Raw genomic sequence first — 56,796 nt, 5'->3', positions numbered from 1 at the left:
TCATTAGCACGGCGGCCATTCTGAATGGACTCCGCGTGGTCGAGAAAAATCTCTCTGATGTGCGCATGGTCGTTTCCGGCGCGGGTGCGGCAGCGATTGCCTGTATGAACCTGCTGGTGGCGCTGGGCATGCAGAAACACAACATCGTGGTCTGCGATTCGAAAGGCGTAATCTATAAAGATCGCGAGCCGAACATGGCTGAAACCAAAGCCGCCTACGCGGTGGTGGATGACGGCAAACGCACGCTGGACGATGTGATTGAAGGAGCGGATATCTTCCTCGGCTGCTCTGGCCCGAAAGTGCTGACCCCGGAAATGGTCACGAAAATGGCGCGTGCACCTATGATCCTGGCGCTGGCGAACCCGGAGCCGGAAATCCTGCCGCCGCTGGCGAAATCCGTGCGTGAAGACGCCATTATTTGTACTGGCCGTTCCGACTATCCAAACCAGGTCAACAACGTGCTGTGCTTCCCGTTCATCTTCCGCGGTGCGCTGGACGTGGGTGCCACGGCGATTAACGAAGAGATGAAGCTCGCGGCTGTCCATGCGATTGCGGAGCTGGCCCATGCGGAGCAGAGCGAAGTGGTGGCCTCGGCGTATGGCGATCAGGATCTGAGCTTCGGGCCGGACTACATCATTCCGAAACCGTTCGACCCGCGTTTAATCGTCAAAATCGCACCGGCCGTTGCCAAAGCGGCGATGGATTCCGGCGTGGCGACGCGCCCGATTGAGGACTTCGACGCTTATATCGATAAGCTGACCGAGTTTGTCTACAAAACGAACCTGTTCATGAAGCCAATCTTCTCTCAGGCGCGCGCCGACGCTAAACGCGTGGTGCTGGCCGAAGGCGAAGAGGCGCGGGTGCTGCATGCGACGCAGGAGCTGATCACCTTGGGGCTGGCGAAACCGATCCTGATTGGTCGTCCGAGCGTGATCGAAATGCGCATCCAGAAACTTGGTCTGCAGATCAAACCGGGTGTCGATTTTGAGATCGTGAACAACGAATCGGATCCGCGCTTCAAAGAGTACTGGAGCGAGTACTACAGCATTATGAAACGCCGGGGGATCACCCAGGAGCAGGCGCAGCGCGCGGTCATCAGCAACACCACGGTGATCGGGGCAATCATGGTTCATCGTGGCGAAGCTGACGCCCTGATCTGCGGGACGATTGGCGATTATCACGAGCACTTCAGCGTGGTGCAGGAGATCTTCGGCTATCGCGATGGCGTGCATACGGCGGGGGCGATGAATGCGCTGCTGCTGCCAAGCGGCAACACCTTTATTGCCGATACCTACGTCAACGACGATCCGACGCCGGAAGAGCTGGCGGAAATCACCGTAATGGCGGCGGAGACCGTTCGTCGTTTTGGTATCGAACCGAAAGTGGCGCTGCTGTCGCACTCTAACTTTGGCTCATCCAAATCCGCGGCGGCCTGCAAAATGCGCCAGACGCTGGAGCTGGTGCGTGAACGCGCGCCGGAGCTGATGATTGATGGGGAGATGCACGGCGATGCCGCGCTGGTTGAGAGTATCCGTAACGAGCGGATGCCTGACAGCCCACTGAAAGGCTCGGCGAACGTGCTGATTATGCCGAACGTGGAAGCGGCGCGTATCAGCTATAACCTGCTGCGTGTTTCCAGTTCGGAAGGGGTGACCGTGGGGCCGGTACTGATGGGCGTCGCAAAACCGGTACATGTGTTGACGCAGATTGCGTCCGTGCGTCGTATCGTCAACATGGTTGCGCTGGCGGTGGTCGAAGCACAGACGCAGCCGCTGTAAGCGCGGCGTCGTCTGTGCTGTCGGGTATTAAACCCACTCGCGGACTTTCAGAAACTCACTCAAGGCAGCCTCCGGGCTGCCTTCTTTTGGCTCGAAATTATACTCCCAGCGCACCAGCGGCGGCATCGACATCAGAATCGACTCCGTGCGCCCGCCGGTTTGTAGTCCGAACAGCGTGCCGCGATCCCACACCAGGTTGAATTCCACGTAACGCCCGCGACGATAAAGCTGGAACTCACGCTCGCGCACGCCGTAATCCGTCCCTTTGCGCCGCTCGACAATCGGCAGGTACGCATCCGTATAGCCTTCGCCAACCGCCTGCATAAAGCTGAACGCTGTATCAAAATCGGGCGCATTCAAATCGTCGAAGAACAAGCCGCCAATCCCGCGCTGTTCGTTCCGGTGCTTGAGATAAAAATAGTCGTCGCACCACTTCTTGTACTTCGGATAAACCTCTTCGCCAAAGGGCTGACAAATATCACGCGCGGTGCGGTGCCAGTGAACGGCGTCCTCTTCAAAGCCGTAGTAGGGCGTTAAATCGAAGCCGCCGCCAAACCACCACACCGGATCGGCACCCGGTTTCTCGGCGATGAAAAAGCGCACGTTGGCGTGGCTGGTGGGCACAAACGGGCTGTGCGGATGAACGACCAATGAGACGCCCATGGCTTCAAAACTGCGTCCGGCCAGCTCCGGGCGATGCGCGGTGGCTGAGGCCGGCATGGCGTCACCGTGAACGTGAGAGAAGTTAACGCCTGCCTGCTCAAACACGCCGCCGTTACGCAGCACGCGGCTGCGCCCGCCGCCCCCGGCCTCGCGTTGCCAGTTGTCTTCCTGAAATTCGCCCCCGTCGACGGCGGCCAGTTTCTGGCAAATCTGATCCTGCAGTTGCAGCAGAAACGCTTTGACCTGCTGAGAGTTCGGTTTCATTTACGTCTCGTCGAATGCGCTTTTTGGTTATCAAACCAGTTGAAGTAACTGATCACTCCGGAGGCAATGGCATTGGCGATCTTCTGGCGAAACGCAGTGGTGCCGAGCAGACGCTCTTCTTCCGGGTTCGTGATGAACGATGTCTCGACCAGCACGGACGGAATTGACGGGGATTTCAGTACCACAAACGCCGCCTGTTCCGTGCCTTTACTGTGCAGGCGATGCACCGGTTTGATCTTCTTTAGAATATGCGACCCGAGCGTCAGGCTGTTTTTGATGGTGTCGGTCTGAACCAGATCGAACAATACCTGCTGCAGAAGATGGTCTTTATCGGTGGTTTTTTTACCCGCCACTTCATCCGCGCGGTTCTCACGATCGGATAAGTATTTCGCCATGGCGCTACTCGCACCGCGGTTGGAGAGGGCAAACACCGACGCACCCGCGGCGCTCGGGTTGGTAAATCCATCGGCGTGAATCGACATAAACAGATCCGCGCCGTGCTGGTGGGCGATCTCTACGCGGTCATACAGCGGGATAAAGGTATCGCCGCTGCGCGTCAGACGCGCGTCAATGCCGTTACTGCGCAGAATCGAGCGCACGTTTTTGGCGATCGCCAGCACCACATGTTTCTCTTTCGAGCCGTTGCGACCAATTGCGCCGGTGTCGATTCCGCCGTGTCCCGGATCGAGCATCACCACCCGTTTTGCCCCGGCTTTTTTTACCTTGGGTTTGCTGTGCCCATTGCTGGTTTTCAGGGGGCTATCGTCTTTAGCCTGTGCCTGTGCGATGCCTGTTAACGTCAAGGCCGCCAGCCCCGCTTTGAGAACCTGACGACGCGATGTGAGTGTTTTTAAAGGTTTGAATGTGCTCATGCGGCCTGAATTGTAAAAAATTGGGGGTCCTGGTGTTATATCGTATCGCGTTTAGCGTGACGACAGTCCTTGTTGAGAATTGTTTTACTTTTCATTTCAATACGTGACAGAGTGACATTATGCCAAATTTTCGCACATTTTTCGCCGCTTATTGGCTATTGGCGGCGTTCGCGCCATAATCACTGTTTTTAAACCCAAAAAGGCGGTTAATACCATGGAGATACGCGTTTTTCGCCAGGAAGATTTCGAAGAGGTGATTACCCTTTGGGAACGCTGCGATCTGTTGCGTCCGTGGAACGATCCGGAAATGGATATCGAGCGTAAGGTCAATCACGACGTCAGCCTGTTCCTGGTCGCTGAAGTGAACGGTGAAGTGGTGGGAACGGTGATGGGCGGCTACGACGGCCACCGCGGCTCGGCCTATTACCTCGGCGTCCACCCGGAATACCGGGGTCGCGGCATCGCCAACGCGCTGCTCAACCGCCTGGAAAAGAAACTTATTGCCCGCGGCTGCCCTAAGATTCAGATCATGGTGCGCGAAGATAATGATGTGGTGTTGGGGATGTACGAGCGTCTTGGATATGAGCACGCCGATGTCCTGAATTTAGGGAAGCGCCTGATCGAAGATGAAGAATACTGAGTTTCACCCGGCCCACTATGACAGTCAGGGCCGCGTCAAATTGCCCTTTCTATTCTGGTGTGTGCTGCTGCTTCAGGCGCGAACCTGGGTTTTGTTCGTGGTGGCGGGGGCGTCCCGCGATCAGGGAAGTACGCTGCTGAATCTGTTTTATCCCGATCGCGATAACTTCTGGCTCGGGCTGTTGCCCGGCGTCCCGGCGGTGCTGGCCTTTTTACTCAGCGGACGGCGACAGCTTTTTCCGCGCATCTGGTACAGCTTGCGCTGGCTGTTGATTCTCGCCCAGGTGGTGCTGCTGTGCTGGCAGCCATTGCTGTGGTTTTACGGCGAGCCTCTCGGCGGAATCGGTATTGCGCTGGTCGTGGCGGATATTGTCGCGCTGCTGTGGCTGCTGACGCACCCGCGTCTGCGCGCCAGTTTCACGATAGAAAAAGATTAAAGGCACTTTTTATCGATGCTGGACTCCAACAAGCGTTGAATTAACAAGAAAGGACGTTTCAATGAAATCGCTGCGTTTAGTTTTATGCGCTTTGCCGCTGGTGTTAACCGGATGTTCAACGCTCTCGTCAATCTCCTCCATTAACTGGTCGGCGGCCTATCCGTGGAACTGGTTCGGCTCCTCATTCGAGGTGACTGAGAAGGGCGTCGGAAATATTAACGCGACAACGCCGCTGAATCAGGAAGCGATTGAATCTGCCTTAAGCAGTGATTACCGCCTGCGTAGCGGCATGAAAACGGAGAATGGTGCCATTGTGCACTACTTCGAAGCGCTGAAAGACGACAAGCTGGCGCTGATTATCAATGGCGATAAAGGCACCGTGAATCGCGTTGAAGTGCTGGACCGCGATGTGGAGACTGACAGCGGCGTGAAAGTCGGTACGCCATTTAGCGAGCTGTATCAAAAAGCATTCGGCAACTGTGAAAGCGCGGTTGCGGATGAGAAAGTCGCGGTGGAGTGTAAAGCCAAAGACAGCCAGCATATTCGCTATCTCTTCACCGGCGAGTGGAGCGGCCCGGAAGGGTTGATGCCTGCGGATGACACTCTCAAAAACTGGACCGTGAGCAAAATTATCTGGCAGCAGTAATTTGCGCCTGAACAAACCGCCTCGCTGAAATCCAGGTATAATAGCCGCCATCAATGCCACGAACGCGTGGCATCTTTTTTTTCAGGAGGAGCGATGTCTCAGGTTCAGAGTGGCATTTTGCCAGAACATTGCCGCGCGGCGATTTGGATTGAAGCCAATGTTAACGGGGATGTGGATGCCCTGCGTGCGGCCAGCAAAGTGTTTGTCGATAAACTGGCCACCTTCCAGGCCAAATTCCCGGATGCGCACCTCGGCGCGGTGGTTGCCTTTGGTAATAACGTCTGGCGTCAGCTGAGCGGCGGCGAAGGCGCTGAAGAGCTGAAAGACTTTATCCCTTACGGGAAAGGTCTGGCGCCTGCCACCCAGTACGACGTGCTAATCCATATTTTGTCTCTGCGTCATGACGTCAATTTCTCCGTGGCGCAGGCGGCGGTGGAAGCCTTTGGCGACAGCATCAAGGTGCAGGAAGAGATTCATGGTTTCCGCTGGGTAGAAGAGCGCGATTTGAGCGGTTTCGTTGATGGTACCGAAAACCCGGCGGGCGAAGAGACACGTCGCGATGTGGCGGTAATCAAAGACGGCGTGGACGCAGGCGGCAGCTACGTGTTTGTGCAGCGCTGGGAGCATAACCTCAAGCAGCTTAACCGCATGAGTGTTCACGACCAGGAGATGATGATTGGCCGTACCAAAGAGGCCAACGACGAGATCGACGGCGATGCCCGTCCGGTGACGTCTCACCTGACCCGTGTCGATCTGAAAGAAGACGGTAAAGGGCTGAAGATTGTGCGCCAGAGCCTGCCGTACGGAACGGCGAGCGGCACTCACGGTTTGTACTTCTGCGCCTACTGCGCGCGTCTGTACAACATCGAGCAGCAGCTTCTGAGCATGTTTGGTGACACCGATGGCAAGCGCGACGCGATGCTGCGCTTCACCAAACCGGTGACCGGCGGCTACTACTTCGCGCCATCCGTTGAGCGTCTGCTGGCTCTGTAATGCTGTAGGCCGGGTAAGCGCATGCGCCACCCGGCACTCACCCCCGCCCCTTATTCCCTTTTCTGCTGGTAAATCACCAAACGGTATATAAAACCGTTACTCCTTTCGTACTCGTTATAAATATTATGGCTATAAGAAAGAGCCATCCCATCAGGCTATTTTAGTTGTCAGTTTGGGCCTGGGCAGCGCTCAGAATCCTCACGCACACCGTGTATGCTCCGGTTCTTCCGCGCTGTCCATGCCCAACTGACTGCAACAATCACGCCTGATGGGATCGCTCTACGTCATCACATTTAGAAGGGTGCGCAATGGCCGTTACTGTACTGAAAAAAGGATATCTGGCGCTGGCAGCTTCGCTGTTGCTGGTCGCGCAGGCGCAGGCGACTGAGCTGCTTAACAGTTCCTATGATGTCTCCCGCGAACTGTTTGCCGCCCTGAACCCGCCGTTTGAACAACAGTGGGCGAAAGAAAACAACGGCGACAAGCTGACCATCAAGCAATCTCACGCTGGCTCTTCCAAGCAAGCGCTGGCGATTTTGCAGGGCCTGAAAGCCGATGTGGTGACTTACAACCAGATTACTGATGTGCAGATCCTGCATGACAAAGGCAACCTGATCCCGGCCGACTGGCAGAGCCGTCTGCCAAATAACAGCTCGCCGTTCTACTCGACCATGGCGTTCCTGGTGCGTAAGGGCAACCCGAAAAACATCCATGACTGGAACGATCTGGTGCGTTCAGACGTGAAGCTGATCTTCCCGAATCCAAAAACCTCCGGTAACGCGCGCTATACCTATCTGGCGGCCTGGGGTGCAGCCGACAAAGCGGACGGCGGCGATAAAGCCAAAACCGAGCAGTTTATGACTCAGTTCCTGAGAAACGTGGAAGTGTTCGATACTGGCGGTCGCGGTGCGACCACCACCTTCGTGGAACGCGGGCTGGGCGATGTGTTGATAAGCTTCGAATCGGAAGTGAATAACATCCGTAAACAGTACGAAGCGCAGGGCTTTGAAGTGGTAGTGCCGAAGGTCAATATCTTTGCTGAATTCCCGGTCGCGTGGGTGGATAAGAACGTCAAAGCCAACGGTACGGAGAAAGCGGCGAAGGCGTACCTGAACTATCTCTATAGCCCGCAGGCGCAAACCATCATCACCGACTATTACTATCGCGTGGCGAACCCGGATGTGATGAACAAGCTGAAAGACAAATTCCCGCAGACCGATCTGTTCCGCGTGGAAGACCAGTTTGGCTCCTGGCCTGAGGTGATGAAAACCCACTTCACCACCGGTGGTGAGCTGGACAAACTGTTGGCGGCGGGGCGTAAGTGATGTTTGCAGTCTCCTCCAGACGTGTGCTGCCCGGCTTTACCTTAAGCCTCGGGACCAGCCTGCTGTTCGTCTGTCTGATTTTGTTGTTGCCGTTAAGTGCGCTGGTGATGCAGCTCTCTGAGATGAGCTGGGCCCAGTACTGGGAAGTGATCACTAACCCGCAGGTTGTGGTGGCGTATAAGGTCACGCTGCTGTCGGCGTTTGTGGCATCGATTTTCAACGGCGTATTCGGCCTGCTGATGGCGTGGATCTTAACCCGCTATCGTTTCCCCGGCCGCACGCTGCTGGACGCGCTGATGGATTTACCCTTCGCGCTGCCGACGGCGGTGGCGGGTTTGACCCTCGCGTCGCTGTTTTCGGTGAACGGTTTTTACGGCCAGTGGCTGGCGCAGTTTGACATCAAAGTGACCTATACCTGGCTTGGGATCGCGGTGGCGATGGCCTTTACCAGTATTCCCTTCGTGGTGCGTACCGTGCAGCCGGTTCTGGAAGAGCTTGGCCCGGAATATGAAGAGGCCGCGGAAACCCTCGGTGCGACGCGTATTCAGAGCTTCTGCAAAGTGGTGTTACCGGAGCTTTCTCCGGCGCTGCTGGCAGGCGTGGCGCTTTCATTCACCCGCAGTCTCGGCGAATTTGGCGCAGTGATTTTCATCGCGGGCAACATCGCGTGGAAAACCGAAGTGACCTCGCTGATGATTTTTGTTCGTTTGCAGGAGTTTGACTATCCGGCGGCGAGCGCGATTGCCTCGGTGATCCTGGCCGCGTCGCTGCTGCTGCTGTTCTCGATTAACACTCTGCAAAGTCGCTTTGGTCGGCGTGTGGTAGGTCACTGATGGCGGAAGTTACTCAATTGAAGCGCTACGACGCTCCCCGCATTAACTGGGGAAAATGGTTCCTGATTGGCACCGGCGTGCTGGTGTCGGCTTTTATTCTCGTTGTGCCGATGGTTTACATCTTCGTGCAGGCGTTCAGCAAAGGGATTATGCCCGCACTGCAGAATCTGGCTGACCCGGACATGCTGCACGCGATCTGGCTGACGGTGATGATCGCCCTGATTACCGTGCCGGTAAATCTGGTGTTCGGGATTTTGCTGGCGTGGCTGGTGACGCGGTTTAACTTCCCTGGCCGCCAGCTCCTGCTGACGCTGCTGGATATTCCCTTTGCCGTATCGCCGGTGGTTGCTGGTCTTATCTATCTCCTGTTCTACGGTTCTAACGGTCCGCTGGGCGGCTGGCTGGACGAGCACAACCTGCAAATCATGTTCGCCTGGCCGGGCATGGTGCTGGTGACGATTTTTGTAACCTGTCCGTTTGTGGTGCGTGAGCTGGTGCCGGTGATGTTGAGCCAGGGCAGCCACGAAGATGAAGCGGCGATCCTGCTGGGCGCGTCCGGCTGGCAGATGTTCAAGCGCGTGACGCTGCCGAACATCCGCTGGGCGTTGCTGTACGGCGTGGTGCTGACCAACGCGCGTGCGATTGGTGAGTTTGGCGCGGTGTCGGTGGTTTCCGGCTCGATTCGCGGTGAAACCCTGTCGCTGCCGCTACAGATTGAATTGCTGGAGCAGGACTATAACACCGTCGGTTCCTTTACCGCCGCAGCCCTGCTGACGCTGATGGCTATTTTGACCTTGTTTTTAAAGAGTGTGGTGCAGTGGCGTTTAGAGAATCAAGAGAAACGCCTGCAGCAGGAGGGAAATCATGAGCATTGAGATTGCCAATATTAAGAAGTCATTCGGCCGCACCCAGGTGCTGAACGATATCTCGCTGGATATCCCTTCCGGACAGATGGTGGCGCTGCTTGGGCCGTCCGGCTCCGGTAAAACCACGCTGCTGCGTATTATTGCCGGTCTTGAGCATCAGACCAGTGGCCATATTCGCTTCCACGGAACCGATGTCAGCCGTCTGCATGCTCGCGATCGTAAAGTCGGTTTTGTGTTCCAGCATTACGCCCTGTTCCGCCATATGACGGTGTTCGATAACATCGCCTTTGGCCTGACCGTGCTGCCGCGTCGCGAGCGTCCGAATGCCGCGACGATCAAAGCGAAAGTGACCAAACTGCTGGAGATGGTGCAGCTGGCCCATCTCGCCGACCGTTATCCGGCACAGCTTTCCGGTGGGCAGAAACAGCGCGTGGCGCTGGCTCGTGCTCTGGCAGTTGAGCCGCAAATCCTGCTGCTCGACGAACCTTTTGGCGCGCTGGACGCGCAGGTGCGTAAAGAGCTGCGTCGCTGGCTGCGTCAGCTTCACGAGGAGCTGAAATTTACCAGCGTCTTTGTGACGCACGACCAGGAAGAGGCGATGGAAGTGGCCGATCGCGTGGTGGTGATGAGCCAGGGGAATATCGAACAAGTTGATGAGCCGGAACAGCTGTGGCGTGAGCCTGCGACCCGTTTCGTTCTGGAGTTTATGGGCGAAGTGAACCGCATGCAGGGCACCATTCGCGGTGGGCAGTTCCACGTCGGCGCACACCGCTGGCCGCTGGGTTACACGCCTGCCCATCAGGGACCGGTCGATCTGTTCTTGCGCCCGTGGGAAGTGGACGTCAGTCGCCGCACCAGCCTCGATTCTCCATTGCCGGTGCAGGTGCTTGAGGCTAGCCCTAAAGGGCATTACACCCAATTAGTGGTACAACCCCTGGGCTGGTATACCGAGCCGTTGACGGTGGTGATGCGTGATGAAGAGGCGCCATCGCGTGGCGATCGCCTGTTTGTCGGCCTGCAGCATGCGCGTATCTATCACGGCAACGAGCGGATCGAGTCGCGCGAGGATCTTGCTCTGGCGGAGTCAGCCTGATAGGTTAAAGTGACGTGGTATTTGCCGGGTGGCGCTGCGCTTACCCGGCCTACAAAACGATCCCTGTAGGCCCGGTAAGCGAAAGCGCCACCGGGCTTTTTATTGGACAGAATTCGTGAACACATTAGAACAAACCATCGGCAACACCCCTCTGGTCAAGCTGCAACGCATGAATCCCGATAATGGCAGCGAAATCTGGGTCAAACTGGAGGGAAATAATCCTGCCGGTTCCGTTAAAGATCGCGCGGCATTGTCGATGATTGTTGAGGCGGAAAAGCGCGGGGAGATTACGCCCGGCGACGTGCTGATTGAAGCGACCAGCGGTAACACCGGCATTGCGCTGGCGATGATTGCGGCGCTGAAAGGCTATCACATGAAATTGCTGATGCCGGACAACATGAGCCAGGAGCGGCGTGCCGCAATGCGCGCGTATGGCGCTGAGCTGATCCTCGTCACCAAAGAGCAGGGGATGGAAGGGGCGCGCGATCTGGCTCTCGACATGGCCCAGCGCGGCGAAGGCACATTGCTGGACCAGTTTAATAATCCCGATAACCCTTATGCGCACTACACCACTACCGGGCCGGAAATCTGGCGCCAGACCGAAGGGCGCATCAGCCACTTCGTCTCCAGTATGGGCACCACGGGCACCATTACCGGCGTCTCCCGTTTTCTGCGCGAGCAGGAAAAACCGGTCACCATTGTGGGCCTGCAGCCGGAAGAGGGGAGCAGCATTCCGGGGATACGCCGCTGGCCAGCGGAGTATATGCCGGGGATTTTTAATGCCCAGCTTGTGGACCAGGTGCTGGATATTCATCAGCGTGAAGCGGAAAATACCATGCGTGAACTGGCGGTGCGTGAAGGCATCTTCTGTGGCGTCAGTTCGGGTGGCGCGGTAGCCGGAGCATTGCGCGTGGCGCAGGCCTGTCCGGGCGCGGTTGTGGTAGCGATTATTTGCGATCGTGGCGACCGTTATCTGTCTACTGGCGTCTTTGGTGAAGAGAGTTATTCGCAGGGGGCGGGGATTTAAGCGTCATGGAGATGATTTTATTTCGGGATAAAACCCGTGCGCAGCAGACGGATATCGTCGCGGTGCAGTCGCAGGTGGTATACGGCAGCGTGGGCAACAGCATTGCGGTGCCTAATATCAGGCAACATCAGCTGACCGTCACAGCCGTCCCGACGGTACTGTTCAGCAATACCCCGCATTACGACACCTTTTACGGCGGCGTGATCCCCGACGACTGGTTCAGCGGCTATCTGAAAGCTCTTGAAGAGCGCGATGTGTTGCGCGAGCTGAAAGCGGTGACCACGGGCTATATGGGCAGTGCCAGCCAGATTGCCATTCTGGCTGAGTGGCTGGTGGCCATTAAAGATAAACACCCTGATTTGTTCGTGCTGGTCGATCCGGTCATTGGTGACATCGACAGCGGGATCTATGTGAAACCCGAAATTCCGCAAGCCTATCGCGAGCATTTGCTGCCGCTGGCGCAGGGTATTACGCCGAACGTTTTTGAGCTTGAAGTGTTGAGCGGTCAGCCGTGCCGGACGCCGGAAAGCGCAATTACTGCCGCACAAAGTCTGCTGTCTGCCTCACTGAAGTGGGTGGCGATTACCAGTGCGCCGGTGGAATCTGATCCTGAAAATATTCACGTTGTGCTGGTGACGAAGGACGGTGTGACGGTGACGAATCATCCGCGCGTTGCAACCGACCTGAAAGGAACCGGGGATCTGTTCTGTTCTGAGCTGGTAAGCGGCATTGTGCAGGGCAGGGACGTCGCTGAAGCGATACGCCGTGCGGGCGACCGTGTAACAGAGGTGATGAAGTACACCCAGGAAAAAGGCTTTGATGAGCTAATCCTCCCCGCATAAACAAAAATGGCGCCCGAAGGCGCCATTTTTCTGTGCGGCAAGAATTACTTCTTGATGCGGATGACCGGAGTTTCACCCACGGTAACGCTGCCAGACAGTTTGATCAGTTCTTTGATTTCGTCCATGTTGGAGATAACAACCGGAGTCAGGGTAGACTTGGCTTTCTCTTCCAGCAGCGCCAGGTCGAATTCGATGACCGGATCGCCTACTTTCACACGCTGGCCTTCTTCAGCGATACGCTTGAAGCCTTCGCCTTTCAGCTCAACGGTGTCGATACCGAAGTGTACGAACAGTTCGATACCGCTATCAGATTCGATAGAGAACGCATGGTTGGTTTCAAAAATTTTACCGATGGTGCCGTCAACTGGCGCAACCATTTTGTTACCAGTTGGTTTGATAGCAATACCATCACCAACGATTTTTTCGGCAAAAACTACATCCGGCACGTCTTCGATATTGACGATTTCGCCAGACAACGGAGCAATAATCTCAATAGTTCCGGTGTCTTTCTTATCATCAGAAACCAGAGATTTCAGTTTATCGAACAAACCCATGATCTTCTCCTAAGCAGTAATTTGGGCCGCATCTCGTGGATTAGCAGATTGTTTTTTCTTCAATGAACTTGTTAACCAGCGTCATTAACTCGTCCGTTGTCGGTTGAGCAAGAGCCTGCTCTGCTAACACCTTCGCATCTTCGAAGTTCGTGTTACGGATAATCTTCTTAATGCGCGGGATGGAAATGGCGCTCATAGAGAATTCGTCCAGACCCATACCCAGCAACAGAAGTGTAGCACGTTCGTCGCCTGCAAGCTCACCACACATGCCAGTCCATTTACCTTCAGCATGAGAAGCATCAATAACTTGCTTGATTAGCGTGAGTACGGACGGTGACATTGGCTGGTAGAGATGTGAAATCATATCATTACCACGGTCAACTGCCAGGGTGTACTGCGTTAAATCATTGGTGCCGATACTAAAGAAGTCGACTTCTTTGGCCAAATGACGAGCAATCGTTGCTGCCGCTGGTGTTTCCACCATCACGCCCACTTCGATGGTTTCGTCAAAGGCTTTACCTTCGTCGCGCAGTTCCTGTTTGTAGATTTCGATCTCTTTCTTCAGTGCACGCACTTCTTCAACAGAGATGATCATTGGGAACATGATGCGCAGTTTACCGAAAGCGGAAGCACGCAGAATCGCACGAACCTGATCGCGAAGGATCTCTTTACGGTCCATGGCGATACGCACTGCACGCCAGCCCAGGAATGGGTTTTCTTCTTTCGGGAAGTTCATGTACGGCAGCTCTTTGTCGCCACCGATGTCCATGGTACGCACGATAACAGCCTGAGAGCCGCATGCTTCGGCAACCGCTTTGTATGCCGCAAACTGCTCTTCTTCAGTAGGCAGTGCGTCACGGTCCATGAACAGGAATTCTGTACGGTACAGACCAACACCTTCCGCGCCGTTGCGCTCAGCGCCATCAACGTCACGTACGGTACCGATGTTCGCGCACACTTCAACCTGATGTCCGTCCAGCGTGATGGCTGGCAGATCTTTCAGTTTAGCCAGTTCCGCTTTCTCAGTAGCAACTTGCTCCTGAACGGCACGCAGCTTTTCGATCTCTTCGTTGGTTGGGTTGACGTAAACCAGATTGTTTACGGCATCCAGAATCAGATAGTCGTCGTTTTTCACCTGAGAGGTGACGCTACCGGTACCCACGATGGCAGGCAGTTCCAGAGAACGCGCCATGATAGAGGTGTGGGAGGTACGGCCACCGGCGTCGGTGATGAAACCCAGCACCTTGTTCAGGTTCAGCTGTGCGGTTTCAGACGGCGTCAAATCAGCGGCAACCAGGATAACTTCGTCCTGAATGGCGCTAAGGTCGATGATCGCCAGACCCAGGATGTTGCGCAGCAAGCGCTTACCGATATCACGTACGTCTGCCGCACGTTCTTTCAGGTATTCATCATCCAGTTCTTCGAGGGCAGTCGCCTGACCTTCGATAATTTCATGTGCAGCCGCGTCGGCCGTCATGCCCTTATCTTTAATCAGGGCTATGATTTCCTGCTCCAGCTCCTCATCTTCGAGCAGCATGATATGCCCTTCGAAGATGGCTTCTTTTTCTTCACCGAAAGTTTCGCCAGCTTTAGTTTTGATCGCTTCCAGTTGCGCTGATGCCTTGGCACGACCGCTCAGAAAACGCTCAACTTCCTGATCAACCTTGTCGGCAGAAATTTTTTTCCGGTCGATGACGATCTCGTCTTCTTTCAGCAGAAGTGCTTTGCCGAAAGCGATACCCGGGGATGCTAAAATGCCTGAAATCATAACCCTACCTTACTTGTGACTGATATTGAAAAGAACCCGTAACTTACTCGAGCTCAGCCATCAGTTTTACCAGATGCTCAACTGCTTTCTGCTCGTCTTCGCCTTCTGCGGAGATGGTCACGACGGTACCCTGAGTCAGGCCCAGAGTCTGCAGCTTGAACAGGCTTTTCGCGCTAGCGCTTTTGCCGTTGGAGGTCACAGTGATCTCAGAAGTGAAGCCTTTAGCTTCTTTAACAAACTGAGCAGCAGGGCGGGTGTGCAGACCGTTCGGAGCGGTAATGGTAACTTCTTGCTGGAACATTGTATTTCCCCAACTTATAGGTTTAGTGTTGTGGAACTAAAGTCTAGCCTGGAGGCTTAACTTTAGCCTGTCTTGTTAGCGCTGACGTTTCGCTCGTCATTAAACATTATGCAGTGAAAGCGAGACTTGAACCAAATCATAAAATCGATTCAGCTTCTGTATTTCCCACATTGATTAATTTCGCGCTTCAAAATAATTGTCAGGTTAAATACCAGACCCGACGGGGTGAATCAATGCCAGGAGGAGTAAAAGTTTGACGCAGGCCACAAAAAAGCACCCGTTTGGGTGCTTTTTTACGCGTTATTAACATGCTGGCATTACTGTTGCAGTTCTTTTTCTGTGAACAGATCGGCAAACAATGCAGTGCTTAAATAACGCTCACCCGAGGACGGTAGAATAACCACAATAGTCTTATTGGTAAAGGTTTCATCTTCCTGAAGCTTCAGGGCAGCAGCGACTGCCGCGCCGGAGGAGATACCGGCCAGAATACCTTCTTCGTCCATCAGGCGACGCGCCGTGGAGATCGCCTCTTCGTTGGTGATCGCAACGACTTTATCGATAAGCTTCAGATCCAGGTTACCCGGGATAAAGCCCGCGCCGATACCCTGAATTTTATGTGGTCCGGGTTTGATCTCTTCGCCGGCCAGCGCCTGGGCGATAACCGGGGAGTCCGTTGGCTCAACGGCAACGGTAATCAGATCCTTTTTGCCTTTTGTGCCTTTAATATAGCGACTCACGCCGGTCAGCGTACCGCCGGTGCCCACGCCTGAGATAAACACGTCAACCTGGCCGTCCGTATCTTCCCAGATTTCCGGACCGGTGGTTTTCTCGTGGATTTCCGGGTTTGCCGGGTTGCTGAACTGCTGCAGCAGCAGGTATTTCGCCGGATCGCTGGCGACGATTTCTTCGGCTTTCTGAATGGCACCTTTCATGCCTTTCGCGCCTTCGGTCAGAACCAGATTCGCGCCCAGCGCTTTCAGCAGCTTACGGCGTTCGATGCTCATGGTTTCTGGCATTGTCAGGGTCAGTTTGTAACCGCGGGCAGCGGCGACGTAGGCCAGAGCGATCCCGGTGTTGCCGCTGGTCGGTTCAACCAGTTCGACGCCAGGCTTCAGAACACCGCGTTTTTCGGCATCCCAAATCATGTTTGCACCGATACGGCATTTTACGCTGAAGCTCGGGTTACGTGATTCTACCTTCGCCAGAATGCGTCCATTACCGATACGGTTCAGTCGAACCAGGGGCGTATGACCGATAGTCAGCGAGTTGTCTTCGTAAATCTTACTCATGGCCTGTCCTTAACTGTATGAAATTGGGATACCGTCCCAGCATACCTGTTGGATAAGTATGGGGAAGTAAGGAAATCGCATATCTATATGCTGCAAGGAAATAATGGCTATCAGTATGGAATAAGGATGGCATAAGCCACCCTTTGTTTACACAGTTTTGCATTACTTCCATAACGCGTGCTTAGCACGATAGCAATCCACCCACATCGCCGTGGCGCCGCAGACCGCGACGGGCATGATGAACAGGTTCAGGACAGGGATCATGGTGAAGAGACTAGTCAGGGCACCAAACTGCATATTGGTGACTTTTTGCGTGCGCAGGGCCGTGCGCATCTCTTTGAACGGCACTTTGTGGTTATCGAACGGGTAGTCGCAATACTGGATAGCCAGCATCCACGCGCTAAACAGGAACCACAGCACAGGCGCCACGGTCTGGCCAATTCCGGGGATAAAGTAAAGGATGAGCAGAACAATGGCGCGCGGCAGATACCAGGCAAACTTCTGCCATTCACGTTTCATGATACGCGGTACGTCTTTCATGATGCCAAGCACACCAGTGTCTGGTGGCGTTGCGCCCGTCAGACGTGCTTCGAGCTGCTCCGCCAGCAGCCCATTAAACGGCGCGGCTATCCAGTTGGCGATGGTCGAGAAGAAATAGCCAAAAACCAGCAGCACGGAGAGGACCACAATCGGCCACAGCAGATAGCTCAGCCACTGTAGCCAGTCAGGGACGTGACTCATGATAGAGGGAACCCAGCTTTCGAGTTGGGTAAACAGCCACCAGAATGCGCCCCCCATCAGCAAAATGTTGATCAGTAGAGGCAGAATCACAAAGCGGCGGATCCCAGGCAGGGTGACCAGCTTCCATCCCTGAGAAAAATAGCCGATACCGCTGCGCGGAGTCGTTGTTGATGTCGAAACCATAACCAGGCTGTACTCCTTTTTTCACAACCAGTGGAATTACACGCCTATATTATCGGGTTGTGGACCAATAACCAGTTCGGAAATGTTCGAAAAAACAGCAAAAAGCACGATTTCGTTCATCTTTATGCTTTGAATGCTCTGCACGCACTTGCACTTGACGTAATCGGCAAATACTCTTAGTGAGTAAATGTTTGCCGTGGTGGCAAGGTGTTAGAACAACAGAGAATATAATGATGCAGGATTTGCGTCTGATATTAATCATTGTTGGCGCGATCGCCATACTCGCTTTACTGGTACATGGTTTCTGGACCAGCCGTAAAGAACGCTCCTCGATGTTTCGCGATCGCCCACTGAAGCGCATGAAGTCCAGTCGTCACGACGATGATGGCGATGACGTCATTGACGAAAACGACGACGAAGGCGTGGGTGAAGTGCGCGTTCATCGCGTCAATACTGCTGCGCCTGCCGCAGGCCATGGGGAGCATGAAGCACCTCGTCAGCCTCCGCAGCATCAGTATCAGCCGCCGTACGCGTCAGCTCAGCCGCGCCAGCCCGCGCCACAGCCTGTGGAGGAGCCGGTGCGTCAGCCGCAACCGCAAGCGCCTGTACAGCAACCCGTGCAGCAGCCGGTGCAGCCTCAGCCCGTTTCGCAACCCGTGCAACCGCCGCGTCCTGCTCAGCCGCTGACGCCAGAAATGCCGCCGCAGACTGTTCATACTCCACCTGCGCCGCAGCCAGAACCGGAGCCGTTTGTTGAACCGGAACCGGTGATCGAAGAAGCGCCTGTGGTCGAAAAACCGCAGCGTAAGGAAACGGTCATCATTATGAACGTGGCCGCGCATCACGGAACTCAGCTCAATGGCGACGTGCTGCTCAACAGCATTCAGCAGGCGGGCTTCAAGTTTGGTGACATGAACATTTTCCATCGTCATCTTAGTCCGGACGGAAGTGGCCCTGCGCTGTTCAGTCTGGCGAATATGGTTAATCCGGGAACCTTTGATCCGGAAATGACCGGTGATTTCACCACGCCGGGTATCACAATCTTTATGCAGGTGCCGTCCTACGGCGATGAACTGCAAAACTTTAAGCTGATGCTGCAATCCGCCCAGCATATCGCCGATGAAGTCGGTGGCGTGGTACTCGACGACCAGCGTCGAATGATGACGCCGCAGAAACTGCGCGAATATCAGGATCGCATCCGCGAAGTAAAGGAAGCTAACGCGTAATCTCTGCGTTCTCTTCCACGTCTCCTCAACCCCCGCCTGTCGGGGGTTTTTCTCATTGATGGTGCGCTATGGACTCAATCGAACAAAAAATTACTCACCTAAGAACCACACTTTGCCATCATGAATACCTGTATCACGTGATGGACGCACCGGAGGTTCCGGATGCGGAGTATGACCGCCTGATGCGCGAACTGCGCGAACTGGAAACAGAACATCCCGATCTCATCACCCCTGATTCACCGACGCAGCGCGTCGGCGCCGCTCCGCTGGCCTCCTTCAGCCAGGTGCGCCATGAAGTGCCGATGCTGTCGCTGGATAACGTCTTCGACGAAGAGAGCTTTCTGGCGTTTAACAAGCGCGTTCAGGACCGCCTGAAAAGCGCTGACGTTTTGACCTGGTGTTGCGAACTGAAGCTCGACGGCCTGGCGGTCAGCATTCTTTATGAGAACGGCATACTAGTGCGTGCCGCTACGCGCGGCGATGGCACCACGGGTGAGGACATCACCACTAACGTACGTACTATCCGCGCCATTCCGTTAAAGCTGCGCGGCGATAACATCCCGGCGCGACTCGAAGTGCGCGGTGAAGTGTTCCTCCCGCAGGCGGGCTTTGAGAAGATTAACGATGAAGCGCGCCGTACCGGTGGCAAAGTCTTTGCTAACCCGCGTAATGCGGCTGCTGGCTCAATTCGCCAGCTAGATCCGCGCATCACGGCGAAGCGACCGCTTACATTCTTCTGCTACGGCGTGGGGATTCTTGAAGGCGGCGAATTGCCTGATACCCATCTGGGCCGTCTGCTGCAGTTTAAAGAGTGGGGCCTGCCGGTCAGCAATCGCGTGCAGCTCTGCGACTCACCGGAAGCGGTGCTGGCGTTTTATCGTCAGGTCGAAGAAGACCGCCCAACGCTGGGGTTTGATATCGACGGCGTGGTCATCAAAGTGAACTCGCTGGCGCTTCAGGAACAATTAGGTTTTGTGGCGCGAGCGCCGCGCTGGGCGGTGGCGTTTAAATTCCCTGCTCAGGAGCAGATGACCTTCGTGCGCGACGTTGAGTTCCAGGTCGGTCGTACGGGGGCGATTACGCCGGTTGCACGTCTGGAGCCGGTTCAGGTTGCGGGCGTACTGGTGAGTAATGCCACCTTACATAATGCCGACGAGATCGCGCGTCTGGGTCTTCGGATTGGCGATAAAGTGGTGATTCGCCGCGCGGGGGATGTGATCCCGCAGGTGGTTAATGTCGTCGAGTCTGAGCGCCCTGACGACACGCGCGCCATCGAATTCCCGGCCCACTGCCCGGTATGCGGTTCCGACGTCGAACGCGTGGAAGGTGAGGCGGTCACGCGCTGCACCGGCGGGTTAATTTGTGGAGCGCAGCGCAAAGAAGCGCTCAAGCATTTCGTCTCGCGCAGAGCGATGGATGTGGACGGGATGGGCGATAAGATTATCGATCAGCTGGTCGAGAAAGAGTACGTCCACACGCCTGCGGATCTGTTCCGCCTGACGGCGGGCAAGCTGACCGGGCTGGACCGCATGGGGCCAAAATCGGCGCAAAACGTGGTCAATGCGCTGGAAAAAGCCAAAGAGACGACCTTTGCACGTTTCCTCTACGCGCTGGGTATCCGTGAAGTTGGTGAAGCGACAGCCGCCGGGCTGGCAGCCCATTTCGGCACCCTGGAGCAGCTTGAGAAAGCCTCGATTGAGGATCTGCAAAAAGTGCCGGACGTGGGTATCGTTGTTGCGACGCATGTCTTTAACTTCTTTGCGGAAGAGAGCAACCGTGAGGTGATAGGCAAGTTGCTGGAGGAGGGCATTCACTGGCCTGCCCCGGTGGTGATTAACGCCGATGAAATCGACAGCCCCTTTGCTGGCAAAACCGTGGTACTCACCGGCAGTTTGAGTCAACTTTCCCGTGACGATGCCAAAGCGCGTCTGGTGGCGCTGGGGGCAAAAGTGGCGGGCAGCGTGTCGAAGAAAACGGATCTGGTGATTGCCGGCGAGGCGGCTGGCTCCAAGCTTGCGAAAGCACAAGAGCTGGGCATTGACGTCATTGACGAAGCGGAAATGCTGCGCCTGTTAGGAGAGTAATGTGGAGAAAGAACAGCTCATCGACATCGCCAACACCGAAATGCCGTTCGGGAAATACAAAGGCCGTCGTTTGATTGATGTGCCGGAAGAGTATTTGCTGTGGTTCGCGCGAAAAGATGAATTCCCGGCCGGACGACTGGGTGAGCTGATGGCGATTACGCTGCTCATCAAAACCGAAGGGCTGAGCCATCTGGTTCAGCCCCTCAAACGTCCTTAAGCTTTGGCGGCGCGGGTCTCTTCCTGCGCCAGCTTTTCCGTCTGGCGCTTGTAACGGCGCGCCATCACCGCACAGACCATCAGCTGGATCTGGTGGAAAATCATCAGCGGCAGCACCATCATCCCAATCACTGACGTCGGGAAGAGAATATTCGCCATCGGAATACCATTGGCGAGACTCTTCTTCGAGCCGCAGAACACAATGGTAATTTCATCCGCTTTGTTGAAGCCAAACTTGCGGGCGGCAAAAGTATTCACCGCAATCACAATCGCCAGCAGAACGATGCTCACGAGCGCGATGAACAGAAGCGAGCCGATGCCAACTTTATGCCAGATGCCGTTCACCACGGCTTCGCCAAAGGCGGAGTAGACCACTAACAGGATGGAGGTCTGGTCGGTTTTGCCAATCCACTTTTTGTTTCTGGCGACGAAATCCCCCGTCCACGGGCGAGAAAGGTGTCCCAGCACGAATGGCAGCAGCAGTTGCAGACAAATTTTCCCGACCTGCTCGAGATTGCCCTCAGCGCCGTGCATGTTCATCAGCAGGCCCACCAGCAGCGGCGACACAAAAATCCCCAACAGACTCGACGCAGAGGCGGAACAGACCGCCGCGGCGACGTTACCGCCTGCCAGCGAGGTAAATGCGATAGCTGACTGTACGGTCGCGGGGAGAATGCACAGATACAGGAAGCCAGTATAGAGAGCCGGATCGACGTTGACCGGCGCCCACCAGGCGAAAAGCACGCCCAGTACCGGGAACAAGATGAAGGTGCTGCACATCACCCACAGGTGTAACCGCCAGTGGCTCCCCCCGGCGATAATGGCCTCACGAGACAGCTTTGCGCCGTGCATAAAAAACAGCAGGGCGATGGCCGCAGTGGTCAGGCCTTCAATGAAGGGAACAAAACTGCCGCGTGCCGGGAAGAAAGAGGCGAGCAGAACGACAGCAATCAGCGTGAGAGTAAAGGGATCGAGAACACGAAACAGTTTCATAAATGCTCCTGAAATCAGATTTCGCTATTGTGCTTTGTTCCCTTTGAGAAATAAAATCGATTTATTGCATCCATTCATGAATTAAACAGATGAATTACTCTTTGCGTCAGCTTCGCGTTTTTGTCACCGTCGCTCAGGCTCGCAGCTTTAGCCGCGCCGGAGAGATGATTGGCCTGAGTCAGTCGGCGGTTAGCCACAGTGTGAAAGAGCTGGAGTCACAGACGGGTGTGCGCCTGCTTGATCGCACCACCCGCGAAGTGGTGCTCACCGAGGCGGGGCAACAGCTGGCTGCGCGTCTGGAACGGCTGCTGGATGAGCTCAACAGCACCTTGCGCGATGTGGGCAGAGTGGGGCAGCAACTTTCCGGGACGGTGCGCGTCGCCGCCAGTCAGACCATTTCAGCGCATCTGATCCCGCAATGTATCGCTGAAAGTAACCTTCGCTATCCCGATATCGATTTTGTACTTCACGACAGGCCGCAGCAGTGGGTTCTGGAGAGTATCAGGCAAGGCGACGTCGATTTTGGGATTGTGATCGATCCAGGTCCGGTGACGGATCTGGAGTGCGAAGTGGTGCTGTCGGAGCCGTTTTTACTGCTGTGTCGCGACGATGACCCGCTGGCCGCGATGGCACAAGTGACGTGGCAGGCGTTACAGGGGGCAAATCTGGTATTGCAGGATTATGCATCGGGGAGCCGTCCGCTGATTGACGCGGCGCTGGCACAGCAGCGGGTGAATGCGACGATCGTTCAGGAGATTGGTCATCCCGCCACGCTCTTTCCGATGGTGGAGGCCGGGATTGGGATCAGCGTGTTACCTGCGCTGGCCTTACCGCTGCCGCAGGGCAGCCGCTTAGTCGTGAAGCGTTTCACGCCCTGTATTGAACGTAAGCTGATGCTGGTGCGACGAAAAAATCGCTCGCTCTCTGGTGCGGCTCATGCGCTTTGGGAGGTGGTACGTATGCAGGCACAGCGGTTAATGGAGGCCCGCATACGCGATCCGTTATTTAACGCGCCGAACGATTAGACGTAGATATCGATCTGATGCTCTGCGGAAGGTGAGTTTACGCCTTCTGCTCTGGCCTGTTTTTGCTCTTGTTTTTTCTGGCTTTCTTCGGCCTGCTCACGCTGTAACTGCGCCAGCTGAGCCTGCAGCATTTTGATTTGCGACTGAAGAAGCTCCTGCTGCTTTTTCTTGTCTTCGGTACTGCCGCTGCCGTTCGCAACATCCTTCAGCTGCTGAGTCAGCTTAGTGATTTGCGACGTCAGACGACTGATTTGCGACGCGATATCGCTGCTGCCGGAGCTACCGCCGCCGCTGCTTGTGCTGCCTGTCTGCACTGATGGAGTTGATGCCTGGATTGTTGTCATTTTAAATCCTCTCGCCATAAAACAAGCATATCGGCATAAAAATCCATAGCTTGAGGGAACCTGCCAGATTTGGGAGGGGAGATGCGTGTAAAATAGCGCAGATAGCAAAAAGGCGCCTTTAGGGCGCCTTTCTACATTGGTGGGTCGTGCAGGATGACTCGCTTCGCTCGCCCTTCGGGCCGTCGCCGCAGGCGGCTCCGGTGTCTCACTTCGTTCGACTCGAACTTGCAGCAGGTTCTCATCCTGACGAATTGCGCATAGCAAAAAGGCGCCTTTAGGGCGCCTTTCCACATTGGTGGGTCGTGCAGGATTCGAACCTGCGACCAATTGATTAAAAGTCAACTGCTCTACCAACTGAGCTAACGACCCGAATGGTGGGTGATGACGGGCTCGAACCGCCGACCCCCTCCGTGTAAAGGAGTGCTCTACCAACTGAGCTAATCACCCATTTCGGTACTACAAAAACAAGATTTAAGAATGGTGGGCGATGACGGGCTCGAACCGCCGACCCCCTCCGTGTAAAGGAGATGCTCTACCAACTGAGCTAATCGCCCAATCTTAAATTCTTATCTACACTGCGGTATCTACGTAAAGTAGATGGTGGGTGATGACGGGCTCGAACCGCCGACCCCCTCCGTGTAAAGGAGGTGCTCTACCAACTGAGCTAATCACCCCCGCTGTGTGGAGTCGCATTATAGGGAGAGTTGAAAATGAGTCAACGCCTTTTCTAAAGATTTTGTTTGTTCGTCGTAAAATTAAACAAACGGATCACAAAATGTCCCGCGCAGCATGATTTCTAAACAAATTTCGCAAACCTGCATGTCAATCAGGCAACATCATTGAGGAATCGCCCCACAGTGATAGAATATTGCCCATTGTTTTTTTCCCAGCATTTGCCGGTCGTCGGCATCTTTATAACGTAAGGCCATTTCATGAAAATCAAAACTCGCTTCGCGCCCAGCCCGACAGGCTATCTGCACGTCGGTGGTGCCCGTACTGCTCTTTATTCCTGGCTTTTTGCACGTAACCACGGCGGTGAATTCGTGCTGCGTATTGAAGACACCGATCTCGAGCGTTCCACACCGGAAGCTATTGAAGCCATCATGGATGGCATGAACTGGCTGAACCTGGAGTGGGATGAAGGCCCGTATTTCCAGACGAAACGTTTTGATCGCTATAACGCCGTCATTGATGAAATGCTGGTCGCAGGCACCGCGTATAAATGTTACTGCTCCAAAGAGCGTCTGGAAGCGCTGCGTGAAGAGCAAATGGCGAACGGCGATAAGCCTCGCTACGATGGCCGCTGCCGCCACAGCCATGAGCATCATGCTGCTGATGAGCCATGCGTAGTGCGTTTTGCTAACCCGCAGGAAGGCTCTGTGATCTTTGACGATCAGATCCGTGGTCCGATTGAGTTCAGCAACCAGGAGCTGGACGATCTGATTATTCGTCGTACCGACGGTTCACCGACCTACAACTTCTGCGTTGTAGTGGATGACTGGGATATGGAAATCACTCATGTTATCCGGGGTGAAGACCATATCAACAACACACCACGTCAGATCAACATCCTGAAAGCGCTGAATGCGCCTGTGCCGGTTTATGCGCACGTGTCGATGATTAACGGTGACGACGGTAAAAAACTGTCCAAACGTCACGGTGCCGTGAGCGTGATGCAGTACCGTGATGATGGCTATCTGCCAGAAGCACTGCTGAACTACCTGGTGCGTCTGGGCTGGTCCAGCGGCGATCAGGAGATCTTCAGCCGTGAAGAGATGATCAAGCTGTTCTCCCTGAATGCCGTGAGCAAATCTGCCAGTGCGTTTAACACTGATAAACTGCTGTGGCTGAACCACCACTACATCAACACCATGCCAGCCGAGTACGTTGCGACCTATTTGCAGTGGCACATTGAGCAGGAAAATATTGATACCCGTACCGGTCCGGAACTGGCGGATCTGGTCAAACTGCTGGGTGAGCGCTGCAAAACCCTGAAAGAGATTGCGGAAAGCTGCCGTTATTTCTACGAAGAGTTTGACGAGTTTGATGCTGACGCCGCGAAAAAACACCTGCGTCCGGTTGCGCGTCAGCCGCTCGAAGTGGTGCGCGATAAGCTGGCGGCACTGACCGACTGGACCGCAGAAAACGTTCATCATGCGATTCAGGCAACGGCCGATGAGCTGGAAGTGGGCATGGGTAAAGTCGGTATGCCACTGCGTGTGGCGGTGACCGGCGCGGGTCAGTCACCGGGCCTGGATGTTACTGTCCACGCGATTGGCAAAACCCGTAGCGTTGCGCGTATTAACAAAGCCCTGGGCTTTATTGCTGAGCGCGAAAGCCAGCAGTAATCACCCTGCAACAAACGAGCGGCAAAACGGCAGGTTATCCTGCCGTTTTTTTATGCCTCTTCTTCAGCAATACCGAGCCGGGTAAGGAATCCCTGAATACCTTCACGTGCCAGCAATACAGCGAGCCTCTCTTGTTCGAGTGGCGTCATGTTTTCAAGGGGAGCCGTCACCTGACGCAACAGGCTGGTCGTTTTCACCTCGCCATACTCAACGGACGCTTCAGCGAGCTGATAAATAGCCTGGCGGCTACGCATCGCAGGGAGACTGATAAGGTGTTCACGCACGCGGGAATCGATATGGATGAGCCTGGCCCGGCCGCCTTTCACGCCGTTCAGCGCTTCCGTTTTCCATCCTTGTTTACGTATCCAGCGGTTTACTGTTTGTTTGGCGACCCCGAGGCTATCAGCCAGCTCTTCCGTGGTCATCTTGCTCCGTAATCTTTTCATATCAACTCTGGTCGCGTATCCCTAAACGTTGTAGCAATCCGGTAATCCCATCCCGCAGTAGTAAAGTGGTTAGCTGCTTTTGCTCATCCGGTGTCATTTCATTGGCCAGGGTCAGCAGGAGAGAAGTGAGCGAACTCGTGTCGGGCACGTTTTCCGCGGGCTGAGAGTCTTCAGTAATGCGAGACGCGCTGCGGATAAACTCGCGCACCTTTTCATTAACGTGGACCAGACGCGCTTTACCGCCCTGAACACCTGGCTTTGGTGATGTTTTCCAACCCTCTTTTCGTACCCATTTATTGATGGTCTGTCGGCTATAACCAGTGAGCCGGGATAACTCCTCTGGCGTCATTCGTTCCTTGATCATGCAATTACCTGAATATTAGTAGGGTTAATGAGTGCTTCATGTTATAGCACCCTTTTATGCGAAAACGTGACAGGTTTAACTACTGGCTGCGAGCAGCTTCGCAATGTGATTCATTTGCCTGATTTTTCGACGATTGAAAGGGAAGGGCTGATTTTGCCGTTGACACTCTGCGGTGGAATTCATATTATGCCGCCCGTCAACACGACAGCTTTACGTTGGGGCTATAGCTCAGCTGGGAGAGCGCTTGCATGGCATGCAAGAGGTCAGCGGTTCGATCCCGCTTAGCTCCACCAAATTCTTATCCAGGAGAGTTTGGAACGTAAAGAACTGTGGGGCTATAGCTCAGCTGGGAGAGCGCTTGCATGGCATGCAAGAGGTCAGCGGTTCGATCCCGCTTAGCTCCACCAAAATTCAGACCCTCGCCGAAAGGCGGGGGTTTTTTTATGCGTTTGTTATCAACTCCTGCCTTTTTTGTTGCCACACGTGTATGTTTACCTCTCAGACCTTTATCGAAATCAATAAATCGGAGCATTTAAACCCGGAAACTTGATTCGCTCAATTAATAAACTTACCATTCATTCAGCCAATTATTCGCCTGGGAAATAGCGCCTTGCTAAGAATGAAAAGTCACCTACGTAATAATTTACAATTATTTATGCTAGCGCAAATCTTGTGCCTGGTGATTGTTCCTTTTTCTCGCTACATTTCACCGAAAACCTTTCTGGATGGTCATTACGTCTATTTAGCCTGGCTGCCGTTGAGCGTGATGCTGGCAGTGATCTTCTTGTTTGGCCGTCACGCTATTCTTCCCATTATTTTCAGTTTTGCGTTAACGAATCTCTATCAGTTTCAGTTAACGATACTTCAGCAGGTCGTTATCCTCTTTTGTCAGACGGCGTCGGTGTTTGCAGCCTGCGCCGTGGTGCGCGTCCTGCTGGGCAGGCGCTGGCGATTCGGGCTACCTAACCAGCATATCGGGATACGCATTTTCTGGCTGGGATTCGCCATTCCCCTCGGCATAAAAGTGTCGATGTACTTAGCCGGTTATTTCTTTGATTTCCCGCTTTCCATTTCAAACTTCTTTGGCGATGGGACACCAATTTATAACATTGTGGATATACAGAGCCTGTTTTGTGCCAGCCTGATATTTACGATGATGTTCTATTACCCCTTAAGAATGATAATTAATCCCCGCTATGCTCGTACCTTCTGGTTACGTAGCATTAAGCCGTATCTTATTCAAAATAATCCCGTATTTGCATTACTCTGGCTGATGAGTTTGTCGCTGGTGATGCTGATCTTGTGCGCGCCGATTGAAGAAAACTATATCTCCGGCTATCTGGTCCCCCTCATATTTATTCTTTTTACCGTCGCGATTAGTCGGATGAGCTATGCGCTTGTTTCCCTGAGCTGGGCAATTTCCGTTTTCTTGCTGCTGACCTATAACAAAAACTTTCTTAACGGTGTGCAGAACGGCTACGCGCTGGCATTTGTCCTGTCGGTCCTGATCTCTTTCGCGATCTGTTTGATGTACATGTCGCGGATCTATCACCGCAGTGAGTGGCTGAAGCAAGGCTGGCACGAAAGGGCGCTAACCGATCCGCTCACAGGTTTAGCCAATATGCGCGCCCTGGAAGACTATTTGCAGCACTATCCGGATGCCAAAATCTGCTGTCTGCGTATGGGAAATCTTGGGTTTCTTAGCCGCCATTACGGGATGTTGATGCGCATCTACTGTAAGCGAGCCATTACCTCGTCAGTTCAGCCATTACTACAGACGAACGAAAAATTCTTCCAGCTGCCGGGCAGTGAATTGATTCTGGTGCTGTCAGGCCCGGACACCGGAGAGCGCCTCCAGCACATCGTCGATCGGCTGAACAGCCGCAAGATTTACTGGAACAACACCGGGCTGGACATCGAGTTTGGTGCAGCCTGGGGAGAGCTGGAAGGGCAGGATGGGGAAAACCTTCACCATACGCTGGGGCAACTGAGCTGGCTCTCAGAGCAATCCTGCGTCACGCACAGAGTGCTGGCGCTGACGAATAGCGTTGAGAGAGTTTCAGGGCAAACGACGGAGCGCGTCTTAATGCTGAGCCGGGTAAAACGGGCGCTGGAGGAGGGGGGCGTGCGTCTGTATGCTCAGCCCATTCAGAATGCTGCGGGTGAGGGCTACCACGAAATTCTCACCCGACTGGAGAGCGACGGCGAAATCATTACCCCCGATCGTTTCATCCCGCTGATTGCCCAGTTCAACCTGAGCCATCGTTTTGACCTCTGTGTGGTGGAAAAGGTGCTGATCTGGCTGAGCACCCATGCCACGCCGCCAAACAGTGCCCGTTTTTCTGTCAATCTGATGCCGATGACGCTCAATCAAAAAGACGTTGCCGCCGAAATCATTGCCCTGTTTGAGCGCTACGCCATCGCGCCGCAGGCGGTCATTCTGGAAGTCACGGAAGAGCAGGCCTTCTCGGATTCAGAATCCAGCATCCAGAATATCCAGCAGATGCGCGAGTATGGTTTTAAAATTGCGATTGATGATTTCGGGACGGGGTACGCTAACTACGAACGGTTAAAACGCCTGCAGGCTGACATCATCAAAATCGACGGATGTTTCGTAAAAGATATTTGTACTGACAGCATGGATGCGACGATTGTGGCGTCGATTTGCAATCTGGCGAAGACCAAATCCCTGTATGTGGTGGCCGAATTTGTTGAAACACCGGCGCAGCGACAGCTGTTGCTTGAGATCGGGGTCGATTATTTGCAGGGGTATTTGATTGGGAAACCGCAGCCGCTTGCCGAACTGGAGGCGTAAAAAAGCCGGGGGCACAAACCCCCGGCTTTTTTATTTCTGATTACAGTACCAGTGCAGCGATAGACGCAGACAGTACGCTCACCAGCGTTGAACCGTAAACCAGTTTCAGGCCGAAGCGAGAAACCACGTTACCTTGCTCTTCGTTCAGACCTTTAATCGCACCAGCGATGATGCCGATGGATGAGAAGTTAGCGAAGGAAACCAGGAACACAGACAGAATGCCTTCTGCGCGCGGAGAGAGCGTGCTGGCAATTTTCTGCAGATCCATCATGGCAACGAATTCGTTGGAAACCAGTTTGGTGGCCATGATACTGCCCACCTGCAGCGCTTCGTGAGCCGGAACACCCATCACCCATGCAACAGGGTAGAAGATGTAGCCCAGAATGCCCTGGAAGGAGATACCCAGCACAGCGGCGAACAGGGCGTTCAATGCAGCGATCAGGGCGATGAAGCCGATCAGCATCGCGGCCACGATAATCGCCACTTTGAAGCCTGCCAGAATGTATTCGCCCAGCATTTCGAAGAAGCTCTGGCCTTCGTGCAGGTTAGACATCTGGATATTTTCTTCGCTGGCGTCAACGCGGTACGGGTTGATCAGCGACAGCACGATAAAGGTGCTGAACATGTTCAGAACCAGCGCAGCCACCACGTATTTTGGTTCCAGCATTGTCATGTATGCGCCCACGATAGACATGGATACCGTAGACATTGCGGTAGCCGCCATGGTGTACATGCGGTTGCGGGACATTTTGCCGAGGATATCTTTATACGCGATAAAGTTCTCGGACTGACCCAGAATCAGGGAGCTGACTGCGTTGAAAGATTCCAGTTTACCCATGCCGTTGACTTTGGATAACAGGAAACCGATCGCGCGAATCACAACCGGCAGAACGCGGATGTGCTGCAGGATACCGATCAGCGCAGAGATAAAGACGATTGGGCAAAGCACTTTCAGGAAGAAGAACGCCAGGCCTTGATCGTTCATGCTGCCGAAGACAAAGTTCGTCCCTTCGTTAGCAAATCCGAGCAGTTTTTCGAACATTTCGGAGAAGCCTTTCACGAAGCCCAGGCCTACGTTGGAGTTCAGGAAGAACCACGCAAGTAAAACTTCAATGACGAGCAGCTGTACAACATAACGAATACGAATGTTTTTGCGGTCTGTGCTGACCAGCAATGCAAGTGCAGTAACGACAACAAGTGCCAGGACAAAATGAAGGACGCGGTCCATATTTGCTCCAAATATGAGGCAGGTTTAATTTCCGTGCACATTCTATGTAACAAGCACAAAGAAAACGAGATCAAGACCACACTATAGTTACATCCTGTGACGAGTCTCAAAAATAGTGATCAACCATACATTTCCGTTATGTTATGTAAATGAGTGAAAAGTTACGTTTGTGTGCTACGCTTCACAAATGACTGTGCGATTTCACGCTCTGTGAGATCGTTTCATTGCATCCGCCCCACCTATCGTTCAGAGCTATCAGAGAAATCACTATAAACCTTCCAAATGATCTTGATAATCATTCTCATTTTGATAGCATCAAACATAGCAAAGGCTATATTTCCAGAGGCAGAAATGACAAACAGTCGCGTAGAGGGTAGCAGTGGCAGAGCAGCGCGCAAGCTGAGGTTTGCGTTAATGGGACCTGCGTTCATCGCTGCCATTGGCTATATCGATCCAGGTAATTTTGCGACCAACATTCAGGCTGGGGCGAGCTTTGGCTACAAATTGCTGTGGGTGGTGGTCTGGGCAAACCTGATGGCGATGCTCATTCAGGTGCTCTCCGCAAAACTGGGGATCGCGACGGGGAAAAACCTCGCTGAACAGATCCGCGATCACTATCCGCGTCCGGTGGTGTGGTTTTACTGGGTGCAGGCCGAAATTATCGCCATGGCCACCGATCTGGCGGAATTTATCGGCGCGGCCATCGGCTTTAAACTGATATTGGGCGTGTCGCTACTCCAGGGGGCGGTGCTCACCGGGATCGCCACTTTCCTGATTTTAATGCTGCAGCGCCGTGGTCAAAAACCGCTTGAGCTGGTGATTGGCGGCTTGCTGCTGTTTGTCGCCGCGGCCTATATTGTCGAGTTGATCTTCTCCCAGCCAAATCTGGCGCAGCTGGGTAAAGGCATGATTATTCCTACTCTGCCGACGTCAGAAGCGGTCTTCCTCGCGGCAGGCGTACTGGGTGCGACCATTATGCCGCACGTGATTTATCTGCACTCCTCGCTGACGCAGCACGCCCACGAGGGCTCACGCCGGGAGCGTTATTCGGCTACCAAATGGGATGTCGGTATCGCGATGACCATCGCCGGGTTTGTGAATCTGGCGATGATGGCGACGGCAGCGGCGGCTTTCCATTTCAGTGGCCACACCGGTATCGCCGATCTCGATCAGGCTTATCTGACGCTCGAACCGCTTCTCAGCCACGCGGCGGCAACTATTTTTGGTCTGAGCCTGGTTGCAGCGGGCCTCTCGTCAACGGTGGTCGGGACGCTGGCAGGGCAGGTGGTCATGCAGGGATTTGTGCGTTTCCATATTCCCCTGTGGGTGCGCCGCTCCGTGACGATGATGCCGTCGTTTATTGTGATCCTGATGGGGCTGGACCCGACGCGCATTCTGGTGATGAGCCAGGTGCTGTTGAGCTTCGGTATCGCGCTGGCGCTGGTGCCGCTGCTGATCTTTACCAGTAACCAGACGTTAATGGGCGATCTGGTGAATACCCGGCTGGTCAAACGTATCGGCTGGGTTATCGTGGTGCTGGTGGTGGCCCTGAACCTGTGGCTGCTGATTGGGACCGCGTTGGGCCTGTAAATTATCAGAGATGAAAAAAGGAGCCTGTTGGCTCCTTTTTGTATTGAGTGATGTGTACTTAGTGATGGTGACCACCGTGTCCGTGGCCGCGTCCATGACCCGGTCGGCCACGACGATCGTCCCGGTCGCTCCAGCCTTCGCGGTAGCCGCGTTCATAGGCTTTGCGGTTGTCCCAGCCACGGTGACGGCCATTATCGTGCCTCCACCAGCGGTCTTTTCGCCATTCATAGTTGCGGTGCCAGTAATCACGGTCGCGCCAGCCACCGCCGTCCCAGTAGTTACCATAATTGTCACGATCGCCAATTTGTAATTTTACTGATGGCAACAGGGTGATTTCGCCCGCATTAGCGACCAGCGGTGCTGAAGCCATTAATACAGCTGCAAGAATCAGTGACCTGAACATTCTCTTCTCCTTCACGATCGGGGCCGTAGACGGCCTGTTAACGCAATATTACGGGGCCGTAAAGCCCCGTTTAATCGCCTCAACTCCTAATTCATGGAGGGGAGCACTTTTTGCTAAAAACGGTTTTATTTTGACCGGCTCAGGATCACGTCAATCGTATTCAGCTCGTCAGCGGTAAAGTGGAGATTTTTCAGTGTGCCGACCGCATCTTCGATTTGCGCCGTTTTGCTGGCGCCAATCAGTACCGTGGTAACTGCGTCATGGCGTAACACCCAGGCGAGCGCCATCTGCGAGAGTTTTTGGCCCCGGCTTTCGGCCAGCGCGTTCAGCTCGCGAACCTGGCTGATTTTCTCTTCGGTGATCTGATCCGGGTTCAGGAATCGGCTGCCGCTGGCGGCGCGTGAATCCGCTGGAATCCCATTCAGATAACGGTCCGTCAGTTGCCCCCCGGCCAGCGGAGAGAACGGAATACAGCCGACTCCTTTTTCCTGCAGCACGGACAGCAGCCCTTGTTCAGGCGCACGCTCAAACATCGAGTATTTAGGCTGGTGGATCAGGCACGGCGTGCCGAGATCGTCCAGGATCTCAATCGCCTGTCGCGCCAGTTCTGCCGGATAATTCGATAAGCCGACGTACAGCGCTTTTCCCTGTCGCACGACGTGGTCGAGGGCTTTCATCGTCTCTCGCAGCGGTGTGTCCGGGTCTGGGCGGTGGTGATAGAAAATATCCACGTATTCCAGCCCCATACGTTTCAGGCTCTGATCGAGGCTGGCAATCAGGTATTTACGCGAGCCCCAGTCACCATAGGGACCGTCCCACATGGTGTATCCCGCTTTCGTCGAGATGATCAATTCGTCGCGGTACGGCTGAAAATCCTCCCGAAAAATGCGACCAAAGTTCGATTCTGCGGAGCCGGGAGGTGGGCCATAGTTATTGGCCAGATCGAAGTGGGTGATGCCAAGCTCAAAGGCCCGCTGTAAAAGTTGACGACTGGTGTCAATTAAGGTGGTATCGCCAAAGTTATGCCATAAGCCGAGTGAAATGGCGGGCAGCTTCAGACCACTCTGGCCGCAACGACGATACTGCATTGACTGATAACGCATTTTATCCGCATCAAAAACCATGCTCAGACCCTCTTACCGGAAATAATCCATCAGTGTATACGTTTACACTCACGCGCAGTAAATCAGATTACACCGCCATTTTCCGTAAAACATTCTTTCCAGTGCCTTCTTACTGCCATTCCTGGACAGTCATCACGCTTCTTTAATACTCAAAGTGAGGTCAACGTCAGAAGGACACCTGTTATGCGAACCCCCTATTGCGTCGCCGATTACCTGCTGGAACGACTAAAACACTGCGGCGCTGAACATCTGTTCGGTGTGCCAGGCGACTACAATTTGCAGTTTCTCGACCATGTTATCGACAGCCCCGACATCCGCTGGGTGGGCTGTGCGAACGAATTAAACGCCGCCTATGCCGCCGATGGCTATGCTCGCTGCAAGGGCTTTTCCGCACTGCTCACCACCTTTGGCGTGGGGGAGTTAAGCGCCATGAATGGCGTTGCCGGCAGCTTTGCGGAGTATGTGCCGGTACTGCATATCGTGGGCGCGCCGGGGAGTGCCGCCCAGCAAAAAGGCGAACTGCTGCACCACACGCTGGGCGACGGAGAGTTCCGTCATTTCTATCGGATGAGTGAGCCGGTGACCGTGGCGCAGGCCATTCTCACGGAGCAAAATGCCTGCTTTGAAATCGATCGCGTATTATCGATCATGCTGCGGGAGCGTCGCCCGGGGTACCTGATGTTACCTGCAGACGTGGCAAAAAAGCCGGCCACACCGCCTGTAAACGCTCTCACCGAGCGCACCTCACACGCCGACAGCGCCTGTCTTAAAGCCTTCCGCGATGCGGCGGAAGCACGCATCGCTGGCAGCAAACGAACCGCATTGTTGGCCGATTTCCTGGTACTGCGTTACGGCCTGAAAGCGCCGCTGCAGAAATGGGTGAATGACACCCCGATGGCCCACGCCACCATGCTGATGGGCAAAGGGATCTTTGACGAACGTCAGCCCGGTTTTTACGGCACTTACAGCGGCTCGGCGAGCGCGGAGGGGGTGAGAGAGGCGATTGAAGAGGCCGAGACTGTCATCTGCGTCGGCACGCGTTTCACCGATACGCTGACAGCCGGATTTACCCACAATCTTCCTGCGGCCCGTACTATTGAAGTTCAGCCGCACGCTGCCCGCGTGGGCGAGAGATGGTTCACCGGGATTCCGATGAGCAAAGCGGTCGAGATCTTATCCGCGCTGTGTAAACAGCACGTCAAAGATCACGCCGCGCCGTCTCGCCAGGCGCCGCTCGAACATCACTATCATGAGGGCACGCTCACGCAGGATAATTTCTGGCACACGCTGCAAACCTTCATTCGCCCCGGCGACATTATTCTCGCCGACCAGGGCACCTCCGCGTTTGGTGCGGCAGCGCTGCGCCTGCCTACAGATGTGAACTTTATCGTTCAGCCGCTGTGGGGGTCGATTGGTTACACGCTGGCGGCTGCTTTCGGCGCGCAAACGGCGTGTCCGGACCGGCGGGTGATTGTGCTGACCGGCGACGGCGCGGCACAGCTGACCATTCAGGAGATGGGTTCGATGCTGCGCGATAATCAGCATCCGGTGATTCTGGTGCTCAACAACGAAGGCTACACCGTTGAGCGGGCGATCCACGGGCCGAAACAGCGCTATAACGATATCGCGCTGTGGAACTGGACGCAGCTCCCGCAAGCCCTGAGCCAGAATGGTCAGGCTGAGTGCTGGCGGGTGAGCGAAACGGTCCAGCTGGCGGAGATCCTTGAGAAGGTCGCGCACAGCGAAAAATTGTCGCTGATCGAAGTGATGCTACCCAAAGAGGATATCCCTCCGCTGTTGAGCGCCATCACTCAGGCACTGGAGGCGCGAAATAACGCCTGACTATTTCTTCGGTCGCCAGGCCATCAGCATCGGTTTGCCCGCCAGCAGGAGCCAGGCGGGCAACATCACAATGCAAAGCAACGGCAGCAGATTGGTATCCGGCACCACGACCACCGCCATAAACAGGCTCAGCCACGCATCGCGCGTGACCACCAGTACAAACCCCAGAATCGAGCAGGAAACGGTAATTGCCGCCGGAACCGCATCGACGTGCTCATGCAGCATTAGCCCCAATGCCACGGCGATAAACACCGCCGGGAAAATTCTCCCACCGCGAAAGCCGCACGCGGCGGCCACGACCACCGCAGCCAGTTTCACCACCGCAAACAGGAAATAATCTGACACGCTAAACACCTGGCTGAACGCCATCTGCTGCATCTCGTCCAGTCCCTTGAACAGGGTAATCGGCCCGCCAATTGCCCCCAGAATGCCCAGCAAAAAACCGCCCACGCCCAGAATCAGCACCGGGTGTTTCAGCTTGTGCACCAGCAGGTGCAGACGCGGCAGGCACCAGACGGCGACCATACCCAGCGCGATGGCGATGGCGGCAACAATCGCGCCGCTGAAAATATCGGCCAGCTGCATGTGTCCGTAGTGGGGGATGGGCAGCGAAAAGTGAGGCTGGAAGAACAGGCTGGTGGTCAGTGCCCCGGCAGCAGCGGCCATCAGTGGGGCGAAAAGGCGATCCCACAGCGGCACGTCATTATCGGAACTCAGGGTTTGAGAAAAAATCAGCGCGGCGGCGACGGGGGTGCCAAACAACGCGCCGATGGTTCCCGCTGACGCCAGAATGGTCCAGTCCAGCGCGCCGACGCGCGGCAGGATGCGTGCGCCGAGGTACACCGCAAGGGCGATATTCACCGCCATAATTGGATGTTCCGGCCCGAGGCTCACGCCGCCCGCGAGGCCAATCACCAGCGCAAGAATCAGGCCCGGCAGCGCCATCGGATTGACCGGCGCACCGATCAGCGGCTCCAGCGCCGGATCGGGACCGGCGTGTTCTGGACTAAAGCGAATCACCAGACCGACTGCAAGCCCGGTCAGGGTTAACATCAGGATGATCCACGCCGGAGAACTCACATCAACACCCAGCTGCCCCGGAAGCGTAGACCACAATAACGTCTGCAGCACCGAGGCGATTTTCATCACCACGATTAACACCAGACTCGACGCAATACCAATAATCAGCGCAGGTATTGCTAACAGCAGCATGGTTCTGGCGCGCGGATGGAGCATGATGATTTCCTTGTACAAAAATAATTAGCATGACTTTGCACAATCAGGTTGACGGCAATAGTGCAAAAGGTGCTGAAACGGTAAAGTTATTCTGTGACGAAGATCGATAATCCTGGGCCACTCGCCTTCAGGCCGTTGTTGTTATCACGCCTTGAACTTACAGTGTTCCAAAGATTTATTCTGACTTTAGCGGAGCAGTAGAAGAATGACAAAATATGCTTTAGTAGGCGATGTGGGCGGCACCAATGCCCGGCTGGCGCTATGCGATATTAATACCGGTGAAATCTCTCAGGCAAAGGCCTATTCAGGGCTGGATTATCCAAGCCTCGAAGCGGTAGTTCGCGTCTATCTGGATGAGCGTCAGGTCAGCGTCGAGGATGGCTGTATCGCCATTGCCTGCCCGATTACCGGTGACTGGGTGGCGATGACCAACCACACCTGGGCCTTTTCCATTGCCGAGATGAAAAAGAATCTCGGTTTCGCCCATCTGGAAATTATTAACGATTTTACGGCCGTTTCTATGGCGATCCCGATGCTCAAGCCTGAACATCTGATTCAGTTCGGCGGGGCCGAGCCGGTCGAAGGTAAGCCGATTGCCGTTTACGGTGCGGGTACCGGGCTGGGCGTTTCGCACCTGGTTCACGTCGATAAACGCTGGGTGAGCCTGCCGGGCGAGGGCGGTCACGTTGACTTTGCGCCAAACAGCGAAGAAGAGGGCATTATTCTGCAGGAGCTGCGCGCCGAGCTGGGGCACGTCTCCGCCGAACGTGTGCTCTCCGGTCCTGGGCTGGTTTATCTTTATCGTGCGATTGTGAAATCCGATGGGCGTTTGCCTGAAAACCTGCAGCCGAAAGATGTCACCGAGCGCGCGCTGGCCGATAGCTGCACCGACTGTCGTCGTGCGCTGTCGCTGTTCTGCGTGATCATGGGGCGCTTTGGCGGCAACCTGGCGCTGAATCTCGGCACCTTTGGCGGCGTCTATATCGCCGGTGGAATAGTGCCGCGCTTCCTCGAGTTTTTTAAAGCGTCTGGTTTCCGCGGCGGTTTTGAAGATAAAGGGCGTTTCAAAGCGTACGTGCAGGATATCCCCGTTTTCCTGATCGTGCATGACAACCCAGGCCTGCTGGGTTCTGGCGCGCATCTGCGTCAAACGCTGGGGCAGTATCTCTGATTACCTCTCGCCGCCCTCTTCTTTCTGGAGAGGGCGTCAAAAATGCATTAACTGCCTGAACTCTTTCACCTTACTGCGACTCACCGGCACCTGAAAATCCAGATCCTTCAGCCGTAAAATATAGGTATTGTTAAACCAGGGTTCGATTTCGCGGATCTTATTGAGATTGACGCAGAACGAGCGGTGACAGCGGAAAAAGTGCGAGGCGGGGAGTTTGGCGCAAAACTCGGTGATATTCATCGGCATGACAAATGAATCCCGGCGGGTATAAACGAACGTCATCTTTTCATGCGCTTCCGCATAATAAATATCATCCATCGGCGTGACGATAATCCGCTCATCCTTAATGAGATTCAGGGTGTCATTTTCGCGCGTGGCGGCGGGCACAGGGCTGACAGCCGGGCTGTTTTGCTGCTGCCAGGCCAGCTCCAGTTTTTGCAGCATGCTGACAATGCGCGACTCCTGATAGGGTTTCAGAATGTAGTCGAACGCTTCCAGCTCAAAGGCCTCAACGGCATGCTCTTTCCACGCGGTGACAAACACAATAAACGGCTTGTGGGCGAACTGATTGATATTTTGCGCCAGCAGCACGCCGTCCAGCGACGGGATATTGATGTCCAGAAAAATGGCGTCAACGCGGTTATGCTGCAAAAACTTCAGCACGTCCAGCCCATCCTCAAAGGTGCCCACGATCTCCATCTGGCTGTGTTCTTTGATCAGCCAGCTTAATTCCTGTTGGGCGAGGATCTCATCTTCCACAATGATGACTTTCATCGGTCACTCCGTTTAAGGCAACAACAGCGTCTGGGTATGAACGGGAAGCCGTTCATTAGGGACGTAAAAAGCGATTTCCGTGCCAGGCTCAAGGCGACGGATATGCAGCCCTTCGCCGTACAGTAATTTTACGCGGTGATGCACATTCAGCAGACCAATTTTATTGCCTGGCATTTCGTTCGATTCCACGCGCGCAATCACGTTGGGATCGATGCCGTGGCCGGTATCGCGCACCGCCACCCGCACGCGATTCCCGCACTCTTCCACGCTAATGGTCACCACACCTTTGCCTTTACACGGCTGGATGCCGTGAACGATGGCGTTCTCCACCAGCGGCTGGATCAGCAGGCTTGGGATCACGCAGTGCACCTCTTCATCGATATCGTATATAACCGTGAGCTTATCGCCAAAGCGCGCCTGCTCAATCGCGATGTAATCTTTAATCTGGTACAGCTCTTTTTTGATGTCGATCTGCTCATCGTCTTTCAGCTCGATGTTGTAGCGCAGATAGCGCGACAAATTGAAAATCAACTGACGGGCGGTGTCCGGATTCATGCGAATCGACGAAGAGATGGCGTTCAGGGCGTTAAACAGAAAATGGGGATTGATCTTACTTTGCAGCGCGCGCAGTTCTGCCTTATTTGCCATTTCCCGCAGCTGCTCAGCGCGCGACACCTCCAGTTGAGTGGAGATAATCTGCGACAGGCCAATCGCCATCTCCTGTAAGGAAGAGGTGATCTGGTGCGCGTGGCAGTAGTAAATTTTCAGCGTGCCGGTCACCACGCCTTTCTCCCACAGTGGAATAACCAGCATGGAGTGAATTTCAGGCGTCCGATGTGCCTCATCATTGTTTTTAATGATGATTTTACCGTTATTAAGCGCCTGGCGCGTGGTCGGGCTGATGGTATCGTCATTATCGCGGTAGTTATCTTCTCCCACGCCGACATAGGCCAGAACGTGATCGATATTGGTGATGGCGACCGCATCCGCGTGGATATCGCGGCGAATAATATCGCAGACCTGTCGCAGCGACTCCGCGTTGACATGGCGGAACAGCGGCAGCGTTTTGTTGGCAATATCGAGCGCCAGCTTTGCCTGACGTGCGGCGCTGGCCTCTTTTTCCCCCTCAACGCTCTGCACCAGCAGTACGATAAAGCCAATGCAGACGCTGCCGAGAATCATCGGAATGCCGATTTTGGAGACGATATCCAGCCCCAGCTCAACCGTGGGCGCCCAGGCCACCACGAGGATCATGGTGAGGGTTTCGCACAGCATCCCGGCGGCGATCCCCGCTCGCCAGTGCTGTTTTTTCGGGATTTTACGGTTGATCCAGCCGGACAACGCGCCTGCGATAATGCTGGTGATAAAGCAGGGGATTGCCGTGACGCCACCGATATCAATCAGATAGCGGTGCGTACCGGCAATAATGCCGGTGATAATTCCCACCCACGGGCCAAACAGAATGCCGCCCGACATGACGGCGATAATGCGCACGTTGACCAGCGAACCTTCCACCCGCACGCCGGACCAGGTGCTGAACAGGGCAAACAAAGAGAAGATTGCCGTGACGGCCAGCAGCTCTTTCGGTGAGTGAGCGGATTTGTGCAGAAGCTCGCGAAAGAGCCGGATGCGGATCAGGAAGAAGAGACAAATCAGCATTAATGCCGCGCGATCGAAGACCGCCAGCAGCATATTGAATATTTCGTGCACGAGTGAACCTGGGAAAACGGGAAAAATCTATGATAGGAAACCTTGCGCACAATGACCAGACATCCCTCTGATTTCTCAAATGGGGAAAAGCCCTCCATTTCAAAGGGGATTGTACTTTTTTGCCTGGATACGTCGCGGGTTAGCCATCAGAGGCAGACTGTTTGTAAATCCATTGATATCATTGGGTTAAAAAATGGTATCGCCAACGCGGTTTTGTCGAATCGACTTCCGCTTTTAGCCGAAACACCCTTCCTGTTTTAAGGGACGCATTATTTTTTCACTCCCCTCTCGACAGCCGGATTTGAATCAGGCTATTTTCTAAGCACGCCACATTCGTGGCAGCGTCGCTCGGACGGTCCGGGCGCTAACGTGAATCTGAGGAATCTATGGCTGAATTCAGTCCTGAACGCCGTTTTACGCGTATCGATCGTCTCCCCCCTTATGTTTTTAATATCACTGCTGAACTGAAAATGGCTGCGCGTCGGCGCGGCGAAGACATTATCGATTTCAGCATGGGTAACCCTGACGGGCCAACGCCGCCGCACATCGTTGAAAAACTGTGCACCGTGGCGCAGCGCCCGGATACACACGGCTATTCCACCTCTCGCGGGATTCCGCGTTTGCGTCGGGCAATCTCCCGCTGGTATCAGATCGCTATCATGTGGATATCGATCCTGAAAGCGAAGCCATCGTTACCATTGGTTCGAAAGAGGGGCTGGCGCACCTGATGCTGGCGACGCTCGATCACGGTGATACGGTGCTGGTGCCCAACCCGAGCTATCCAATCCATATTTATGGTGCAGTGATCGCAGGGGCACAGGTTCGCTCCGTGCCGCTGGTGGAGGGCGTCGACTTTTTCAACGAACTGGAACGCGCGATTCGTGAGAGCTACCCGAAACCGAAAATGATGATTCTCGGATTTCCGTCGAACCCAACGGCGCAGTGCGTCGAGCTGGAGTTCTTCGAGAAAGTGGTCGCGCTGGCGAAGCGCTATGATGTGCTGGTGGTGCACGATCTGGCGTACGCCGATATCGTTTTTGACGGCTGGAAAGCGCCTTCCATAATGCAGGTGCCAGGTGCGCGCGACGTGGCCGTTGAGTTCTTCACCCTGTCAAAAAGCTACAACATGGCAGGCTGGCGTATCGGCTTTATGGTTGGCAATAAAACGCTGGTCAACGCGCTGGCACGTATCAAAAGCTATCATGACTACGGCACCTTTACGCCGTTGCAGGTTGCGGCGATTGCTGCCCTGGAAGGCGATCAGCAGTGCGTGCATGACATCGCCGCGCAGTACAAACGCCGCCGCGATGTGCTGGTGAAAGGCCTGCACGAAGCGGGCTGGATGGTTGAGGTGCCGAAAGCCTCTATGTACGTCTGGGCCAAAATCCCCGAGCACTATGCAGCAATGGGGTCGCTGGAGTTTGCCAAAAAGATGCTGCAGGATGCCAAAGTCTGCGTCTCGCCGGGCATTGGTTTCGGTGACTATGGCGATACCCACGTTCGCTTCGCACTTATCGAAAACAGTGACCGCATTCGTCAGGCGGTGAGAGGCATTAAAAGCATGTTCCGCGCCGACGGGTTATTGCCGGTGGAAAAGAAGAGTTCGACTGAATCTGACTAGGCGGATTTTGCATAAAAAAACAGGAGCCAATGGCTCCTGTTTTTTTAACTGTATTTTCTTCGCTCAGATCATCAGGGCAAAGGTTCCGGCCCACACTAAAACAATCACCGAAATGCCCATAAAGAAATATTTCACGTTCATCGCTCCGCGCATCAATAGATACGCCATAAAAAAACAGAGTCCAACTGAGTATAGAGAGCTGAAATCAGACCAGACCGGAAATAAGAATTATCCCGCTACGTCGATGACACCAGCCCAGAATTCTGTGCGTTCCTATTGCCAGACGGCGCTAATGTACGCCTAAATATGGGGGGTGACAAGAGGCATTTTTTTGTATCATTTCCGTAACTTACGAGTGTCGTGGAACGGCGACAGTATAATTTCGCAGCGTAATAAAACAGGTTGAGCGAAGGCGAGAATGGAAAGTAACGGCGGGTGATTACAGGTGACTGAAAAGGTTAGTTTCTTAGGGAAACTAACCTGATAAAGAGACTAGATATAGAGGGAGGTTTCGCCGGCAGGGCGGGTCTTAAACCGGCGATGCACCCACAGATACTGCTCCGGCGCGCGCATGATTTCGCTTTCGATCACTTTATTAATGTACGTCGCGGCTTCGCGCTCATCCTGTGGGTAATTATGCAGCTCAGGAGAGATAAACAGACGATAGCCAGACTTATCGGCTTTTCTGACCATGGTCACCGTCAGCATCGGCGCACCAGAAAGACGCGAGATAACGAATGTCCCGTTTGTGGTGGCGACATCTTTCACCGCGAAGAACGGGGCGAAACTGCTGCCTTTACGCCCATAATCCTGATCGGGCGCGAACCATACCGCTTCCCCTTTCTTAAGGGCATTCACCAGCCCACGCAGGTTGTTGCGGCTGATCATCGCTTTGTTTGAGCGCATACGGCCACGCGTTTGTACCCATTCCATCAGTAAATTGTTGTGCGGGCGATAGGTCGCCATCATGGGTTGGCAAAGACCCATTACGCGGCCACCCAGTTCCAGCGACATAAAATGCACGCCGATCACCATGACGCCACGATTTTGCGCCTGAACCTGTTTCAGGTTTTCCAGCCCTTCAACGTCGAACCATTTACGCACGCGCTCGTCCGGCCAGAACCAGGCCATACCGGTTTCCAGCAGCGCCATTCCGATGGATTTGAAGTTTTCGGCGATCAGCTTCTCGCGCTGTTCGACACTGTAATCAGGAAAACAAAGCTCAAGGTTTCTGCGGGCAATAGACTCCCGACGCTTCAGAAAAACACGGGAAGCGCTGCCTAAACTTGAGCCAAGAATTTGTATAGCGGGGTAGGGCAATTGAACGAGCACCCAAAGCAGGCCAAGGCCAAACCATGTGAGCCAGTAACGTGGGTGTAAAAATGCACTTTCGAATTTGCATTGAGACAAAGTAGTGAACCTATGTGAAGCCAGAGAAGGTAGCGCAAACATTGCGTTACAACGTGCTGATTTAGACCGTAGTTTTGGATTATCGTTGCAGGCCTTACCCAACTTTACGGCGCTGCCAGACCACTTCCGGTACAAGGCGGGCTGCGTAGATTAGCACCCTTATACGCGCTTTTCTATGACTTGTTTTTACTGGAAAAAGGCCGAATCAGGAATCGTTTCAGTTAAGTGTATCTCATGGGGGAAAAGCCGTGGCGGTGGATATTTCATGGGTGGAGCGTGCATTGATCTGGGCAGGAAAGTGTCCCCTGCAGGAATCGAACCTGCAACTAGCCCTTAGGAGGGGCTCGTTATATCCATTTAACTAAGGGGACGAAGCGGCACGAGTATAGCCTCATTTACACAGGGCGTTAAGCGCGATACCGCCTGACTGCTTAAAGTGTCGCCATTTAGTCGATTTTTTTTGGATTCTCGTCCTTGTTTTGTCGGGCTTTTTCCTTTTCCTTCAGCTCGGCCTTACGCTTGTTGGACATGTCATTGCGGATTTGCGCATGGCTCAACAGGGCGAAAATAAAGGTCCCGCCACAAATATTTCCTGCCAGTGTCGGCAGCGCGAACGGCCAGAAGAAATCACTCCAGTGCTGGGTGCCGTTAAACACCAGATACAGCACCTCCACCGTACCAACGACGATATGGGTAGTGTCGCCCAGTGCGATAAGCCAGGTCATCAAGATGATTACCACGATTTTGGCCGCACCCGCAGAGGGGAACATCCAGACCATAGTGGCAATGATCCAGCCTGAGATAATGGCGTTGGCGAACATCTCAGCCGGGGTATTTTTCATCACGTCCATACCGATTTTAATGAATGCATCCCGGGTGGGTTCATCAAATATCGGCATATATTCGAACGCCCAGGCTGCCACGCCTGTTCCGATAATATTCCCCAGCAAGACCACGCCCCACAGGCGCATCAGAAGGCCGAAATTTCCCCACGTCGGTTTTTGCATCACCGGCAGCACCGCCGTCACGGTGTTTTCCGTGAACAGCTGCTGACGCGCCATAATGACGATAACAAAACCAAATGTGTAACCAAGGTTTTCAAGCAGGAATCCACCCGGAACTCCCTCCAGCTGCACGTGAAAGATCCCCTTTGCCAGCAGGGAGGCCCCCATCGATAACCCAGCGGCGATCGCTGACCAGAACAGCGCCATTGCATCGCGCTCAAGCTCTTTTTCACCGTCCTGACGGATATGCTCGTGGATAGCCATCGCCCGTGAGGGGAGATGGTCTTCATCGACTTCGATTTTGCCACCCCGCTGTTTTTCTTCACTTTCCACTTCCAGCTCATCAGTATGTTTATCAATTTTTTCTGCGTTTAGTTCATCCATCTGGGGCGTCTCGCTTCGTTGTCATTACCATAATCGTAGCGGTTTTCCGGATAATGCCCGTGGGGAAGCTCTTATTTTTCCGGCAATGGCAATAAAGGCGATACATCACCTTCAGACACAGGATAAAATTGCCGACGAAAAGAAATGATAAAGCAGGCTATGCTGAGATCAGAGTGATGGCAGATGGTTGCCTGTCACTGTGTGCGTGGACATCCCGAAACGTGCTGTTACAATCACTTGCACGACTATTCATAGAGCGCCAGGCGCTCTGTCGCGGATGGCAGTCAACGATAGCCATACTAACAGGGAGAAATATATGAAATTTCGGCTGTCGGCGCTTGCGCTGGGCACGACGTTGCTCGTGGGCTGTGCCAGCTCTGGAGAGCAAACGGGGCGCTCCGATCCTTTAGAAGGATTCAACCGATCCATGTATAGCTTTAACTACAACGTGCTGGACCCGTATTTGGTCCGCCCGGTTGCTGTGGCATGGCGTGATTACGTTCCGCAACCTGCTCGTAATGGTTTGAGCAATTTCACCAGTAACCTGGAAGAACCCGCTGTGATGGTGAACTTCTTCCTGCAGGGCGACCCGTATCAGGGGATGGTGCACTTCACTCGTTTCTTCCTGAACAGCTTGTTAGGGATGGGTGGCTTTATTGATGTGGCGGGAATGGCTAATCCGAAGCTGCAGCGTGAACAGCCGCACCGTTTTGGTAGCACGCTGGGCAGTTATGGCGTGGGCTATGGTCCGTATATGCATCTGCCATTCTACGGCAGCTTTACCGTTCGTGACGACGGTGGCGATATGGTCGATACCCTCTATCCGGTGCTCTCTTGGCTGACCTGGCCGCTGTCCATTGGTAAATGGACCGTGGAAGGGATTGAGACGCGCGCTCAGTTGCTGGATTCCGACGGCCTGCTGCGACAGTCTTCCGATCCGTACATTATGGTGCGTGAAGCCTACTTCCAGAATCACGACTTTATTGCCAACGGCGGTAAGCTGAGACCGGAAGACAATCCGAATGCCAAAGCTATCGAGAATGAACTTTCAGAGATAGATAAAGAATAAATAAAAAAAGGTGAGCAAATGCTCACCTTTTTTAATGCTGACGCGATTAGAACGCGTAGTTGAAGTTGGTACCGAACAGCCAGGCTTTACCTTCAGATTTAAAGGTGTACGCAGCAGGGCCTTCACCCTCGGTGAAGCTGACGTTCTGACCGTGCATATAAGAAGCACCCACATCGATAGACGCATCGTCGTTAAACGCATAAGTCATACCGGCACTCAGCCACAGACGGTCCTGATCCGGGATAGAAATGGAGCGTTTGTCCGCAGGAACCGGGCTGTCATCGAACGCGATACCGGTACGGAAGGTCCAGTTCTTATCGTAGTAGTAGGTCGTACCCAGCGCGATACGATAAGCATCTTTGAAGCTTTCATCTTTATAGAACAGCGTCTGGCCGTCGTTGCCGGTGGCTTTCAGCTCCTGGAACTGACTCCAGCTGGTGTAGGTCAGGCTGTAGTGGACAGCCCACTGCGGTGCCACGCGGTTATAACCAGACACTTCCCACATTTCTGGCAGGTTCAGCGTCAGCGCGCCGCTCTGGGTTCTGCCGCCGGTGCCCGCTGGCAGACCGGTCAGGCCCATGCTGGCAAAGATGTTGCTCAGGTTCGGGTCAATGGAGCTTTTATAGTCGCCGTCGAAGTCGATTTTCACTTCAGAACGGTAGGTCAGACCCCAGCGGTTATTTTTATCCAGCTCATAAAGGATACCGGCGTTCCAGCCGAAGCCCCACTCGTCGCCCTTAAGATATGCAATCTGGTCGTCCGGGGAGTTAATACCGTCCAGCATGGATGGAGGCACCATCCCCTGCAGCTGGCCTGCCAGCAGTGGACCGAGTGAACCCGCATAGCGCTCGATTTTGGCTTTCGCGTAAACCGCATCAAAGCCCACACCGAAGCTCCAGTTGCTGTCCAGACGATACGCGCCGCTCAGGTTGAGGTTGATGGTCTGCAGGTCAGTCTTACCGCCATAAATGCCGGCCGCGTAGCTGTCGTTAAACTCTGTTGCCAGACCATAGTTGGATGTGACGGATGCGCCCCAGCCAAATTGATCGTTGATTGGCATAACAAAGTGCATGTTAGGTACCCACGCGACGGGCGCGATGTTGTCCTGGTTAGCACTCTGTCCGGTTAAATTGGATTTCCCGGTAACGTTCACATCAGGATCAATATAAACGGCACCCATTGAGAAGGTCGGGCGATCAAACATAGTGATCAGCGCCGGGTTACGGCTCACGTTGCCTGCGTCATCGGCAATCGCACCTTCCCCAGAATATGCACGGCCAAGGCCAGAGGAAGAAAATTCGTTAAGCTGGAAGCCCGCTGACCAGGCGGAGGTTGATACGATTGCCACTGCGACTGCCAGCGCAGTCTTTTTGAACAGGGTTTTCTGGCTCATGACCATAACCTCATTGAGTTATTTTTATGCAATATATGTTACATAGAGTAACAGGAGCGCGAAGTGTAGGGTCTGCGGTAACACTTAGAAATCAGACCAGTGGCGAGAGTATAGGTCGGACCAGATGGGATGTTGCAAGTATGTTTCTGAAGTTTTTCAAAGATGTTTTTTGAAACGAGATCTCTGTGGCAAAAATGCGACCACCAGCACTCAGCAGAAAGGGTGATTTTTGCGTTAGATCATTTTTTAGTGTGATAACGGTCACTTATCCCCGTTTACGCCATTAACGGCTGGAGAGACCCACGGCCAGGGCGTAAAATATCAGCAACGTGTTTATCTCGCGCTGTGCGCGAATGCAGAGGAACTTGAGCTATGAGTAAATGCAGTGCTGATGAAACCCCGGTTTGCTGCTGTATGGATGTCGGTACCATTATGGATAACACCGATTGCACCGCGTCTTACAGCCGCGTATTTAGCAAACGTTCGGATGCAGAGGAAACCTTAGCCGCGCTCACCAAACGCGCGCGCGACGTGGAATCCGATCCCTGTGAAATCAAATCCACCTTCACGGAAGTGGACGGTGGCGTGAAGCTTGATATCGATTTCATCTTTGCGTGTGAAGCTGAAACCCTGATTTTCCAGCTCGGTCTGCGTTAATTTCTCCGTAAAGTTGCCGGGTGATTTTTGACTTACCCGACCTGCAGTTTCGTAGTCCGGGTTAGGCAAAGTCGCGGCCCGCAAAAAATACCTCAAATGCCCCTGTCACCCAGGGGCATTTTCTTTTCTTCTCTGTGTCTTAGCTCGCACTTTTTCGCTTCCCCGATTGGCTCTATGTAAAAAAATGGTTAAAACTGTTATCAGGTCAGACCACTTTGCGCTTATGTCATTTACAGGGGACTTTTATGAGTCAGGCACTACCGCTCGTCACCCGCCAGGGTGACCGCATTGCCATTGTCAGCGGATTACGTACTCCGTTTGCACGTCAGGCGACGGCATTTCACGGAATACCGGCTGTCGATCTGGGAAAAATGGTAGTGGGGGAGATGCTGGCTCGCAGCGAAATACCCCCAGAGGTCATCGAACAACTGGTTTTTGGCCAGGTCGTCCAGATGCCGGAAGCACCCAATATCGCCCGCGAAATCGTGCTTGGGACGGGAATGAACGTCCATACCGATGCCTACAGCGTCAGTCGCGCCTGTGCGACCAGCTTCCAGGCCGTCGCTAACGTAGCGGAAAGCCTGATGACCGGCACCATTTGCGCCGGTATTGCAGGCGGGGCCGACTCCTCTTCCGTTCTGCCGATTGGCGTCAGTAAAAAGCTGGCCCGTGTGCTGGTGGATGTCAATAAAGCCCGCACCATGGGGCAGCGTCTCAAACTATTCTCCCGCCTGCGTCTGCGCGATCTGGCGCCGGTGCCGCCAGCGGTCGCGGAATATTCTACCGGCCTGCGAATGGGCGATACCGCAGAGCAAATGGCGAAAACCTACGGCATCACCCGCGAACAGCAAGATGCCCTGGCGCATCGCTCGCATCAGCGTGCCGCGCTGGCGTGGTCCGAGGGAAAACTGGCGGATGAAGTGATGACGGCCTATATCCCGCCGTATCGCGAACCGCTCAGTGAAGATAACAATATCCGTGGCAGTTCGACGCTGGCTGATTATGCAAAATTACGTCCGGCGTTTGACCGCAAGCACGGCACCGTCACGGCGGCGAACAGTACGCCTTTGACCGATGGTGCGGCGGCAGTGATCCTGATGACCGAGTCGCGGGCAAAAGAGCTGGGGCTGGTGCCGCTGGGCTACCTGCGCAGCTACGCCTTTACCGCTATCGACGTCTGGCAGGATATGCTGCTGGGACCGGCCTGGTCCACGCCGCTGGCGCTTGAGCGCGCAGGATTAACGCTGTCTGATTTAACTCTTATCGATATGCACGAGGCTTTTGCCGCGCAGACGCTTGCCAACCTCCAGCTGCTGGCCAGCGAACGCTTTGCCCGCGATGTGCTGGGCCGCGCGCATGCCACGGGCGAAGTGGACGAGAGCAAATTTAACGTGCTGGGCGGATCTATCGCATACGGCCATCCGTTTGCTGCCACCGGCGCACGCATGATTACGCAAACGCTGCATGAGCTTCGCCGTCGCGGCGGAGGTTTTGGTCTGGTCACCGCCTGTGCGGCGGGTGGTCTGGGCGCGGCGATGGTTCTGGAGGCTGAATAATGGAAACCCCTTCCGCTTTTGACCTGAAGGTCCGGCTGGACAATATTGCCGTCGTCACCATCGATGTGCCGGGCGAAAAGATGAATACCCTGAAGGCCGAATTCGGCGTTCAGGTGCGCGCGATCCTCAGGCAAATCCGCGAAAACAAAGACATTCGCGGGCTGATTTTTATCTCAGCTAAACCCGATAACTTCATCGCTGGTGCAGATATCAACATGATCGCCCGCGCCAGCAGCGCGCAGGAAGCGGAAGAGCTGGCCCGACAGGGACAGCAGATCATGGCCGAGATCCACGCGTTGCCGATCCCGGTGATCGCAGCGATCCACGGTGCCTGCCTGGGCGGCGGCCTGGAGCTGGCGCTGGCGTGTCACAGCCGTATTTGTACGGATGATGCGAAAACCGTGCTCGGTCTGCCGGAAGTGCAGCTCGGTCTACTGCCGGGGTCCGGTGGCACCCAGCGTTTACCGCGTCTGATTGGCGTGAGTACCGCGCTGGAAATGATACTCACCGGTAAACAGCTTCGACCACGTCAGGCGCTGAAAGCCGGGCTGGTGGACGAGGTGGTTCCCCATTCCATTCTGCTGGACGCGGCCGTTGAGCTGGCGTTAAAAGGACGGCAGACGAGCCGTCATCTGCCGGTTCGCGAGCGTATTCTCGCCGGTCCGCTCGGGCGCGCGCTGCTGTTTAATGTGGTCGGTAAGAAAACGGAACAGAAAACCAAAGGCAACTACCCGGCGACCAAACGCATTCTCGAGGTGATTGAAACCGGCCTGGCACAAGGGAGCAGCAGCGGTTATGCGGCTGAGGCCAAAGCCTTTGGCGAACTGGCGATGACGCCCGAGTCGCAGGCACTGCGCAGCATCTTCTTTGCCAGTACCGACGTGAAAAAAGATCCCGGTAGCGAGGCGTCACCGGCGCCGCTGGCCTCTGTAGGCGTTTTGGGCGGGGGATTGATGGGCGGTGGCATTGCGTTTGTCACGGCAAGCAAAGGCAAATTGCCTGTACGAATCAAAGACATCAACGCAAAGGGCATTAATCACGCGCTGCAATACAGCTGGCAGCTCCTTGATCAAAAGGTTAAACGCCGCCATATCAAAGCCAGTGAACGCGACAGAGAGCTGGCGCTGATTTCAGGCACCACCGACTACAGCGGTTTTCACCATCGTGACCTGGTGATTGAAGCCGTATTTGAAGACCTGGCGCTGAAACAGCAGATGGTTGCCGACGTGGAACAGCACTGCGCGCCGCACACCATTTTTGCCTCTAATACGTCGTCGCTGCCGATTGGCGATATCGCCGCACGTGCCGCGCGACCGGAGCAGGTAATCGGTTTGCACTTCTTTAGTCCGGTGGAAAAAATGCCGCTGGTGGAGGTCATACCTCACGCTTCGACGAACGCTCAAACGGTGGCCACGGTGGTGAAGCTCGCCAAACGGCAGGGCAAAACACCGATTGTGGTGGCCGACAAGGCCGGTTTTTACGTCAACCGCATTCTCGCGCCTTATATTAATGAGGCGATGCGCCTGCTAACGGAAGGCGAGAAAATCGAACACATTGACAATGCGCTGGTCAAGTTTGGTTTTCCAGTTGGCCCAATCCAACTTTTGGATGAGGTTGGAATTGATACAGGCACTAAAATTATACCTGTGCTGGAAGCTGCTTATGGAGAACGGTTTAGCCCGCCTGCAAACATTGTTTCTACGATCTTGAATGACGATCGCAAAGGCAGAAAAAATGGACGGGGCTTCTATCTTTACGCAGTTAAAGGGCGTAAAAGCAAGAAACAGGTCGACCCCTCGGTCTATGGGCTTATTCATGCCAGCGGCCAGGGGAAGTTGTCCGCACAGCAATGCGCTGAGCGCTGCGTCATGATGATGCTCAACGAAGCGGCTCGTTGTTTTGACGAGCAGGTCGTTAAAAGTGCGCGAGACGGCGATATTGGTGCCGTGTTTGGTATCGGTTTTCCACCTTTCCTGGGTGGCCCGTTCCGCTATATGGATAGTCTTGGCGCGGGTGAAGTGGTGGCAATATTGCAGCGTCTGGCTTCGCTTTATGGTCCACGGTTTACGCCGTGTGAACAATTAATGCGCATGGCAGAAAATAACCTGCACTTTTGGCCAGCAGAGGAAACTGACCCCGTAACTTAAGGTCAAACAAGAGTATATCTGACGGTGAATGAACCTGTTTTGGCTATTTTGTAAACAGATATTGACTATACTTACGCCATTAAGGTAAAAAACAGCGTTTCATTCATCAGATGGATCAGGCACAATGCCCGGCCATCGGGTTTTCTACCTTTTTGATCTTTTCGCGGGTAGTGAACGCCGGTGATCCTGGTTAACAAAAGCGGTGCAATATGCAAGTTTTTATCATGCGTCACGGCGACGCGGCACTCGATGCTGCCAGTGACTCTGTTCGTCCTTTGACGACCTGTGGTTGTGACGAATCCCGTCAAATGGCGACCTGGCTCAAAGGCCAAAAAGTGGATATCGATCGTGTGCTGGTGAGTCCGTTCCTGCGGGCCGAACAGACGCTGGATGTGGTAGGGGAGTGTATGAACCTGCCGAAGAGCGTCGATGTTCTTCCTGAGCTTACTCCCTGCGGGGATGTGGGTCTCGTCAGCGCGTATCTTCAGGCGCTGTGCAATGAAGGTGTCTCTTCCGCACTGGTGATTTCCCATCTGCCGTTGGTCGGCTACCTGGTGTCTGAACTGTGCCCTGGCGAAACGCCTCCGATGTTCACCACCTCCGCAATTGCCAACGTCACCCTCGACGATGCGGGCAAAGGGGTATTCAACTGGCAAATGAGTCCGTGCAACCTGAAGATGGCAAAAGCTATCTGACGTGACGAATGATCTGGCGGGTAGCCTGTGCCACCCGCCTGCCTGTCAGGGCAGCTCCGGTGGCTGCCACTCTTCTACTTCAATCAATACCAGCAGCGCGGCATCTCCGCCGTACTCTTTTGGCGCCTGATGAAAAGCCATCACGTGTGGATGCTGAGCCAGCCACAACGGCGTTTGCTGTTTGAGAATATGCTTTCCGTGGCCGTGCATCACACAGGTGCAGAACACGTGCTCGCGACGACACGCGGCAATGAGCGCGCCCAGCTCCTGTTTCGCCTGCATTTGCGTCAGACCATGCAGATCGAGAAACAGCTCCGGCGAATAATCCCCGCGACGTAACTTTTTCAGCTCAAAATGGCTGACATCTTCCCGCACATATTTCACTGCCCCCTGCGTGTTCAGCAGCGGCTGAAATTCGTCTGAAAAATAGTGGCTGTTATCCGCCTGTTCCTGCAGCAGCCGTTTGACCGGCACTTCTGTCACTTTTTTGCGGATCGGGCGGTGGACAATGGTGTCCTGGGTGATTTTGCGCGTCCCGCTCATGAGCTGGCGAAAGAGCGTCTGATCCTCCTCGCTAAGCGGCATTTTCTTTTTCATTAGTCCGTCTCATCTCTTATTTCCCTTAGTTTACCTGAGGGAGGCGCAAGCAAAACGCATTTTTTCACCTCTCCCACGCCGTCCCGATGCTGATTTATCGCCGTCTTCATGGCAAACTAGCCGCCGAAAATTATGCAAGCATGCCCTGGAGAGAATAATGGATAAAATATTTGTCGATGAAGCAGTAAACGAACTGCATACCATTCAGGACATGTTGCGTTGGTCCGTCAGTCGTTTTAGCGCCGCCAACATCTGGTACGGCCACGGAACGGACAACCCGTGGGATGAGGCGGTTCAGCTGGTGCTGCCATCCCTGTATCTGCCGCTGGATATCCCTGAAGACATGCGCACCGCGCGTCTGACCTCCAGCGAAAAACACCGTATCGTTGAGCGCGTGATTCGCCGCGTCAACGAGCGTATCCCGGTCGCCTATCTCACCAATAAAGCCTGGTTCTGCGGTCACGAATTTTACGTTGATGAACGTGTGCTGGTGCCGCGCTCGCCGATTGGCGAACTGATCAACAACCACTTTGCAGGCCTGATCGACCACCAACCGCAGCACATTCTGGATATGTGTACGGGCAGCGGCTGTATCGCGATTGCCTGCGCCTATGCCTTCCCGGAAGCGGAAGTGGATGCGGTTGATATCTCCGCCGACGCGCTGGCCGTTACCGAACACAACATCGAAGAGCACGGTTTGATTCACCACGTGACGCCGATTCGCTCCGACCTGTTCCGCGACCTGCCAAAACTGCAATACGATCTGATTGTCACCAATCCGCCGTACGTGGATGCAGAAGACATGTCCGATCTGCCGAACGAATATCGCCACGAGCCGGAACTCGGTCTGGCCTCAGGTTCTGACGGCCTGAAACTGACGCGCCGCATTCTGGCCTGCGCGCCGGATTATCTGACTGACGACGGCATTCTGATTTGTGAAGTCGGTAACAGCATGGTACATCTGATGGAGCAGTACCCGGACGTGCCATTCACCTGGCTTGAATTCGACAACGGTGGTGAAGGCGTCTTCATGCTGACCAAAGCGCAGCTCATCGCCGCGCGTGAACACTTCAGCATTTACAAAGATTAATCCAACGGGCTTCGGCCCGTTTCACATTGCTCAAACACAGAACAACGACAACGGAGCCGTGATGGCAGGAAACAGTATTGGACAATTATTCCGTGTAACGACTTTCGGCGAATCACACGGTCTGGCGCTGGGTTGCATCGTCGACGGCGTGCCACCTGGTATCGAACTGACCGAAGCGGATTTACAGCACGATCTCGATCGCCGCCGTCCGGGCACTTCGCGCTACACCACGCAGCGTCGCGAGCCGGATCAGGTCAAAATTCTCTCCGGTGTCTTTGAAGGCCGCACTACCGGCACCAGCATTGGTCTGTTGATTGAAAATACCGATCAGCGCTCGCAGGACTACGGCGCCATCAAAGATGTTTTCCGCCCCGGTCATGCCGATTACACCTACGAACAAAAATACGGTTTTCGCGACTATCGCGGCGGCGGACGCTCATCGGCGCGTGAAACAGCCATGCGCGTGGCGGCGGGCGCTATCGCTAAAAAATATCTGGCGCAAAAATTTGGCATCGTTATTCGCGGCTGCCTGACCCAGATGGGTGACATTCCGCTGGCGATCAAAGACTGGGATCTGGTTGAACAGAACCCGTTCTTCTGCGCGGATGCCGACAAAATTGACGCACTGGACGAACTGATGCGCGGCCTGAAAAAAGAGGGCGACTCCATCGGCGCGAAAGTGACCGTCGTGGCTGACGGCGTTCCGCCGGGCCTGGGCGAGCCGGTCTTCGATCGTCTGGATGCAGATATCGCCCACGCGATGATGAGCATCAATGCGGTGAAAGGCGTGGAAATTGGCGATGGTTTTGACGTGGTGGCGCTGCGCGGCAGCCAGAACCGCGACGAAATCACGAAAGAGGGTTTCCAGAGCAATCATGCGGGCGGCATTCTGGGCGGCATCAGCAGTGGTCAGCAGATTGTGGCCAACATCGCGCTGAAACCGACCTCCAGCATTACCGTACCGGGGCGCACCATTAACCGCTTCGGCGAAGAAGTTGAGATGATCACCAAAGGGCGTCACGATCCTTGTGTGGGTATCCGTGCGGTGCCGATCGCTGAAGCGATGCTGGCCATTGTGCTAATGGATCATTTCCTGCGCCAGCGTGCGCAGAATGCGGACGTGACGACCACCATTCCACGCTGGTAAACATGAAAAAAACCGCTATTGCTCTGTTGGCTCTGCTTGCCAGCGGAGCCAGTCTGGCAGCCACGCCGTGGCAAAAAATTACCCACCCGATCGCGGGCAGCGCCCAGTCGATTGGCGCGTTTGCTAACGGCTGCATCGTTGGCGCGCAGGATCTGCCGCTGCAATCCGACACCTATCAGGTGATGCGCACCGACCAGCGTCGCTACTTTGGTCATCCGGATCTGGTGCTGTTTATCCAGCGTCTGGGCAATCAGGTGCATAACCTGGGGCTGGGGACGATGTTAATCGGCGATATGGGGATGCCAGCGGGCGGTCGCTTCAATGGCGGGCACGCCAGCCATCAGTCGGGTCTGGATGTGGATATTTTTCTGCAACTGCCGAAAACCCGCTGGAGTTCGGCGCAGCTGCTTAAACCTCAGGCATTGGATCTCGTCGCCCGTGACGGCAAAAGCGTGGTGCCGTCTCTGTGGTCGCCAGATGTCTCCAGCATGATTAAGCTGGCGGCAAAAGATAACGATGTGACGCGTATCTTCGTCAACCCTGCGATCAAGCAGCAGCTCTGTCTGGACGCCGGAACGGATCGTGACTGGCTGCGTAAAGTGCGCCCGTGGTTCCAGCATCGCGCGCATATGCACGTGCGTCTGCGCTGCCCGGCCAACAGCCTCGAATGTGAAGATCAGCCGTTACCGCCGCCGGGAGATGGCTGCGGGGCAGAACTCCAGAGCTGGTTTGAGCCAGCAAAACCTGGAACCACCAAGCCTGAGAAGAAGACACCGCCTCCGTTGCCGCCTTCCTGCCAGGCGCTACTGGATGAGCATGTACTTTAATGGATAATTTCGTCGATCTGTTTATGGTGTCACCGCTGCTGCTGGCGGTGCTGTTTTTTGTTGCGATGCTGGCGGGATTTATCGATGCGCTGGCGGGTGGAGGCGGCCTGCTGACTGTGCCTGCGCTGCTGGCGGCGGGCATGAGCCCGGCCCAGGCGCTGGCGACCAATAAGCTGCAGGCTTGCGGCGGCTCGCTCTCTGCCTCCATCTACTTTATTCGCCGTAAAGTGGTCAGTCTTGCCGACCAAAAGCTCAATATTCTGATGACCTTTATCGGCTCCACCAGCGGCGCGCTGCTGGTGCAGCACGTGCAATCGGATATTTTGCGCCAGATTTTGCCAATCCTCGTGATCTGCATTGGTCTCTACTTTTTGCTGATGCCAAAATTAGGGGAAGAGGATCGTCAGCGCCGTCTGCACGGTCTGCCGTTTGCCCTGATTGCGGGCGGCTGCGTCGGTTTTTACGATGGCTTCTTCGGGCCGGGTGCCGGTTCTTTTTATGCCCTGGCGTTTGTGACGCTGGCCGGTTTTAACCTCGCCAAATCCACCGCCCACGCAAAAGTGCTCAACGCCACCTCAAACCTGGGCGGTCTGCTGCTGTTTATCATTGGCGGGAAAGTGATTTGGGCGACCGGCTTTGTGATGATGGTCGGACAGTTTTTAGGCGCGCGCGTCGGCTCGCGTCTGGTATTGAGCAAAGGGCAAAAACTGATTCGTCCGATGATTGTGATTGTGTCGGCGGTGATGAGTGCCAAACTTCTTTATGACAGCCACGGACAGGAGATCCTCCACTGGTTGGGGATGAACTCATGAACAGTACGCATAAATACGAACAGCTGATTGAGATTTTCGACAGCTGTTTTGCGGATGATTTTAATACCCGTCTGATTAAAGGCGACGACGAACCGATCTATCTTCCTGCTGATGCAGATGTGCCATACAACCGAATCGTGTTTGCCCACGGGTTTTATGCCAGCGGTCTGCACGAGATTTCCCACTGGTGTATTGCCGGGAAAGCGCGCCGCGAACTGGTCGATTTCGGTTACTGGTACTGCCCGGACGGGCGAGATGCCACGACGCAAGGGCAGTTTGAAGATGTGGAAGTCAAACCGCAGGCTTTTGACTGGCTGTTTTGCGTGGCGGCAGG

Annotated in this window: 52 protein-coding genes, 7 tRNA genes, 1 other RNA gene and 1 pseudogene (2 of these 61 cut by a window edge); 33 read left to right on the top strand and 28 right to left on the bottom strand. The window is 54.6% G+C overall.

What is annotated here, in order from left to right:
• Positions 1-1,778 carry the 3' portion of an NADP-dependent oxaloacetate-decarboxylating malate dehydrogenase gene (gene maeB, locus ETG88_RS13280; RefSeq protein ID WP_102104951.1) on the top strand. It extends 502 nt beyond the left edge of the window, so the window shows 1,778 of its 2,280 coding nt (coding positions 503-2,280); its start codon lies beyond the left edge, outside the window; its stop codon occupies positions 1,776-1,778.
• A gap of 27 nt (positions 1,779-1,805) precedes the next feature.
• On the opposite strand, the gene hemF is transcribed toward maeB, so the two are convergent.
• Together hemF and amiA are read right to left on the bottom strand one after the other, a co-directional pair.
• Positions 1,806-2,705: an oxygen-dependent coproporphyrinogen oxidase gene (gene hemF, locus ETG88_RS13275; RefSeq protein ID WP_100779365.1), complete on the bottom strand. Its 900-nt coding sequence runs from the start codon at positions 2,703-2,705 to the stop codon at positions 1,806-1,808.
• On the bottom strand, positions 2,702-3,577 hold the full coding sequence (gene amiA / locus ETG88_RS13270; protein ID WP_129035553.1) for an N-acetylmuramoyl-L-alanine amidase AmiA: 876 nt from the start codon (positions 3,575-3,577) through the stop codon (positions 2,702-2,704). The genes hemF and amiA overlap by 4 nt, the downstream gene beginning before the upstream one ends.
• Positions 3,578-3,791: 214 nt before the next feature.
• Here amiA and ETG88_RS13265 point away from each other — a divergent pair, with 214 nt between their 5' ends.
• The 10 genes from ETG88_RS13265 (at position 3,792) to pdxK (ending at position 12,278) form a co-directional block, all read left to right on the top strand.
• Complete coding sequence (locus ETG88_RS13265) at positions 3,792-4,217, top strand: GNAT family acetyltransferase (protein WP_047624910.1); 426 nt, start codon at positions 3,792-3,794, stop codon at positions 4,215-4,217.
• On the top strand, positions 4,204-4,653 hold the full coding sequence (locus ETG88_RS13260) for a DUF2919 domain-containing protein (protein ID WP_102104948.1): 450 nt from the start codon (positions 4,204-4,206) through the stop codon (positions 4,651-4,653). The genes ETG88_RS13265 and ETG88_RS13260 overlap by 14 nt, the downstream gene beginning before the upstream one ends.
• 61 nt (positions 4,654-4,714) lie before the next feature.
• Entirely contained in the window at positions 4,715-5,299 is a 585-nt protein-coding gene (locus ETG88_RS13255; RefSeq protein ID WP_123427134.1) for an RpoE-regulated lipoprotein, read from the top strand.
• Between the two features lie 93 nt (positions 5,300-5,392).
• Complete coding sequence (locus ETG88_RS13250) at positions 5,393-6,292, top strand: Dyp-type peroxidase (RefSeq protein ID WP_107703154.1); 900 nt, start codon at positions 5,393-5,395, stop codon at positions 6,290-6,292.
• 308 nt (positions 6,293-6,600) lie between these two features.
• A complete protein-coding gene (locus ETG88_RS13245; RefSeq protein ID WP_100779370.1) occupies positions 6,601-7,617 on the top strand; it encodes a sulfate ABC transporter substrate-binding protein in 1,017 nt (338 codons plus the stop codon).
• On the top strand, positions 7,617-8,450 hold the full coding sequence (gene cysT, locus ETG88_RS13240) for a sulfate/thiosulfate ABC transporter permease CysT (RefSeq protein ID WP_129035552.1): 834 nt from the start codon (positions 7,617-7,619) through the stop codon (positions 8,448-8,450). Before ETG88_RS13245 ends, cysT begins: the two co-directional genes overlap by 1 nt.
• The gene (gene cysW, locus ETG88_RS13235) at positions 8,450-9,325 is read left to right on the top strand and encodes a sulfate/thiosulfate ABC transporter permease CysW (protein ID WP_100779372.1); all 876 of its coding nucleotides are present in this window, start codon (positions 8,450-8,452) and stop codon (positions 9,323-9,325) included. The genes cysT and cysW overlap by 1 nt, the downstream gene beginning before the upstream one ends.
• Positions 9,315-10,409 carry a sulfate/thiosulfate ABC transporter ATP-binding protein CysA gene (cysA, locus tag ETG88_RS13230; RefSeq protein ID WP_100779373.1) on the top strand — a complete coding sequence of 365 codons (1,095 nt, stop codon included), beginning with the start codon at positions 9,315-9,317 and terminating at the stop codon, positions 10,407-10,409. Before cysW ends, cysA begins: the two co-directional genes overlap by 11 nt.
• A gap of 115 nt (positions 10,410-10,524) precedes the next feature.
• Positions 10,525-11,436: a cysteine synthase CysM gene (gene cysM / locus ETG88_RS13225; RefSeq protein ID WP_102104944.1), complete on the top strand. Its 912-nt coding sequence runs from the start codon at positions 10,525-10,527 to the stop codon at positions 11,434-11,436.
• A gap of 5 nt (positions 11,437-11,441) precedes the next feature.
• Complete coding sequence (gene pdxK / locus ETG88_RS13220) at positions 11,442-12,278, top strand: pyridoxine/pyridoxal/pyridoxamine kinase (protein ID WP_129035551.1); 837 nt, start codon at positions 11,442-11,444, stop codon at positions 12,276-12,278.
• 44 nt (positions 12,279-12,322) lie between these two features.
• On the opposite strand, the gene crr is transcribed toward pdxK, so the two are convergent.
• From crr to cysZ, 5 genes are all read right to left on the bottom strand, one after another.
• Positions 12,323-12,832 (bottom strand): PTS glucose transporter subunit IIA, encoded by a 510-nt coding sequence (gene crr, locus ETG88_RS13215; RefSeq protein WP_049841435.1) that lies wholly within the window; start codon positions 12,830-12,832, stop codon positions 12,323-12,325.
• 40 nt (positions 12,833-12,872) lie between these two features.
• Entirely contained in the window at positions 12,873-14,600 is a 1,728-nt protein-coding gene (gene ptsI / locus ETG88_RS13210; protein WP_100779376.1) for a phosphoenolpyruvate-protein phosphotransferase PtsI, read from the bottom strand.
• 43 nt (positions 14,601-14,643) lie between these two features.
• On the bottom strand, positions 14,644-14,901 hold the full coding sequence (gene ptsH / locus ETG88_RS13205) for a phosphocarrier protein Hpr (RefSeq protein WP_000487600.1): 258 nt from the start codon (positions 14,899-14,901) through the stop codon (positions 14,644-14,646).
• Positions 14,902-15,218: 317 nt separating this feature from the next.
• Positions 15,219-16,190 carry a cysteine synthase A gene (gene cysK / locus ETG88_RS13200; protein WP_102104941.1) on the bottom strand — a complete coding sequence of 324 codons (972 nt, stop codon included), beginning with the start codon at positions 16,188-16,190 and terminating at the stop codon, positions 15,219-15,221.
• 162 nt (positions 16,191-16,352) lie between these two features.
• Positions 16,353-17,114, bottom strand: a complete 762-nt coding sequence (cysZ, locus tag ETG88_RS13195; RefSeq protein WP_100779378.1) for a sulfate transporter CysZ — start codon at positions 17,112-17,114, stop codon at positions 16,353-16,355.
• Between the two features lie 230 nt (positions 17,115-17,344).
• Between cysZ and zipA the strand changes: the two genes are divergently transcribed.
• From zipA to ETG88_RS13180, 3 genes are all read left to right on the top strand, one after another.
• Positions 17,345-18,340, top strand: coding sequence for a cell division protein ZipA (zipA, locus tag ETG88_RS13190; protein ID WP_129035550.1), 996 nt, complete (start codon positions 17,345-17,347; stop codon positions 18,338-18,340).
• A 68-nt stretch (positions 18,341-18,408) separates the two neighbouring features.
• On the top strand, positions 18,409-20,424 hold the full coding sequence (ligA, locus tag ETG88_RS13185; protein WP_129035549.1) for an NAD-dependent DNA ligase LigA: 2,016 nt from the start codon (positions 18,409-18,411) through the stop codon (positions 20,422-20,424).
• A 1-nt stretch (position 20,425) separates the two neighbouring features.
• Positions 20,426-20,641, top strand: a complete 216-nt coding sequence (locus tag ETG88_RS13180) for a DUF3820 family protein (protein WP_100779381.1) — start codon at positions 20,426-20,428, stop codon at positions 20,639-20,641.
• Here the strand turns inward: ETG88_RS13180 and ETG88_RS13175 are convergent.
• Positions 20,638-21,633: a bile acid:sodium symporter family protein gene (locus ETG88_RS13175; RefSeq protein ID WP_100779382.1), complete on the bottom strand. Its 996-nt coding sequence runs from the start codon at positions 21,631-21,633 to the stop codon at positions 20,638-20,640. The genes ETG88_RS13180 and ETG88_RS13175 overlap by 4 nt on opposite strands.
• Before the next feature lie 89 nt (positions 21,634-21,722).
• Here ETG88_RS13175 and ETG88_RS13170 point away from each other — a divergent pair, with 89 nt between their 5' ends.
• Positions 21,723-22,658 (top strand): LysR family transcriptional regulator, encoded by a 936-nt coding sequence (locus ETG88_RS13170; protein WP_129035548.1) that lies wholly within the window; start codon positions 21,723-21,725, stop codon positions 22,656-22,658.
• On the opposite strand, the gene ETG88_RS13165 is transcribed toward ETG88_RS13170, so the two are convergent.
• From ETG88_RS13165 to ETG88_RS13140, 6 genes are all read right to left on the bottom strand, one after another.
• Positions 22,655-23,002, bottom strand: coding sequence for a FlxA-like family protein (locus tag ETG88_RS13165; protein WP_100779384.1), 348 nt, complete (start codon positions 23,000-23,002; stop codon positions 22,655-22,657). The genes ETG88_RS13170 and ETG88_RS13165 overlap by 4 nt on opposite strands.
• Positions 23,003-23,139: 137 nt before the next feature.
• Positions 23,140-23,264: non-coding RNA, RtT sRNA (locus tag ETG88_RS13160), on the bottom strand.
• Positions 23,265-23,295: 31 nt separating this feature from the next.
• A tRNA-Lys gene (locus ETG88_RS13155) sits at positions 23,296-23,371 on the bottom strand.
• Positions 23,372-23,374: 3 nt separating this feature from the next.
• Positions 23,375-23,449 (bottom strand) — tRNA-Val (locus ETG88_RS13150).
• Positions 23,450-23,480: 31 nt separating this feature from the next.
• A tRNA-Val gene (locus ETG88_RS13145) sits at positions 23,481-23,556 on the bottom strand.
• A gap of 44 nt (positions 23,557-23,600) precedes the next feature.
• Positions 23,601-23,676, bottom strand: a tRNA-Val gene (locus tag ETG88_RS13140).
• A 258-nt stretch (positions 23,677-23,934) separates the two neighbouring features.
• Between ETG88_RS13140 and gltX the strand changes: the two genes are divergently transcribed.
• The gene (gltX, locus tag ETG88_RS13135) at positions 23,935-25,350 is read left to right on the top strand and encodes a glutamate--tRNA ligase (protein WP_129035547.1); all 1,416 of its coding nucleotides are present in this window, start codon (positions 23,935-23,937) and stop codon (positions 25,348-25,350) included.
• A 50-nt stretch (positions 25,351-25,400) separates the two neighbouring features.
• Here the strand turns inward: gltX and ETG88_RS13130 are convergent, their stop codons facing one another.
• On the bottom strand, positions 25,401-25,796 hold the full coding sequence (locus ETG88_RS13130; RefSeq protein WP_100779386.1) for a YfeC-like transcriptional regulator: 396 nt from the start codon (positions 25,794-25,796) through the stop codon (positions 25,401-25,403).
• 1 nt (position 25,797) lies between these two features.
• Positions 25,798-26,160: a YfeC-like transcriptional regulator gene (locus ETG88_RS13125; RefSeq protein ID WP_129035546.1), complete on the bottom strand. Its 363-nt coding sequence runs from the start codon at positions 26,158-26,160 to the stop codon at positions 25,798-25,800.
• Between the two features lie 217 nt (positions 26,161-26,377).
• Here ETG88_RS13125 and ETG88_RS13120 point away from each other — a divergent pair.
• The 3 genes from ETG88_RS13120 to ETG88_RS13110 all read left to right on the top strand — a co-directional run bounded on the left by ETG88_RS13120 (position 26,378) and on the right by ETG88_RS13110 (position 28,975).
• Positions 26,378-26,453: transfer RNA gene (locus ETG88_RS13120), tRNA-Ala, on the top strand.
• A 38-nt stretch (positions 26,454-26,491) separates the two neighbouring features.
• Positions 26,492-26,567, top strand: a tRNA-Ala gene (locus tag ETG88_RS13115).
• A gap of 212 nt (positions 26,568-26,779) precedes the next feature.
• On the top strand, positions 26,780-28,975 hold the full coding sequence (locus tag ETG88_RS13110) for an EAL domain-containing protein (RefSeq protein ID WP_187469898.1): 2,196 nt from the start codon (positions 26,780-26,782) through the stop codon (positions 28,973-28,975).
• A gap of 40 nt (positions 28,976-29,015) precedes the next feature.
• Here ETG88_RS13110 and nupC read toward each other — a convergent pair whose 3' ends face one another.
• Complete coding sequence (gene nupC / locus ETG88_RS13105; protein ID WP_100779389.1) at positions 29,016-30,203, bottom strand: nucleoside permease NupC; 1,188 nt, start codon at positions 30,201-30,203, stop codon at positions 29,016-29,018.
• Between the two features lie 351 nt (positions 30,204-30,554).
• Between nupC and ETG88_RS13100 the strand changes: the two genes are divergently transcribed.
• A complete protein-coding gene (locus ETG88_RS13100; protein WP_100779390.1) occupies positions 30,555-31,793 on the top strand; it encodes an Nramp family divalent metal transporter in 1,239 nt (412 codons plus the stop codon).
• A gap of 58 nt (positions 31,794-31,851) precedes the next feature.
• Here the strand turns inward: ETG88_RS13100 and ypeC are convergent, their stop codons facing one another.
• Positions 31,852-32,196, bottom strand: a complete 345-nt coding sequence (gene ypeC / locus ETG88_RS13095; RefSeq protein ID WP_100779391.1) for a DUF2502 domain-containing protein YpeC — start codon at positions 32,194-32,196, stop codon at positions 31,852-31,854.
• A gap of 125 nt (positions 32,197-32,321) precedes the next feature.
• The gene (mgrA, locus tag ETG88_RS13085) at positions 32,322-33,320 is read right to left on the bottom strand and encodes an L-glyceraldehyde 3-phosphate reductase (protein WP_129035544.1); all 999 of its coding nucleotides are present in this window, start codon (positions 33,318-33,320) and stop codon (positions 32,322-32,324) included.
• Positions 33,321-33,503: 183 nt separating this feature from the next.
• On the opposite strand from mgrA, the gene ipdC reads away from it, so the two are divergent.
• Positions 33,504-35,162, top strand: coding sequence for an indolepyruvate decarboxylase (gene ipdC, locus ETG88_RS13080; RefSeq protein WP_129035543.1), 1,659 nt, complete (start codon positions 33,504-33,506; stop codon positions 35,160-35,162).
• Here the strand turns inward: ipdC and ETG88_RS13075 are convergent, their stop codons facing one another.
• Positions 35,163-36,398, bottom strand: coding sequence for an ion channel protein (locus ETG88_RS13075; protein ID WP_129035542.1), 1,236 nt, complete (start codon positions 36,396-36,398; stop codon positions 35,163-35,165). It abuts the gene before it with no gap.
• 205 nt (positions 36,399-36,603) lie between these two features.
• Here ETG88_RS13075 and glk point away from each other — a divergent pair, with 205 nt between their 5' ends.
• Positions 36,604-37,569 (top strand): glucokinase, encoded by a 966-nt coding sequence (glk, locus tag ETG88_RS13070; RefSeq protein WP_123427158.1) that lies wholly within the window; start codon positions 36,604-36,606, stop codon positions 37,567-37,569.
• A 36-nt stretch (positions 37,570-37,605) separates the two neighbouring features.
• Here glk and ETG88_RS13065 read toward each other — a convergent pair whose 3' ends face one another.
• Together ETG88_RS13065 and ETG88_RS13060 are read right to left on the bottom strand one after the other, a co-directional pair.
• A complete protein-coding gene (locus ETG88_RS13065) occupies positions 37,606-38,343 on the bottom strand; it encodes a LytR/AlgR family response regulator transcription factor (RefSeq protein ID WP_129035541.1) in 738 nt (245 codons plus the stop codon).
• A 12-nt stretch (positions 38,344-38,355) separates the two neighbouring features.
• Entirely contained in the window at positions 38,356-40,053 is a 1,698-nt protein-coding gene (locus ETG88_RS13060) for a sensor histidine kinase (RefSeq protein WP_102104932.1), read from the bottom strand.
• 386 nt (positions 40,054-40,439) lie between these two features.
• Between ETG88_RS13060 and alaC the strand changes: the two are divergent.
• Positions 40,440-41,674, top strand: a pseudogene (gene alaC, locus ETG88_RS13055) (alanine transaminase).
• Between the two features lie 63 nt (positions 41,675-41,737).
• Here alaC and ypdK read toward each other — a convergent pair.
• The 4 genes from ypdK to ETG88_RS13035 form a co-directional block, all read right to left on the bottom strand.
• The gene (gene ypdK, locus ETG88_RS13050) at positions 41,738-41,809 is read right to left on the bottom strand and encodes a membrane protein YpdK (RefSeq protein WP_099458937.1); all 72 of its coding nucleotides are present in this window, start codon (positions 41,807-41,809) and stop codon (positions 41,738-41,740) included.
• Between the two features lie 357 nt (positions 41,810-42,166).
• The gene (lpxP, locus tag ETG88_RS13045) at positions 42,167-43,126 is read right to left on the bottom strand and encodes a kdo(2)-lipid IV(A) palmitoleoyltransferase (RefSeq protein WP_129035540.1); all 960 of its coding nucleotides are present in this window, start codon (positions 43,124-43,126) and stop codon (positions 42,167-42,169) included.
• Positions 43,127-43,383: 257 nt separating this feature from the next.
• Positions 43,384-43,455 (bottom strand) — tRNA-Arg (locus tag ETG88_RS13040).
• 75 nt (positions 43,456-43,530) lie between these two features.
• Positions 43,531-44,472 (bottom strand): formate/nitrite transporter family protein, encoded by a 942-nt coding sequence (locus tag ETG88_RS13035; RefSeq protein ID WP_100779401.1) that lies wholly within the window; start codon positions 44,470-44,472, stop codon positions 43,531-43,533.
• A gap of 316 nt (positions 44,473-44,788) precedes the next feature.
• On the opposite strand from ETG88_RS13035, the gene mlaA reads away from it, so the two are divergent.
• On the top strand, positions 44,789-45,541 hold the full coding sequence (gene mlaA, locus ETG88_RS13030) for a phospholipid-binding lipoprotein MlaA (RefSeq protein ID WP_129035539.1): 753 nt from the start codon (positions 44,789-44,791) through the stop codon (positions 45,539-45,541).
• 46 nt (positions 45,542-45,587) lie between these two features.
• On the opposite strand, the gene fadL is transcribed toward mlaA, so the two are convergent.
• Entirely contained in the window at positions 45,588-46,934 is a 1,347-nt protein-coding gene (gene fadL, locus ETG88_RS13025) for a long-chain fatty acid transporter FadL (protein ID WP_100779403.1), read from the bottom strand.
• Positions 46,935-47,306: 372 nt separating this feature from the next.
• Here fadL and ETG88_RS13020 point away from each other — a divergent pair, with 372 nt between their 5' ends.
• The 4 genes from ETG88_RS13020 (at position 47,307) to sixA (ending at position 51,989) form a co-directional block, all read left to right on the top strand.
• Entirely contained in the window at positions 47,307-47,591 is a 285-nt protein-coding gene (locus ETG88_RS13020) for a YfcZ/YiiS family protein (RefSeq protein ID WP_100779404.1), read from the top strand.
• A gap of 245 nt (positions 47,592-47,836) precedes the next feature.
• Positions 47,837-49,147 (top strand): acetyl-CoA C-acyltransferase FadI, encoded by a 1,311-nt coding sequence (gene fadI, locus ETG88_RS13015; RefSeq protein ID WP_129035538.1) that lies wholly within the window; start codon positions 47,837-47,839, stop codon positions 49,145-49,147.
• Positions 49,147-51,294 carry a fatty acid oxidation complex subunit alpha FadJ gene (fadJ, locus tag ETG88_RS13010; protein ID WP_129035537.1) on the top strand — a complete coding sequence of 716 codons (2,148 nt, stop codon included), beginning with the start codon at positions 49,147-49,149 and terminating at the stop codon, positions 51,292-51,294. The genes fadI and fadJ overlap by 1 nt, the downstream gene beginning before the upstream one ends.
• Positions 51,295-51,503: 209 nt before the next feature.
• Entirely contained in the window at positions 51,504-51,989 is a 486-nt protein-coding gene (gene sixA / locus ETG88_RS13005; protein WP_100779407.1) for a phosphohistidine phosphatase SixA, read from the top strand.
• Positions 51,990-52,034: 45 nt separating this feature from the next.
• Here the strand turns inward: sixA and smrB are convergent, their stop codons facing one another.
• Positions 52,035-52,586: an endonuclease SmrB gene (gene smrB / locus ETG88_RS13000; RefSeq protein WP_095282796.1), complete on the bottom strand. Its 552-nt coding sequence runs from the start codon at positions 52,584-52,586 to the stop codon at positions 52,035-52,037.
• A 157-nt stretch (positions 52,587-52,743) separates the two neighbouring features.
• Here smrB and prmB point away from each other — a divergent pair, with 157 nt between their 5' ends.
• The 5 genes from prmB to ETG88_RS12975 all read left to right on the top strand — a co-directional run.
• Positions 52,744-53,676 carry a 50S ribosomal protein L3 N(5)-glutamine methyltransferase gene (gene prmB / locus ETG88_RS12995; protein ID WP_102104928.1) on the top strand — a complete coding sequence of 311 codons (933 nt, stop codon included), beginning with the start codon at positions 52,744-52,746 and terminating at the stop codon, positions 53,674-53,676.
• 61 nt (positions 53,677-53,737) lie between these two features.
• A complete protein-coding gene (gene aroC / locus ETG88_RS12990; protein ID WP_102104927.1) occupies positions 53,738-54,823 on the top strand; it encodes a chorismate synthase in 1,086 nt (361 codons plus the stop codon).
• Positions 54,824-54,825: 2 nt separating this feature from the next.
• Positions 54,826-55,650, top strand: coding sequence for a penicillin-insensitive murein endopeptidase (mepA, locus tag ETG88_RS12985; protein ID WP_100779410.1), 825 nt, complete (start codon positions 54,826-54,828; stop codon positions 55,648-55,650).
• Positions 55,650-56,462, top strand: a complete 813-nt coding sequence (locus tag ETG88_RS12980; RefSeq protein WP_129035536.1) for a sulfite exporter TauE/SafE family protein — start codon at positions 55,650-55,652, stop codon at positions 56,460-56,462. The genes mepA and ETG88_RS12980 overlap by 1 nt, the downstream gene beginning before the upstream one ends.
• Positions 56,459-56,796, top strand: partial view of an elongation factor P hydroxylase gene (locus ETG88_RS12975; RefSeq protein WP_102104925.1) — the 5' portion only. It continues 211 nt past the right edge of the window; only the first 338 of its 549 coding nucleotides appear in the window; the start codon lies at positions 56,459-56,461; its stop codon lies off the right edge, out of view. Before ETG88_RS12980 ends, ETG88_RS12975 begins: the two co-directional genes overlap by 4 nt.

Source organism: Lelliottia nimipressuralis (assembly GCF_004115925.1).
Taxonomy (GTDB): Bacteria; Pseudomonadota; Gammaproteobacteria; order Enterobacterales; family Enterobacteriaceae; genus Enterobacter; species Enterobacter nimipressuralis.
The sequence above is the reverse complement of the archived record's forward strand: the minus strand, read 5'-3'. Positions and strand labels throughout refer to the sequence as shown.

What these genes read in the sequence shown, in the direction of transcription:
- hemF (WP_100779365.1), bottom strand. Translation starts at nt 2,705, where the DNA reads ATGAAACCGAACTCTCAGCAGGTCAAAGCGTTTCTGCTGCAACTGCAG.
- amiA (WP_129035553.1), bottom strand. Translation starts at nt 3,577, where the DNA reads ATGAGCACATTCAAACCTTTAAAAACACTCACATCGCGTCGTCAGGTT.
- ETG88_RS13265 (WP_047624910.1), top strand. Translation starts at nt 3,792, where the DNA reads ATGGAGATACGCGTTTTTCGCCAGGAAGATTTCGAAGAGGTGATTACC.
- ETG88_RS13260 (WP_102104948.1), top strand. Translation starts at nt 4,204, where the DNA reads ATGAAGAATACTGAGTTTCACCCGGCCCACTATGACAGTCAGGGCCGC.
- ETG88_RS13255 (WP_123427134.1), top strand. Translation starts at nt 4,715, where the DNA reads ATGAAATCGCTGCGTTTAGTTTTATGCGCTTTGCCGCTGGTGTTAACC.
- ETG88_RS13250 (WP_107703154.1), top strand. Translation starts at nt 5,393, where the DNA reads ATGTCTCAGGTTCAGAGTGGCATTTTGCCAGAACATTGCCGCGCGGCG.
- ETG88_RS13245 (WP_100779370.1), top strand. Translation starts at nt 6,601, where the DNA reads ATGGCCGTTACTGTACTGAAAAAAGGATATCTGGCGCTGGCAGCTTCG.
- cysT (WP_129035552.1), top strand. Translation starts at nt 7,617, where the DNA reads ATGTTTGCAGTCTCCTCCAGACGTGTGCTGCCCGGCTTTACCTTAAGC.
- cysW (WP_100779372.1), top strand. Translation starts at nt 8,450, where the DNA reads ATGGCGGAAGTTACTCAATTGAAGCGCTACGACGCTCCCCGCATTAAC.
- cysA (WP_100779373.1), top strand. Translation starts at nt 9,315, where the DNA reads ATGAGCATTGAGATTGCCAATATTAAGAAGTCATTCGGCCGCACCCAG.
- pdxK (WP_129035551.1), top strand. Translation starts at nt 11,442, where the DNA reads ATGGAGATGATTTTATTTCGGGATAAAACCCGTGCGCAGCAGACGGAT.
- crr (WP_049841435.1), bottom strand. Translation starts at nt 12,832, where the DNA reads ATGGGTTTGTTCGATAAACTGAAATCTCTGGTTTCTGATGATAAGAAA.
- ptsI (WP_100779376.1), bottom strand. Translation starts at nt 14,600, where the DNA reads ATGATTTCAGGCATTTTAGCATCCCCGGGTATCGCTTTCGGCAAAGCA.
- ptsH (WP_000487600.1), bottom strand. Translation starts at nt 14,901, where the DNA reads ATGTTCCAGCAAGAAGTTACCATTACCGCTCCGAACGGTCTGCACACC.
- cysK (WP_102104941.1), bottom strand. Translation starts at nt 16,190, where the DNA reads ATGAGTAAGATTTACGAAGACAACTCGCTGACTATCGGTCATACGCCC.
- cysZ (WP_100779378.1), bottom strand. Translation starts at nt 17,114, where the DNA reads ATGGTTTCGACATCAACAACGACTCCGCGCAGCGGTATCGGCTATTTT.
- zipA (WP_129035550.1), top strand. Translation starts at nt 17,345, where the DNA reads ATGATGCAGGATTTGCGTCTGATATTAATCATTGTTGGCGCGATCGCC.
- ligA (WP_129035549.1), top strand. Translation starts at nt 18,409, where the DNA reads ATGGACTCAATCGAACAAAAAATTACTCACCTAAGAACCACACTTTGC.
- ETG88_RS13175 (WP_100779382.1), bottom strand. Translation starts at nt 21,633, where the DNA reads ATGAAACTGTTTCGTGTTCTCGATCCCTTTACTCTCACGCTGATTGCT.
- ETG88_RS13170 (WP_129035548.1), top strand. Translation starts at nt 21,723, where the DNA reads ATGAATTACTCTTTGCGTCAGCTTCGCGTTTTTGTCACCGTCGCTCAG.
- ETG88_RS13165 (WP_100779384.1), bottom strand. Translation starts at nt 23,002, where the DNA reads ATGACAACAATCCAGGCATCAACTCCATCAGTGCAGACAGGCAGCACA.
- gltX (WP_129035547.1), top strand. Translation starts at nt 23,935, where the DNA reads ATGAAAATCAAAACTCGCTTCGCGCCCAGCCCGACAGGCTATCTGCAC.
- ETG88_RS13130 (WP_100779386.1), bottom strand. Translation starts at nt 25,796, where the DNA reads ATGAAAAGATTACGGAGCAAGATGACCACGGAAGAGCTGGCTGATAGC.
- ETG88_RS13125 (WP_129035546.1), bottom strand. Translation starts at nt 26,160, where the DNA reads ATGATCAAGGAACGAATGACGCCAGAGGAGTTATCCCGGCTCACTGGT.
- ETG88_RS13110 (WP_187469898.1), top strand. Translation starts at nt 26,780, where the DNA reads ATGAAAAGTCACCTACGTAATAATTTACAATTATTTATGCTAGCGCAA.
- nupC (WP_100779389.1), bottom strand. Translation starts at nt 30,203, where the DNA reads ATGGACCGCGTCCTTCATTTTGTCCTGGCACTTGTTGTCGTTACTGCA.
- ETG88_RS13100 (WP_100779390.1), top strand. Translation starts at nt 30,555, where the DNA reads ATGACAAACAGTCGCGTAGAGGGTAGCAGTGGCAGAGCAGCGCGCAAG.
- ypeC (WP_100779391.1), bottom strand. Translation starts at nt 32,196, where the DNA reads ATGTTCAGGTCACTGATTCTTGCAGCTGTATTAATGGCTTCAGCACCG.
- mgrA (WP_129035544.1), bottom strand. Translation starts at nt 33,320, where the DNA reads ATGGTTTTTGATGCGGATAAAATGCGTTATCAGTCAATGCAGTATCGT.
- ipdC (WP_129035543.1), top strand. Translation starts at nt 33,504, where the DNA reads ATGCGAACCCCCTATTGCGTCGCCGATTACCTGCTGGAACGACTAAAA.
- ETG88_RS13075 (WP_129035542.1), bottom strand. Translation starts at nt 36,398, where the DNA reads ATGCTCCATCCGCGCGCCAGAACCATGCTGCTGTTAGCAATACCTGCG.
- glk (WP_123427158.1), top strand. Translation starts at nt 36,604, where the DNA reads ATGACAAAATATGCTTTAGTAGGCGATGTGGGCGGCACCAATGCCCGG.
- ETG88_RS13065 (WP_129035541.1), bottom strand. Translation starts at nt 38,343, where the DNA reads ATGAAAGTCATCATTGTGGAAGATGAGATCCTCGCCCAACAGGAATTA.
- lpxP (WP_129035540.1), bottom strand. Translation starts at nt 43,126, where the DNA reads ATGTTTGCGCTACCTTCTCTGGCTTCACATAGGTTCACTACTTTGTCT.
- ETG88_RS13035 (WP_100779401.1), bottom strand. Translation starts at nt 44,472, where the DNA reads ATGGATGAACTAAACGCAGAAAAAATTGATAAACATACTGATGAGCTG.
- mlaA (WP_129035539.1), top strand. Translation starts at nt 44,789, where the DNA reads ATGAAATTTCGGCTGTCGGCGCTTGCGCTGGGCACGACGTTGCTCGTG.
- fadL (WP_100779403.1), bottom strand. Translation starts at nt 46,934, where the DNA reads ATGAGCCAGAAAACCCTGTTCAAAAAGACTGCGCTGGCAGTCGCAGTG.
- ETG88_RS13020 (WP_100779404.1), top strand. Translation starts at nt 47,307, where the DNA reads ATGAGTAAATGCAGTGCTGATGAAACCCCGGTTTGCTGCTGTATGGAT.
- fadI (WP_129035538.1), top strand. Translation starts at nt 47,837, where the DNA reads ATGAGTCAGGCACTACCGCTCGTCACCCGCCAGGGTGACCGCATTGCC.
- fadJ (WP_129035537.1), top strand. Translation starts at nt 49,147, where the DNA reads ATGGAAACCCCTTCCGCTTTTGACCTGAAGGTCCGGCTGGACAATATT.
- sixA (WP_100779407.1), top strand. Translation starts at nt 51,504, where the DNA reads ATGCAAGTTTTTATCATGCGTCACGGCGACGCGGCACTCGATGCTGCC.
- smrB (WP_095282796.1), bottom strand. Translation starts at nt 52,586, where the DNA reads ATGAAAAAGAAAATGCCGCTTAGCGAGGAGGATCAGACGCTCTTTCGC.
- prmB (WP_102104928.1), top strand. Translation starts at nt 52,744, where the DNA reads ATGGATAAAATATTTGTCGATGAAGCAGTAAACGAACTGCATACCATT.
- aroC (WP_102104927.1), top strand. Translation starts at nt 53,738, where the DNA reads ATGGCAGGAAACAGTATTGGACAATTATTCCGTGTAACGACTTTCGGC.
- mepA (WP_100779410.1), top strand. Translation starts at nt 54,826, where the DNA reads ATGAAAAAAACCGCTATTGCTCTGTTGGCTCTGCTTGCCAGCGGAGCC.
- ETG88_RS12980 (WP_129035536.1), top strand. Translation starts at nt 55,650, where the DNA reads ATGGATAATTTCGTCGATCTGTTTATGGTGTCACCGCTGCTGCTGGCG.